This is a genomic window from Streptomyces sp. NPDC044719 (assembly GCF_056433405.1).
The window spans coordinates 619,946-676,179 of record NZ_JBWKHE010000002.1; the positions used below are offsets into that span (position 1 = coordinate 619,946).

Annotated in this window: 56 protein-coding genes (1 of these 56 cut by a window edge); 33 read left to right on the top strand and 23 right to left on the bottom strand. The window is 71.9% G+C overall.

The features are described 5' to 3' along the window. Positions 1–181 precede the first annotated feature (181 nt). Together AC07DF_RS09560 and AC07DF_RS09565 are read left to right on the top strand one after the other, a co-directional pair. On the top strand, positions 182–655 hold the full coding sequence (locus AC07DF_RS09560; RefSeq protein WP_478968660.1) for a hypothetical protein: 474 nt from the start codon (positions 182–184) through the stop codon (positions 653–655). A 141-nt stretch (positions 656–796) separates the two neighbouring features. After that, positions 797–1,000 carry a hypothetical protein gene (locus AC07DF_RS09565; RefSeq protein ID WP_399028647.1) on the top strand — a complete coding sequence of 68 codons (204 nt, stop codon included), beginning with the start codon at positions 797–799 and terminating at the stop codon, positions 998–1,000. Positions 1,001–1,057: 57 nt separating this feature from the next. Here AC07DF_RS09565 and tgmB read toward each other — a convergent pair whose 3' ends face one another. From tgmB to AC07DF_RS09580, 3 genes are all read right to left on the bottom strand, one after another. Beyond that, on the bottom strand, positions 1,058–2,041 hold the full coding sequence (tgmB, locus tag AC07DF_RS09570) for an ATP-grasp ribosomal peptide maturase (RefSeq protein WP_478968663.1): 984 nt from the start codon (positions 2,039–2,041) through the stop codon (positions 1,058–1,060). A gap of 13 nt (positions 2,042–2,054) precedes the next feature. Further along, positions 2,055–2,246: a putative ATP-grasp-modified RiPP gene (tgmA, locus tag AC07DF_RS09575; protein ID WP_184586832.1), complete on the bottom strand. Its 192-nt coding sequence runs from the start codon at positions 2,244–2,246 to the stop codon at positions 2,055–2,057. Between the two features lie 131 nt (positions 2,247–2,377). Further along, a complete protein-coding gene (locus AC07DF_RS09580) occupies positions 2,378–2,689 on the bottom strand; it encodes a YkvA family protein (protein WP_478968666.1) in 312 nt (103 codons plus the stop codon). Positions 2,690–3,842: 1,153 nt separating this feature from the next. Between AC07DF_RS09580 and AC07DF_RS09585 the strand changes: the two genes are divergently transcribed. Then, positions 3,843–5,051 (top strand): hypothetical protein, encoded by a 1,209-nt coding sequence (locus tag AC07DF_RS09585; protein WP_478968668.1) that lies wholly within the window; start codon positions 3,843–3,845, stop codon positions 5,049–5,051. Between the two features lie 3 nt (positions 5,052–5,054). On the opposite strand, the gene AC07DF_RS09590 is transcribed toward AC07DF_RS09585, so the two are convergent. From AC07DF_RS09590 to AC07DF_RS09615, 6 genes are all read right to left on the bottom strand, one after another. After that, complete coding sequence (locus tag AC07DF_RS09590; RefSeq protein WP_478968670.1) at positions 5,055–7,211, bottom strand: xanthine dehydrogenase family protein molybdopterin-binding subunit; 2,157 nt, start codon at positions 7,209–7,211, stop codon at positions 5,055–5,057. Beyond that, positions 7,208–8,212 carry an FAD binding domain-containing protein gene (locus tag AC07DF_RS09595; protein ID WP_478968672.1) on the bottom strand — a complete coding sequence of 335 codons (1,005 nt, stop codon included), beginning with the start codon at positions 8,210–8,212 and terminating at the stop codon, positions 7,208–7,210. Before AC07DF_RS09595 ends, AC07DF_RS09590 begins: the two co-directional genes overlap by 4 nt. Continuing rightward, positions 8,209–8,739, bottom strand: coding sequence for a (2Fe-2S)-binding protein (locus AC07DF_RS09600; RefSeq protein WP_478968675.1), 531 nt, complete (start codon positions 8,737–8,739; stop codon positions 8,209–8,211). The genes AC07DF_RS09595 and AC07DF_RS09600 overlap by 4 nt, the downstream gene beginning before the upstream one ends. Positions 8,740–8,832: 93 nt before the next feature. Beyond that, complete coding sequence (locus tag AC07DF_RS09605) at positions 8,833–9,951, bottom strand: hypothetical protein (protein ID WP_478968678.1); 1,119 nt, start codon at positions 9,949–9,951, stop codon at positions 8,833–8,835. Between the two features lie 292 nt (positions 9,952–10,243). Beyond that, positions 10,244–11,311, bottom strand: coding sequence for a D-2-hydroxyacid dehydrogenase (locus AC07DF_RS09610; RefSeq protein WP_478968680.1), 1,068 nt, complete (start codon positions 11,309–11,311; stop codon positions 10,244–10,246). After that, complete coding sequence (locus tag AC07DF_RS09615) at positions 11,308–11,946, bottom strand: RraA family protein (protein ID WP_478968682.1); 639 nt, start codon at positions 11,944–11,946, stop codon at positions 11,308–11,310. The genes AC07DF_RS09610 and AC07DF_RS09615 overlap by 4 nt, the downstream gene beginning before the upstream one ends. A 432-nt stretch (positions 11,947–12,378) precedes the next feature. Between AC07DF_RS09615 and AC07DF_RS09620 the strand changes: the two genes are divergently transcribed. The 8 genes from AC07DF_RS09620 to gdhA all read left to right on the top strand — a co-directional run bounded on the left by AC07DF_RS09620 (position 12,379) and on the right by gdhA (position 20,570). Beyond that, a complete protein-coding gene (locus AC07DF_RS09620) occupies positions 12,379–13,755 on the top strand; it encodes an MFS transporter (RefSeq protein WP_478968686.1) in 1,377 nt (458 codons plus the stop codon). Positions 13,756–13,784: 29 nt separating this feature from the next. Beyond that, positions 13,785–14,591 (top strand): LamB/YcsF family protein, encoded by an 807-nt coding sequence (locus tag AC07DF_RS09625; RefSeq protein ID WP_478968688.1) that lies wholly within the window; start codon positions 13,785–13,787, stop codon positions 14,589–14,591. A gap of 19 nt (positions 14,592–14,610) precedes the next feature. Further along, positions 14,611–15,348 carry a 5-oxoprolinase subunit B family protein gene (locus tag AC07DF_RS09630; RefSeq protein WP_478968692.1) on the top strand — a complete coding sequence of 246 codons (738 nt, stop codon included), beginning with the start codon at positions 14,611–14,613 and terminating at the stop codon, positions 15,346–15,348. Continuing rightward, entirely contained in the window at positions 15,345–16,385 is a 1,041-nt protein-coding gene (locus tag AC07DF_RS09635; protein ID WP_478968695.1) for a 5-oxoprolinase subunit C family protein, read from the top strand. The genes AC07DF_RS09630 and AC07DF_RS09635 overlap by 4 nt, the downstream gene beginning before the upstream one ends. A gap of 53 nt (positions 16,386–16,438) precedes the next feature. Further along, positions 16,439–17,236, top strand: coding sequence for an SDR family oxidoreductase (locus AC07DF_RS09640; RefSeq protein WP_478968697.1), 798 nt, complete (start codon positions 16,439–16,441; stop codon positions 17,234–17,236). Between the two features lie 24 nt (positions 17,237–17,260). Continuing rightward, positions 17,261–18,430: a pyridoxal phosphate-dependent aminotransferase gene (locus AC07DF_RS09645; protein ID WP_478968699.1), complete on the top strand. Its 1,170-nt coding sequence runs from the start codon at positions 17,261–17,263 to the stop codon at positions 18,428–18,430. A gap of 32 nt (positions 18,431–18,462) precedes the next feature. After that, positions 18,463–19,050 (top strand): TetR/AcrR family transcriptional regulator, encoded by a 588-nt coding sequence (locus AC07DF_RS09650; RefSeq protein WP_478968701.1) that lies wholly within the window; start codon positions 18,463–18,465, stop codon positions 19,048–19,050. A gap of 173 nt (positions 19,051–19,223) precedes the next feature. Then, positions 19,224–20,570 carry an NADP-specific glutamate dehydrogenase gene (gdhA, locus tag AC07DF_RS09655; protein WP_478968703.1) on the top strand — a complete coding sequence of 449 codons (1,347 nt, stop codon included), beginning with the start codon at positions 19,224–19,226 and terminating at the stop codon, positions 20,568–20,570. Positions 20,571–20,584: 14 nt separating this feature from the next. Here gdhA and AC07DF_RS09660 read toward each other — a convergent pair whose 3' ends face one another. The 5 genes from AC07DF_RS09660 to AC07DF_RS09680 form a co-directional block, all read right to left on the bottom strand. Next, on the bottom strand, positions 20,585–21,382 hold the full coding sequence (locus AC07DF_RS09660; protein ID WP_478968707.1) for a nitrilase-related carbon-nitrogen hydrolase: 798 nt from the start codon (positions 21,380–21,382) through the stop codon (positions 20,585–20,587). Positions 21,383–21,447: 65 nt separating this feature from the next. Beyond that, complete coding sequence (locus AC07DF_RS09665; RefSeq protein WP_478968710.1) at positions 21,448–22,044, bottom strand: TetR/AcrR family transcriptional regulator; 597 nt, start codon at positions 22,042–22,044, stop codon at positions 21,448–21,450. Positions 22,045–22,063: 19 nt separating this feature from the next. After that, positions 22,064–24,121: a discoidin domain-containing protein gene (locus AC07DF_RS09670; protein WP_478968713.1), complete on the bottom strand. Its 2,058-nt coding sequence runs from the start codon at positions 24,119–24,121 to the stop codon at positions 22,064–22,066. 173 nt (positions 24,122–24,294) lie between these two features. Continuing rightward, a complete protein-coding gene (locus AC07DF_RS09675) occupies positions 24,295–26,322 on the bottom strand; it encodes a glycosyltransferase family 2 protein (RefSeq protein WP_478968715.1) in 2,028 nt (675 codons plus the stop codon). Between the two features lie 114 nt (positions 26,323–26,436). Next, positions 26,437–27,342: a LysR family transcriptional regulator gene (locus tag AC07DF_RS09680; protein ID WP_478968717.1), complete on the bottom strand. Its 906-nt coding sequence runs from the start codon at positions 27,340–27,342 to the stop codon at positions 26,437–26,439. A 136-nt stretch (positions 27,343–27,478) separates the two neighbouring features. On the opposite strand from AC07DF_RS09680, the gene AC07DF_RS09685 reads away from it, so the two are divergent. From AC07DF_RS09685 to AC07DF_RS09705, 5 genes are all read left to right on the top strand, one after another. After that, positions 27,479–27,559, top strand: coding sequence for a putative leader peptide (locus tag AC07DF_RS09685; protein WP_382487002.1), 81 nt, complete (start codon positions 27,479–27,481; stop codon positions 27,557–27,559). Between the two features lie 201 nt (positions 27,560–27,760). After that, positions 27,761–28,888, top strand: coding sequence for a dimethylsulfone monooxygenase SfnG (gene sfnG, locus AC07DF_RS09690; RefSeq protein WP_478968722.1), 1,128 nt, complete (start codon positions 27,761–27,763; stop codon positions 28,886–28,888). Between the two features lie 41 nt (positions 28,889–28,929). After that, positions 28,930–29,487: an NADPH-dependent FMN reductase gene (ssuE, locus tag AC07DF_RS09695; protein ID WP_478968724.1), complete on the top strand. Its 558-nt coding sequence runs from the start codon at positions 28,930–28,932 to the stop codon at positions 29,485–29,487. Next, positions 29,484–30,671, top strand: coding sequence for an SfnB family sulfur acquisition oxidoreductase (locus AC07DF_RS09700; protein WP_478968726.1), 1,188 nt, complete (start codon positions 29,484–29,486; stop codon positions 30,669–30,671). Before ssuE ends, AC07DF_RS09700 begins: the two co-directional genes overlap by 4 nt. A 34-nt stretch (positions 30,672–30,705) precedes the next feature. Beyond that, the gene (locus AC07DF_RS09705; protein ID WP_478968728.1) at positions 30,706–31,863 is read left to right on the top strand and encodes an LLM class flavin-dependent oxidoreductase; all 1,158 of its coding nucleotides are present in this window, start codon (positions 30,706–30,708) and stop codon (positions 31,861–31,863) included. A 167-nt stretch (positions 31,864–32,030) separates the two neighbouring features. Here the strand turns inward: AC07DF_RS09705 and AC07DF_RS09710 are convergent, their stop codons facing one another. Continuing rightward, positions 32,031–33,095 carry an NAD(P)-dependent alcohol dehydrogenase gene (locus tag AC07DF_RS09710; protein ID WP_478968730.1) on the bottom strand — a complete coding sequence of 355 codons (1,065 nt, stop codon included), beginning with the start codon at positions 33,093–33,095 and terminating at the stop codon, positions 32,031–32,033. Positions 33,096–33,181: 86 nt separating this feature from the next. Between AC07DF_RS09710 and AC07DF_RS09715 the strand changes: the two genes are divergently transcribed. The 17 genes from AC07DF_RS09715 to AC07DF_RS09795 all read left to right on the top strand — a co-directional run bounded on the left by AC07DF_RS09715 (position 33,182) and on the right by AC07DF_RS09795 (position 48,057). Next, positions 33,182–33,985 carry an SDR family NAD(P)-dependent oxidoreductase gene (locus AC07DF_RS09715; protein ID WP_478968732.1) on the top strand — a complete coding sequence of 268 codons (804 nt, stop codon included), beginning with the start codon at positions 33,182–33,184 and terminating at the stop codon, positions 33,983–33,985. Between the two features lie 95 nt (positions 33,986–34,080). Next, positions 34,081–35,229 (top strand): acyl-CoA dehydrogenase family protein, encoded by a 1,149-nt coding sequence (locus AC07DF_RS09720; protein ID WP_478968734.1) that lies wholly within the window; start codon positions 34,081–34,083, stop codon positions 35,227–35,229. Between the two features lie 106 nt (positions 35,230–35,335). After that, positions 35,336–36,124, top strand: a complete 789-nt coding sequence (locus AC07DF_RS09725) for an enoyl-CoA hydratase/isomerase family protein (RefSeq protein ID WP_478968736.1) — start codon at positions 35,336–35,338, stop codon at positions 36,122–36,124. A gap of 5 nt (positions 36,125–36,129) precedes the next feature. Continuing rightward, on the top strand, positions 36,130–36,483 hold the full coding sequence (locus AC07DF_RS09730; protein ID WP_478968738.1) for a Zn-ribbon domain-containing OB-fold protein: 354 nt from the start codon (positions 36,130–36,132) through the stop codon (positions 36,481–36,483). Next, positions 36,480–37,649, top strand: a complete 1,170-nt coding sequence (locus tag AC07DF_RS09735) for a thiolase family protein (protein ID WP_478968742.1) — start codon at positions 36,480–36,482, stop codon at positions 37,647–37,649. The genes AC07DF_RS09730 and AC07DF_RS09735 overlap by 4 nt, the downstream gene beginning before the upstream one ends. A gap of 16 nt (positions 37,650–37,665) precedes the next feature. Then, positions 37,666–38,916, top strand: a complete 1,251-nt coding sequence (locus tag AC07DF_RS09740; RefSeq protein WP_478968744.1) for an acyl-CoA dehydrogenase family protein — start codon at positions 37,666–37,668, stop codon at positions 38,914–38,916. Beyond that, positions 38,913–39,884 (top strand): phosphotransferase family protein, encoded by a 972-nt coding sequence (locus AC07DF_RS09745; protein ID WP_478968748.1) that lies wholly within the window; start codon positions 38,913–38,915, stop codon positions 39,882–39,884. The genes AC07DF_RS09740 and AC07DF_RS09745 overlap by 4 nt, the downstream gene beginning before the upstream one ends. A gap of 27 nt (positions 39,885–39,911) precedes the next feature. Continuing rightward, a complete protein-coding gene (locus AC07DF_RS09750) occupies positions 39,912–41,126 on the top strand; it encodes an acyl-CoA dehydrogenase family protein (RefSeq protein ID WP_478968750.1) in 1,215 nt (404 codons plus the stop codon). After that, a complete protein-coding gene (locus AC07DF_RS09755; RefSeq protein ID WP_478968753.1) occupies positions 41,123–41,899 on the top strand; it encodes an SDR family oxidoreductase in 777 nt (258 codons plus the stop codon). The genes AC07DF_RS09750 and AC07DF_RS09755 overlap by 4 nt, the downstream gene beginning before the upstream one ends. After that, complete coding sequence (locus AC07DF_RS09760) at positions 41,896–42,657, top strand: SDR family NAD(P)-dependent oxidoreductase (protein WP_478968757.1); 762 nt, start codon at positions 41,896–41,898, stop codon at positions 42,655–42,657. The genes AC07DF_RS09755 and AC07DF_RS09760 overlap by 4 nt, the downstream gene beginning before the upstream one ends. Beyond that, the gene (locus AC07DF_RS09765; protein WP_478968759.1) at positions 42,654–43,466 is read left to right on the top strand and encodes an enoyl-CoA hydratase/isomerase family protein; all 813 of its coding nucleotides are present in this window, start codon (positions 42,654–42,656) and stop codon (positions 43,464–43,466) included. The genes AC07DF_RS09760 and AC07DF_RS09765 overlap by 4 nt, the downstream gene beginning before the upstream one ends. Before the next feature lie 60 nt (positions 43,467–43,526). Beyond that, positions 43,527–44,153 (top strand): TetR/AcrR family transcriptional regulator, encoded by a 627-nt coding sequence (locus AC07DF_RS09770; protein WP_478968762.1) that lies wholly within the window; start codon positions 43,527–43,529, stop codon positions 44,151–44,153. Positions 44,154–44,249: 96 nt separating this feature from the next. Further along, a complete protein-coding gene (locus AC07DF_RS09775; RefSeq protein ID WP_478968764.1) occupies positions 44,250–44,600 on the top strand; it encodes a nuclear transport factor 2-like protein in 351 nt (116 codons plus the stop codon). Positions 44,601–44,617: 17 nt separating this feature from the next. Continuing rightward, complete coding sequence (locus tag AC07DF_RS09780) at positions 44,618–44,986, top strand: hypothetical protein (protein WP_478968767.1); 369 nt, start codon at positions 44,618–44,620, stop codon at positions 44,984–44,986. A 38-nt stretch (positions 44,987–45,024) separates the two neighbouring features. After that, complete coding sequence (locus AC07DF_RS09785) at positions 45,025–45,345, top strand: EthD family reductase (protein ID WP_478968770.1); 321 nt, start codon at positions 45,025–45,027, stop codon at positions 45,343–45,345. Between the two features lie 49 nt (positions 45,346–45,394). Further along, the gene (locus AC07DF_RS09790) at positions 45,395–46,945 is read left to right on the top strand and encodes a class I adenylate-forming enzyme family protein (RefSeq protein WP_478968772.1); all 1,551 of its coding nucleotides are present in this window, start codon (positions 45,395–45,397) and stop codon (positions 46,943–46,945) included. Next, positions 46,942–48,057, top strand: coding sequence for an MBL fold metallo-hydrolase (locus AC07DF_RS09795; RefSeq protein WP_478968776.1), 1,116 nt, complete (start codon positions 46,942–46,944; stop codon positions 48,055–48,057). Before AC07DF_RS09790 ends, AC07DF_RS09795 begins: the two co-directional genes overlap by 4 nt. Here AC07DF_RS09795 and AC07DF_RS09800 read toward each other — a convergent pair. The 8 genes from AC07DF_RS09800 to AC07DF_RS09835 all read right to left on the bottom strand — a co-directional run. Next, positions 48,027–48,782 (bottom strand): SDR family NAD(P)-dependent oxidoreductase, encoded by a 756-nt coding sequence (locus AC07DF_RS09800; protein ID WP_478968779.1) that lies wholly within the window; start codon positions 48,780–48,782, stop codon positions 48,027–48,029. The two genes, AC07DF_RS09795 and AC07DF_RS09800, sit on opposite strands and share 31 nt — an antisense overlap. Positions 48,783–48,799: 17 nt before the next feature. Continuing rightward, the gene (locus tag AC07DF_RS09805; RefSeq protein WP_478968781.1) at positions 48,800–49,843 is read right to left on the bottom strand and encodes a phosphotransferase family protein; all 1,044 of its coding nucleotides are present in this window, start codon (positions 49,841–49,843) and stop codon (positions 48,800–48,802) included. Further along, entirely contained in the window at positions 49,840–51,042 is a 1,203-nt protein-coding gene (locus AC07DF_RS09810; protein WP_478968783.1) for an acyl-CoA dehydrogenase family protein, read from the bottom strand. The genes AC07DF_RS09805 and AC07DF_RS09810 overlap by 4 nt, the downstream gene beginning before the upstream one ends. Positions 51,043–51,079: 37 nt before the next feature. Continuing rightward, complete coding sequence (locus tag AC07DF_RS09815; protein WP_478968785.1) at positions 51,080–51,883, bottom strand: SDR family NAD(P)-dependent oxidoreductase; 804 nt, start codon at positions 51,881–51,883, stop codon at positions 51,080–51,082. 14 nt (positions 51,884–51,897) lie between these two features. Further along, positions 51,898–53,634, bottom strand: coding sequence for an ABC transporter permease (locus AC07DF_RS09820; protein WP_478968787.1), 1,737 nt, complete (start codon positions 53,632–53,634; stop codon positions 51,898–51,900). Positions 53,635–53,638: 4 nt separating this feature from the next. Then, positions 53,639–54,778 carry an ABC transporter ATP-binding protein gene (locus AC07DF_RS09825; RefSeq protein ID WP_478968789.1) on the bottom strand — a complete coding sequence of 380 codons (1,140 nt, stop codon included), beginning with the start codon at positions 54,776–54,778 and terminating at the stop codon, positions 53,639–53,641. Between the two features lie 41 nt (positions 54,779–54,819). Further along, positions 54,820–55,884, bottom strand: coding sequence for an extracellular solute-binding protein (locus AC07DF_RS09830; protein WP_478968792.1), 1,065 nt, complete (start codon positions 55,882–55,884; stop codon positions 54,820–54,822). Positions 55,885–56,191: 307 nt separating this feature from the next. Beyond that, a protein-coding gene (locus AC07DF_RS09835) for an FAD-dependent oxidoreductase (RefSeq protein ID WP_478968796.1) crosses the window boundary here: on the bottom strand, positions 56,192–56,234 show its 3' end. 1,319 nt of this gene lie beyond the right edge of the window; the window shows 43 of its 1,362 coding nt (coding positions 1,320–1,362); its start codon lies beyond the right edge, outside the window; its stop codon occupies positions 56,192–56,194.

A 56,234-nucleotide genomic window follows, 5' to 3' on the forward strand; every position in this document is an offset into this window, starting at 1 on the left:
GGCGGGTTCCCGCCAGCGGTGTGACCCGGGGACGGGGTGGCCCGTGAGGGGAGAGCGCAGGTCGGACCAGTTGGCGAGAACCCGTTGGAAGCTGTCGTTCCAGCCCCTGGGAGATCACGTCCCGGCTCCCTAACGTGAGCCCGGCATCGTCGATCGCGTCATGGAATTGGAAAGAGTCCCGGTGACCAAGATCCTGCTGTCCCTCCATGTGCTGGCCGCCATCGTCGCCATCGGTCCCGTGACCGTAGCGGCCAGCATGTTCCCGCCGGCGGCGCGTCGTGCGGCCGCCGCGCCCGGCGAGACCCCTGGCCCCTCGGCGGTCGGCACGGTCGCGCTGCTGCACCGCATCTGCCGCGTCTACTCCGGGGTCGGACTGACCGTCCCGGTCCTCGGGTTGGCCACCGGTGCCGCGATGGGTGTCCTGGGCAGCGGATGGCTCGTCACCTCCATCGCGCTGACCGCGGCCGCCGCCGGGATCCTGGCCGCCTTCGTGCTGCCCCGCCAGGAAGAGCTCCTCGACCGGCTGACCGGCGAACAGGCCGTCGATCACCGGAACACCGTGCAGCTGGCCATGTTCACCGGCATCTTCAACCTCCTGTGGGCGACGGTCACCGTCCTCATGATCGTTCGGCCGGGCTCCACCACGGGAGCGTGAGAGCCCCACCACTTCGCCTGGCACAGATGTCCTTTCTGCGTCAAGTCATCCCAGGGAATTCACACTCCGGGATACCGGGCCGCCTAGACTTCTCAGTCTTGCCCCCGCACGGGGACGACGAGCAGAAAGGCACGTTGCCAGGTGTTCCAGGATTCCCCCATCTACGACCGACTCATCGCGGAGTGCGGCGATGTGCCCACACAGGTTCGCCGCGAGGCCGAACGCGTGAGCAGGGAACTGGAGCTGGTCATGCGGCCCTCACAGTCCCCCGGCTACGACCGCCCGCAGGCCCCCGGCACGGGCTGGCAGCGCACGGCCATGCTCCCCGCCCCGCGGCAGCCGTGAGCCGGGAGGTCATGGTCGTGAGACGGCCCGGGACCGGCGCGTGGCCGGACCCGGCGGTCAACGGACCGTCGTGCTCGAGCCGTTGACATGCGGCGACTGCCCGGGGACCGGGCGGGCCAGCCACTCGGCGATGGTGCGCGCGATCGGCTGCCCCGTCTCCACCTCGACGAACCCGAACTGCCCCGACTGGTTGCACTCCAGGAACCACCAGGTCCCGTCCGCGTCCTCGACGAAGTCGAAGGCACCATAGGCCAGTTCGGCCTCACGCAGGTACGCCTGGACACCCGCCGCGATGCACGACGGCACATCGGTGGGCCGCCACGGTGAGCCGGGCGCGGCGAAGCGCACGTCGACGTCGTCCGGGTCCGCGTCCGCGGCGGTCGCCTTGCGGGCGGCCAACGGCTGCTCACCGACGACGGTGAGACGGATGTCGGCCCGCTTGGCGACCCGCCGCTGCAACAGCGTCGGCCCGAACGCGACGGCGGAGAAGTCCGTGTCGGGCGCCACCCGGCTGGTCGGCACCGCCCGGGGCGGGTCCTGCGGATGCGCGCCCGACACCGGCTTGACCACCAGGTCCGGATAGCGCTCGGCGAACTCGCGGGCGGCCCGGGGGAACGTCGTGATCAGCGTCGCCGGCACGGGCAGGCCGCACCGCTGGGCGAGACGCAGCTGCCACGGCTTGTGCCGGGCCCGTCGGGCCGCGTCCGGGTGGTTCATCCAGCGCGCGTCCGAGCCCCGCAGCATGCCGTAGAGCGCCTGAGCGGCCTCCTCGGTCAGCCACGCGGACGGCTGGGCCGCCCGCCCGGCCGGGATGCCGGGCCGGCGCACCCAGACCGAGCGCAGTCCCCCGATGCTCACCAGCCGTCCCCCGGCGGACAGATGGCCACGGAAACGGCCGTGTACGAACTCACCGGACAGCGCGACACCGCCGGTCAGGTCGGCGGGATCGACCCGGACCACCGGAACCCCCGTCGCGTTCAGGTGCACGACCACCATGTCCGCGGTCACGTCCTCCTCACAGGTGAGGATGAGTACGGTCATCTTCGGCGGCCGGTCAGTCGTCGAAGTGTGTCTTGGAGCCTGCGGTGGACGTCGTGGTGCCCACCTCTCTCAACAGGCCGAAGTCGCTGGCCGCGATACGGCCGTCGAGGAGCACGTTCAACTGCAGTCCGGTGTCGTACACATACGGAATAGCAGCTTCCAACTCCACTGCCGGGCGCGCGTAGTTGAGCGCGAACGGTTGCATCGTCTCTCCCTCGTCGGTACTGCGCCGACCAAGCGTTGGTCATTGGGCGCGGCCCCCCGGCCGCTCGCTTGTTTCGGCTTCCAGAGACTTATACGAATCGAACGGGTGGTTGGTTTCCTTACTCTCCGTAGTTATTTCGCGGGTTCCTGGTCAGCCCGGCGTGTCGGCCTGCGATCCCGCTCGCCGAGGGAGCCACGGACGGTACGCAGAGCGAGCAGCAGGACACCGATGTCGTCGAGGTACACCGGGTCGGGCAGCACGTCGGCGGGCAGGACGAAATAGAGGACCGCACCCCAGAAGACCCAGCGCGGCCCCGTGGGCAGGCCCGCGGTCCGCAGATCGCGCCGGGTCCGGACCAGTCTCAGGAAGATACGGACGGCGAGAACGAGGACGAAGGCCGCGAGAATCGCGGCCAGGATGATCACCGTTGTGGTCGTATCCACGGGTTGCCCTCCTCCTGGCATGCCGCGACACGGGGTGTCCCTACCTGGATTCCCGTTTCCGGCGGCTGTATTGCGGCCGGGGCCCGACATGTCGGCGAGTCGGCGGATTTTCCCGTGCGGGTGGTCATCCCGGTGGCTCACACGAGTGGCACGGGGTGAAGGGGACGCCTAGTAATGGTCAGCGTAACGTCGCTCGTCACACGACGGGGGGCGCAGGAGCGGCCGCACTCTTCCCATGGAGGCGAGTATGACCACCTGCTCTTCATCACCCCGCTCGAACGGGTCCGCCATAACCGGCGAGTCGAACGGGTCCGCCCAGCCGTCCGCCGAGACCACCGCCGCCACCGGCGGGTACCAGGTGGAGCAGACGAGCACGCAGCCCGCCGCGCCCTCGCACGAGACGTACCGTGCGGGCACCGAGCCTCCCGCCGAGTCCCACCTGGCGGGCCCGCCGGGCACGGAGCCGGCTGTGTTGTCCGCCCTTGCCGATGCCCCTGCCGTGAACGGGGCGGAGCAGGTGTCGGCGCCGCCGCCCGCTCCTGGCGTGGACGAGGTGGCTCTGCCGTCTGCCGGGCCTGTCGCCCCTGTCGTAAACGGGGCGGTTCCGGCGCGACCGGCTGTCTCCGGTGCGGACGAGGCCGCCCCGCCCGCTGTCCAGGCTGTCCCCGCTGTGGCCCCGGCGGACCAGGAGTCCGCGCGGCCGGCCGCCCCGGACTCGATCGAGGCGGATGTGGCCTTCGACCGCCCCGCCACTCCCGGTTCGGGCACCGCGACCGAGCGGTCTGCCGTCCGCGGCCCCGACCGGGCGGCCCCGGAGCCCGCGCGCCCGGCCGAGCTCGACCCGGACGACACGGATCGGCCGGCACCCACGAGCCCTCGCCCGCACCCGGCGAGCCCGCCGCCCGCCCAACCCGCAGCGCCGCACCAGGCGGATCGGCCCTCGGCTGAGCCCACGGCCTCCCGCTCGAACACGGTGAGTCCGTCGTCCACCGAGCCCGTTGTCTCCGGGCCGCATCAGGCGGACCGGCCGTCGGCTGAGGCCGCGGCTTCCGGCTCGAACGCGGTGAGCCCGCCGCCGGTTGAGCCCGCCGGCTCCGGGCCGCATCAGGCGGATCGGCCCTCGGCCGCGTCCGCTGGCCCTCGCCCGAACGCGGTGAGCACGCCGTCCGGTGAGCCCGCCGGCTCAGCGCGCCGGCAGGCTGCCCGGCCGTCCGCGGCTCTTCGCAAGGACCAGGTCGCCCCCTCGCCCGGCCGGCTCGCCGGTCCCGGCCCGGACCGGGACGAAGCGGTGGGTGAGGCGGAGCGGTCGGGTGCGCGGCCGTTCGTGATCCGTTCGCTGGACGACAATCAGGTGGAACTGCGGCCCGGTACGGGGCCGGCCCCCGCGCCGTACGGTGACGCCGTCAGCGACCTGGTGCACGCCGCCGTGGCCGACCGGCCTCTGGAGGAGGTCGTGGCCCTCATCACGTCGCTGGAGAAGTCGCCCGACCACGCCGAGGCGATGGTCGACGCACTCCGCACGGCCGGCGTGGAGCGGCGCGTGGAGGACGTGAGCCGGATGATCGCCCTGCTGACGAAGCCCCCGCGGGACGCCGACAGCGCGGACGAGGCGATCCGGGCCGCGGCCGCCCACCGGCCGGTGGAGGAAGTGACCCGGCTGGTGACCCTGCTGCACAAAGAGCCGCACATGCCCCACGTCCGCGAGGAGGCACTCCGCGCGGCCGCCACCGGCCGGTCCGTCGGGGAGCTGGTCGAGCTGATCGACCGCCTCGGCCTGGAACGGCTGGACCGCAACGGCCGCGTGCCGACCGGCCCCACGCATCCCGAGGCCGAGACCACGCAGCCCCTGACGCCCGTCCGGCCGGCCCGGCGCCGCGAGGCCCGCCGGACCCTCGACTCCTCGCCCTCGGACCGCGACCGCGCGACGGAGCGGCTCACCAGGTCCATGGCGTGGTCGAGTTGGCTCACGGCTCTGGCCCTGGCCGTGTGCGCGGTGGCGCACTTCCCGCTGCAGCGCGGCGGGGCGTCCCTGGACCTGCACGCCATAGCCCTCGGCCTGTCCGTGCTCTGCACGGTGCTGGCGCTGCTGCTGGCCCTGCGCCCCGTCGCGCCGGTACTGGTCGGGGCGGTGGTGGTACCCACGGTGCTGGCCGGGGCCCAGGCGTACGGGAGTTCCTTCCCGTCGGCGTCCCTGACCCGGGCCGTGGACCTCGCCCTCGCCCCGCCGTGGTTCGCCGCCGGTGCCGCCGTGTGCACGGCGCTGCTGGCCCTCGTCGCGCTGGTCTTCCGCGCGGTGGCGCCCCTCGTGAGCGGACAGTGGTCACCCCTGCCGGCGACCGAGGCACGCGGTATGGCGGAGTGACGTCTACGAGTTCCGTGCCGGACCGGATCCGCTCGCAGCGGGTCCGGTCCGGACGTCGTTCGCCCCACGGCGCTCGAGCAGCCCGGCCAGCACCCGGTCCGGTGTCAGCGGCAGTTCCCGGAAACGGACACCGGTGGCGTGGTGCACGGCGTTGCCGATCGCCGCGGCCGTCCCGACGATGCCGATCTCCCCGATGCCCTTGCTGCCCATCGGGTTGAGACGGGAATCGTCCTCGTCGAGCCAGTGCGCCTCGATCTCGCCGGTATCGGCGTGCACGGGCACGTGGTACGACGCCAGATCCGACTCGGTGAAGTCCCCGAACGCGGCGTCCATCGTGCTGCCCTCGGTCAGTGCCATGCCCAGCCCCATCGTCATGCCGCCGACGAACTGGGAGCGTGCCGTACGGGCGTTGAGGACGCGCCCCGCGGCGTACACCCCGAGCAGCCGGCCGACGCGCACCTCGCCGGTGACCGTGTCCACCGCGACCTCGGCGAAATGCGCCCCGAAGGCGTGCCGCGCCCAGGCGCTCTCGGCATCCGCCGCGCCCCTGGTGTCCGCGCGGGCGTCGAGGCCCTGCCCGGGCAGCGGCCCCGAGTGCCCGGCCAGCCGTCGCGCCAGCAGGGCACAGGCCTCGTGGACCGCCCAGCCCCAGGAGGCGGTACCGGACGAGCCGCCGGCCAGCGGCGCCGACGGGAGCTCACTGCTGCCGACCTCCGTCCGCACCCGCTCCAGCGGCACCCCGAGGGCGTCGGCGCCGACCTGCGCGAGGACGGTCCTCGCCCCCGTACCGATGTCGGTGGCGTTGATCCGCACCAGGAACGTCCCGTCGGGCAGGGCCCGGGCCGTCGCCGCGGCGGGCCACACCATCACGGGATACGTCGCCGCCGCCACGCCGGTCCCCAGCAGCAGCGGCCCTTCCCGGCGGGAGCCGGGTCGGGGATCGCGCCCGGCCCACCCGAAGCGCCGGGCACCCTCGCGCAGACACTCGACCAGGTGCCTGCTGCTGAACGGCTTGCCGCTGTCGGGTTCGACGTCCGGCTCGTTGCGGACCCGCAGCTCGACCGGGTCCATGCCCAGCTCGCCGGCGAGTTCGTCCATGGCGGACTCCAGCGCGTACATCCCCGGAGCCTCGCCCGGCGCCCGCATCCACGACGGCGAGGGCACGTCCAGCGCCGCGACCCGGTGCACCGTACGGCTGTGGGGCGCGGCGTACATCACGCGCGCGGGCACCGCCGCCTGTTCCACGAACTCCTTGATGCGCGAGGTATGGGTGGTGACCTCGTGCACGACGCAGGCGAGACGCCCGTCCGCGTCGGCACCGAGCCGCAGCCGGTGCAGGGTGGGAGCGCGGTGCCCGACGACGGCCGGCAGATACCGGCGGGGGAGGGCCACGGTGACCGCTCGCCCGGTCCGCCGTGCCGCCATGGCGGCGAGCACCACGTCGGGCCGTGGCGTGCCCTTGGACCCGAAGCCGCCGCCGACGTGCTCGGCGGTGACGACGATCCGCTCCTTCGGCAGGGCGAACAGCCCGGCGAGCACGGCTCGTACGGCACCGGCGCCCTGACTGGACGTGTGCACGGTCAGCCGGCCGTCGTCCCAGCGGGCGGTGCTGGCGTGCGGCTCCATGGGGTGGTTGTGCAGCGGCGGCACCCGGTACCCGACGTCCACCCGGGCCGCCGAGGACCCGAAAACCCCGTCGGGGTCGCCCTGTTCACGGACGGCCGGATGACCGCCGTTGGCCTCCTCGGGCACGTACACGCCCGGGTGCGAGGCGGTGAGCTCCACGTCGTGTGCTTCGGCGTCGTAGGCGACGCGGACCTCGGCGGCACCGGCCCGGGCCGCCTCCAGGGTCTCGGCCACCACCAGGGCCACGAACCAGCCCCGGTGCGGGACCCGGGGGTCCTGGAGCACGGCGAGTGTCGGATCGTCCGGCTCGGTGAGCCGCGGCGCGTTCTCGTGGGTGAGGACATCGAGGACACCGGGCACGGCCAGGGCCGCCGCCGTGTCGACGCCGGTCACCCGCCCCCGGGCGACAGTCGCCGGCACGGGCCAGGCCTGAGCCCGTCCGGGAAAGTGGTACTCGGCGGCGTAGCGGGCGGTTCCGCTGACCTTCTCCCGTCCCTCCCGGCGCTCGGCGGGAGCGCCCACGCTGCCGGTCATGGAGTCCTCCTCGTGAGCGCCGGGTCCGCGAGCCGGGACAGCACGTCCACGGCGAGACTCCGGGCCAGCGGCACCTTGTACGCGTTGTCCCGCAGCGGCTGGGCGGCGGACAGTTCGAGATCGACGGCGTGTTCGAACGCGGCGGCGGTCGGAGCCGCGCCCAGCAGCGCCTCCTCCGCCCGCCGGGCCCGCCAGGGCCGGTGCGCCAGCGCCCCGAAGGCGAGCCCGGCATGACCGACCACACCGTCCGACACCCGCAGCACGACCGCGACGGACGCGAGAGCGAAGGCGTACGAGGCCCGGTCACGGGCCTTGCGGTAGGCCGACGGCAGCCCGGCCGTGGCGGCCGGCAGCACCACACCGGTGACCAGTTCGCCGGGGCGGATCTCGGTGTCCTGCTCGGGCCGGTCCCCGGGCAGCCGGTGGAAGTCCGCCGTCGCGACACTCCGGGCGCCCTCCGGCCCGTACAGCTCGACACGACCGTCCAGAGCGGCCAGCGCCACCGCCATGTCCGACGGATGGGTGGCGACGCAGTGCGCGGAGTGGCCGAGCACCGCGTGATCGCGGTGGACACCGTCCCGCGCGCCGCAGCCGCTGCCCGGCTCGCGCTTGTTGCACGGCTTCGACAGGTCCTGGAAGTACGGGCACCGGGTGCGCTGGAGCAGATTTCCGCCGGTCGTCGCCGCGTTGCGCAACTGCCCCGAGGCACCCGCGAGCACCGCCTGCGACAGCGCCGGGTACCGGTCGCGTACGAGGGGGTGGGCCGCCAGGTCGCTGTTGCGGACCATCGCCCCGATCCGCAGCGCACCGTCCGGCAGCTCCTCCACGGCGTCCAGCGGCAGCCGGGTGACGTCGATGAGGGCGGCGGGCCGCTCGACGCCGAGCTTCATCAGATCGACGAGGTTGGTGCCGCCGCCCAGATAGCGGGCACCGTCGTGGGAGGCGTACGCGGAGGTCGCCTCCTCCACGCTCCCGGCACGGACGTACGCGAACTCCTTCACCGGATCACGTCCTCGACCGCCTCGGCGATCCGTGGATACGCGCCGCACCGGCACAGATTGCCGCTCAGCCGCTCCCGGATCTCCCCCCGGCCCAGCGGCACCGGCTCACCGGAGGGCGTCGCCGGGTCGGTGACGTGCGAGGGGTGACCGGCCGCCGCCTCGGCGAGCACACCGGCCGCGGAGCAGATCTGGCCCGGGGTGCAGTAGCCGCACTGGAAGGCGTCGCGCTCCAGGAAGGCCTGTTGCAGAGGGTGCGGCTGCTCACCGTCACCGGACAGGCCCTCGATGGTGGTGACCTCGCTGCCGTCCAGGGCGATGGCGAACAGCAGACAGCTGTTGACGCGCCGTCCGTCCACCAGGACCGTACAGGCGCCGCACTGGCCGTGGTCGCAGCCCTTCTTGGCGCCCGTGAGGCCGAGATCCTCCCGCAGGAGGTCCAGCAGGACCCGCCGGTGGTCGACGGTGAGTGTGTGGGGCTTGCCGTTGACGCGGAGAGTCGTCTCCGAGTGGTACTGGTCGTTGCCCATGTCGTGGAGGCCTTCCCGGGCGGGACGTACTGCCGTACGGACCGCGTATCCACCTGGCCACGACTGACACGTGCGCCCCGCGAGGAGGGTTTTCTAGTGCTCGTCCCGGGACGGGGTCACGGGACGCTGGGATTTGGGCTTGAAGCGTTCGAACGTCCGTGTGAGCTGTTGCAGCGGAGACCCGGCGGGAGCACCGGAGGGCTGCTGCCGCGCGGGAGCAGCCCCGCCGGATTCCTGGTAGGCGGTGAGGGCCTCGTGGGCGCGCTCGGCCGCCTCCCGGTACAGGTCACGCGACTTCGTCATGGCCTCCAGAGCCTCGGCGTACATGGCCACCAGACCACGCTGGCGGTCCAGCTCCTCCTGGAGATTCAGCAGGTGCCAGTCCTCGCGCAGCGCGGTCAGGGCCCCCTCGGCGCCGTCGGGCAGGGGCCTCGGCAGCGCGGCGAACCGCTTCACCGCCTCGACGAGGCCGGACGGCTCCGAGCCGTCGAGGAAGACCGCACGGACGGAGAAGGCCTCGGCGTCGTAGCCCTCCGGTGCCGGGGTGCCGGGCAGTACCACGGCGCCGCCGCGCGGCACCTGGACGCCGGAGTCACGCAGGGCCCAGTTGAGCCCCCGCGACTGCTGCGGGAGGGCGCGGTGCTCCACCACCCGGTGCCGCAGGCCCGGCGGCAGCCACCGGGCCACCGGCATGCGGCCCTTCTCGTCCGCGGTCATCGCCTCGTGGACGACCACGTGAATGTGCCATCCGCCGCGCACCGCGTTCCGGAGCAGGCGCTTGGTCTCCTTGTCGTCCTGGGGGAGCGGATTGACCTCCCGCAGGGACAGCTCCGTGGCGGGGTCCTGGTCCCAGGCGGTGTCCGGCTCCTGTGGCCAGAACAAGCCGGCCGGCGACGGCCAGTCGTCGCTCCACGGCTGCTCGGCCTCCGCGACCAGGATCCACTCCTGCCCCACGCCGTCCGGACCGGGAGTCACGCTCAGCCGGGCCCGCACGGTCACCCCGTCCCCGACCTGCCATCGCGCCTCGAAGACCCGCTCCGACGGGCCGGTATCGGCCTCGGGCAACTCCAGAAAGTCGTCGATGTCCTGACTGTCCTTGCGCTGCTGGAGCGAGCGCCGGAGCACGTCTTCCGCGGCGCCGGAGGCATGGCGGCCGCGCGCCAGCCACACCGTGGCGGGCGTATGGGGGCGGACGGTGGAGGAGATCGGCATGGGTCCATCTGTGAGCCGGGAGCAGGTGCGCCTGCCAGTATCGTCACCACGGGCCGACCGGGATAACCCGGGGTCACACACACGGCGTACCCCCGATGAGCGCTGCCATGTGAGGGGCGCCGCGCGCACGGGGTGTGCGCGCCGCGCGCACACCGACGCATCACACTCATGGCCCAGCCCGTCCACGATCCCGACAATGGTCCGCACGAGCAGGGCCCGCCCACCATCCGCATCGGGGCGGGTCCTGCTCGCCGCAGCCCGGCACCGGGGGCGCGGCCGAGCGTGTCCCCGCTCAGTAGAACTCGACGGTGTTCACCCGGTTGACCAGGTCCTGACCGTCGAGGAGCCGGGTGGCGTTGGCGGCGAAGAGTTCGGCGATGAGGCGGTCCTCCGAGGCGTCGAGCGCGGCGGTGTGCGGGCTGACCAGCACCCGGTCGTGGTGCCAGAGCGGACTGCCGGCCGGCAGTGGTTCCGTCTCGAAGACGTCCAGCGCGGCGAAGCCGACCCGGCCGGAGTCGAGCGCGTCGGCGAGGGCCGCCTCGTCCACGACGGTGCCCCGACCCACGTTGACCAGCGAGGCCCCGGGCCGCAGGGCGTCGAAGAACCGCTTGCCGAGCAGGTGTTCGGTCGCCTCGGTCCCGGGGAGCGTGTTGACGACGGCGTCCACGGTGGGGGCCACCTCGGTGATGCGGTCGGGACGCACCACGGCGGAGACACCGGGGACGGCGACGTCCCTTCTGCTCGTCCCGACGACCGTCGCGCCCAGCGCGTGCAGTGCGGTGGCCACGGCCCGGCCGATCCCGCCCAGGCCGAGAACGAGCACGGTCTGCCGGCTCACCTGTCCCATCGTCCAGCGTCCGCTCCATTCGCGGTCGCGCTGCTGGCGGTTGAGACGGGGCAGGTCCTTGGCTCCCGCGAGCACACCGAAGACGGCGAACTCGGCGAGCGGGCGTCCGTGCACCCCGGCCGAGGTGGTGAAGAGGACCCGGTCGAGCTCTTCGGCGTTCAGGCCGGCGGCCTTGACCTGGCCGCCTCCGCCCGCGGCCATGGTGTGCACCCAGCGCAGGCGCGGGTTGGCCCGGACGGCGCGGGCCAGGGCGGCCGGGTCCACGTCGGGGATCCCGTACAGGGCGTCGGCCGAGTCGATCGCGGCCTCGTAGGCGCGCTGCTGCTCCGGAGTGCGCCGCCAGCCCGGCTCGCCCGAGAAGTCCGCGGGCCAGCGCATCGGGGGCAGCAGGGAGTGGTCGACCACGAGGTCGATCCGCGGTTCCAGCCGCCGGACGAGCGCGCCGTTCTCCTCGGACAGCGGGGCGGCGACGGCGACGCGGAGGCGGCCCGGCACCTGGTCCCGGCCGGTCACCGGGAGGCCTGCGCGCGTAGCGCCTCGACCTCGGCGTCGAGCGCGGCCTCGCGGGCGACGATCTCGTCCACGGCCTGGAGTGCCTCCTCGGCGCGGTGCGGCGGGATGACGATGACGCCGTCCCCGTCGGCGGCGACGATGTCGCCCGGGTTCACCACGACACCGCCGACGGCGACGGCTTCGCCGATCGTGCCCGGGCCGTTCTTGAAGGGCCCGGCGGGAGTCAGCCCCCGCGCGAAGACCGGGACGCCGAGTCGTTCGATGATCGCGGCGTCGCGCACATAGCCGTCGACGACCGCGCCGGCGGCACCGTGCACGGCGAACCGCTGGGCGAGGTTGTCGCCGATGATCGCGCGGCCGTCGTAGCCGAAAGCGTTGATGACGAGGACGTCGCCGGGGCGGATGTGCTCGAGCGCCTCGATCACGGCTTTGTTGTCGCCCGCGACGGTGAGCACCGGGAGCGCCGTGCCGACGGCCGCGGCGCCGTTCCAGATGGGGGCGATGCCTCCGTCGACGATGTTCAGCCGGTCGAGGGCGTCGCCGAGGTTGGCCACGGAGTGGGCGCGGAACCGCTTGAGCACCTGCTCGTCGACGCGTTCCCACGCCGTGTTGACGCGCACGTTGTCCTGGGTCATCGCAGAGTCCCTTCAGGAAATGCGAAACCTTTCGCGTTTCGCGTCAGTCAGTGTGCATCCATCGATTGCGCGGCACAAGGGGTGGCTGAAGGCGCGGGCGGGGTGCGGGGAAGGGTTTGACGGGAAGGTGAACACATCCTTGACCCCTCGAGAATGCGAACCTATTCTCATTCGAGATTCCAGTCGCAACTCGGCTCCGGCGCTGTTCCGCGGTCCCCCACCGTGACGCTTCCGCCCGCACTCTCGGGCGCGGGCCCCCTTCGAACAGCGCCGTGGTCACCCGCCCCTGAGGCACTGTCACCGCTTTCCCCTCCTGGCCCCACCTTCATGGGCGCATCTCGGCGCATGAGCGATCACCGGCAGTCACTCCGCTCGGCGCACGATCCTTGAGGACACCGTCCCCGGAGTCCGCGACACCGAAAGTGAACGCGTATGACAACGTCAGATCGGCTCGACATCCCCTCAGACCGTGACGAGGCATCCTCGGAGAAGCCCGGCGCGGCAGCGGTCGACGTCGTCTCCGCCAACCGCAAGGTCGTCCGCAAGGCCACCGTCGCAGGCTCGATCGGCTCCTTCGTCGAGTGGTACGACTACGGCATCTACGGCCTGCTCGTCACCTATCTCGCGATCAACATCATGGGAGAGGCCGAGGCCGGAGGCCTCTTCCTCACCAACGTCGGCTTCCTGGTCAGCTTCATCGCCCGCCCGTTCGGCAGTGTGATCTGCGGCTACCTCGGGGACAAGCTCGGGCGCAAGGGGCTTCTCGCGGCCCTCCTGGTGCTGATCTCCGCCGCCACCGCGGCCATCGGGCTCATCCCCTCCCACGCCGTCATAGGCGTGGCCGCGCCCGTCCTTCTGGTGCTGCTCCGGGTGCTGCAGGGCTTCTCCGCCGGCGGTGAGGTGGCCGGCGCCATGTCCTTCGTCGGCGAGTACGCGCCGGACGCCCGCCGCAACTACATGATGAGCTTCATCGCCGTCGGCTCGTTCGTCGCCCTGATGTTCGGCAGCGCCTTCTCCGCCGTCCTCATCACGACCCTCGGCGACGACTCCATGACCTCCTGGGCATGGCGGGTACCGTTCCTGCTCGCCGTCCCGCTCGGCTACGTCGGCTTCTACATCCGCCGCCGGCTGGAGGAGACCCCGCACTTCAAGGCGCTGCGCGAGCAGAACACCGTCGTGCGCAACCCGCTCAAGGAGGCCTTCACCAGCCGGCGCCATCTGCGGGCGATCGTCCTCACGATCTTCCTCCCGGCCCTCAACGGCCCCGGCTACTACCTTCTCTTCGTCTACATGCCGACCTACTTGAAGACCTCGCTCGGCGAGCACAACTTCTCGATGCTGCGGGCGCTCACGGTCACCGCGGTCAGCCTGGTCGCCATCGTGATCTGCATCCCGCTCATGGCCCGCCTGTCGGACCGGATCGGCCGCAAGCCCGTCCTCGCCGGTTCGGCCCTCGCCATGGCCGCCGTCTCGTACCCGATGTTCCGGCTCATCACCACCGGCGAGTTCGGACTCGCCTGCATCGGCACCGTCGTCCTCGCGATCGCCTTCTCCGGGCACGCCGCCGTCGTGCACACCATGCTCGCCGAGATGTTCCCGACCACGGTGCGCTACTCCGCCTACAGCATCGGCTTCAGCGTCTCGACGATCATCTTCGGCGGCAGCGCCCCGTTGGTGATGACCGAGCTGATCGAGTCGACCGGCAACAACCTCGTCCCGGCGTTCGCCTCCATCATCACCGCCCTGATCACCCTGGTCACGGTCGCCTTCCTGCGCGAGACCAAGGGCCAGCCCCTCGCGGCCCGCTGAATCAACTCCCCCACCAGGAGAGATACACCATGGGAATCAACTCCGTAGCAGTCGTCGCCGACCTCGGCGAGAGCTTCGGCAACTACACGATCGGCGACGACGGCGCCCTGCTCGGCCTGGTCACCTCGTCGAACATCGCCTGCGGCTTCCACGCCGGTGACCCGCGCATCATGGATCAGACGGTCTCCGACTGTGTCGCGCGCGGCATCGAACTGGGCGCCCACCCCGGCTACCCCGACCTGGTCGGCTTCGGCCGCCGGCTCATCGAGGCGACCGAGGAGGAGATCCGTACCGACGTCCTCTACCAGCTCGGCGCCCTGGACGCCTTCGCGCGGGTGCACGGCGGCACCATCAGCCATGTCGCCCCGCACGGCCGGATGGGCTCGATCGCGCAGACCGACGCCAAGCACGCCCGCGCCATCACCGACGCGATCGCCGCGTACAACACCGACTACATCGTCATCTGCCAGCGCGGTCTGCTCGCGGAGGAGTCCCGCAAGCGCGGCCTGGAGGTGGGCTACGTGTTCCTCGCCGACCGCGGTTACGGCGACGACGGCATGCCGGTGCCGCGCTCCCACGAGGGCGGACTCATCCACGACCCGGAGCTGATCGGCGAGCGCTCGGCCCAGGTCGTACGGGAGGGGACGGTGCGCTCGGTCAACGGCAACGTGGTCCCGCTCGGCCACGACGCAGACGTCCTGCTGCTGCACGGCGACCACCCGTCCGTCCTCGCCAACGGCACCGCGTTGCGCGCCGCGCTCGACAAGGCGGGCATCCAGGTCGGTGGCCTGCGTGAGGTCCTGGCGCAGAAGGCGGAGGTCGCGCTCGCCGGCTGAGGGCGGGGCGCACCAGGTGATGACCACAGCACAGTACGGCGCCCTCACCGTCGAGCCCTACGGCGACTCGGCGGTGATGGTGACCATCCCGCATGCCGACCAGGCCATCCGCAGGGCCGGGATCGTGGCGTTCCGCGACCGCTTCCTGGCGCACCGCCCGTACGGTGTGCTGGACGTCGTCTCCGGTCTCGAATCCCTGCTCATCGAGTTCGACCCGCTGCTGACCGCGCTCGAGCACGTGGAGTACGCGGCGCGGCTCGTGGCGCGGTGGGCGCCGTCGCCCAAGGACGGACCGGCGCGTTCACGGCAGGTGCGGACGTTCGCCATCCCCGTCGTCTTCGACGAAGACACCGGCCCCGACCTGGTGTCCGTCGCCGAGGAACTGGGCCTGGCCACCACCGATGTGGTCGAGGCGATCGCCCGGTCCACCTTCACCATCTGCCTCCTCGGCGCGGCGATGGCCCCGATGATGGACGGGCTCAAGGTGCCCCGGCCGGTGCGCCGGCGGGCCGAGCCGCGCACGGACGTCGCCCCCGGTGCCGTCATGATCGCCGGGACCAACGCGATCATCCAGCCGTTCCCCGGCCCGACCGGCTGGCGGGTGGTCGGGCGGACGCCGCACACCATCGTCGACATCTCCCGCCCGGACCCCGTGTCGTTCGGCACCGGCGACGTCGTGCGCTTCGTCCCCGTCACGCGGGACGAGGCCGAGGCGCTGGGCGAGGGCTTCCTGCTGCCGACGGAGGTGGCCGTATGACGGCCGTGACGCTCGACTTCACCAGCACCGGATGGGTCACCACGTTCCAGGACCTCGGCCGGAGCGGCACGGAACAGCGCGGCGTTCCGACCGGGGGAGCGGCCGACCAGCACTCGGCGGCCGTGGCCAATCTCCTCGTGGGCAACCCCCGTGGCGCGACGCTGCTGGAGAACCTGGGCGGCGAGCTGGCCCTGGTACCCGACGCCGATGTGCTTCTCGCGGTGACCGGCGCGCCCGCCCGGGTCACCGTCGCGGGCTCGCCGGCCGACACCTGGTCGCCGCTGATCGTGCCCGCGGGCCACGAGGTGCGGATCCGGGCTGACATGAGCCTGGGGACCCGCACCTATCTGGCGGTGAACGGAACGCTGAGCACGCAGAGGCTGCTGGGCAGTGCCGCCCCGGACGCCCGGATGGGATTCGGGCAGGCCGTGGTGCCAGGGGCGCGGGTCCTGCTGGAGACGGCGTTCCGGGGGTTCAGGCACCGGCCGTTCGAAGCGCGGCTGTTCCGGCTTCCCGTGCCCGTACCGCGCTTCGACGACGGACCGTGGATCGTCGACGTCGTCCCCACCCCCGGCATGCGGACGATCGCGGGGATCCGCGACGTGATCGGGGAGGCGACCTACGTCGTCACACCGCGCTCCAACCATGTGGGGCTCAGGCTCGACGGGCCGGTGCTCCACCCGGACACAGACACCGAGATCGTGTCGCACGGCGTGCCCATCGGGGCGCTGCAGATCCCGCACGCCGACGAGCTGATCGTCCTCGGCCGCTACCGGAGCCTGACCGCCGGCTATCCCATCGTCGGCGTCGCCGCGCGGGCATCCCTGCATCTGCTCGGGCAGGCCGGGCCGGGGCGGGAACTCAGGTTCCGCTGGATCGACCGCGAGACCTCGCTGCGCCGGTTCGCGCAGCGCGAGTCCGAGGTCCGCGCGCTCGGGCGTGCGGCTGCCGAGGCGTTTGGCGCACTCGGATTCACCGCGCCCCTGCCCGCACCCACGCCCGGGATCCCGGCCCAGCCCTTGCCCCAGACAATCTGAGAATCTATTCTCATATGCAAGGTGACTCTCATGTCACCGATGGAGGAGAAACGGTGACCACATCGACCGGCACGACCGCGCTCATCACGGGAGCCGGCAGCGGAATGGGCCTCGAGACCGCGCGACTGCTCGCCCGGGACGGTGCCGCCGTGGTCCTGATCGGCCGCAGACAGGAGGCCCTCGACCGGGTCGCCGCCACGATCCGCGCCGAGGGCGGGACCGCTCTCGCCCTCGCCGCGGACATCACCCGCGCGGACGATGTGACCCGCGTCCTCGACCGGGTGCGGAGCGAACTCGGTCCGGTCGACGTCCTCGTCAACAACGCGGGCAGCTCCTCGTCGGTGCTCAACCCGCAGTGGCTCCCGCACGACGAGTGGCGCCAGGTCCTCGACGTGAACCTCACCGCCGTCTTCCAGCTCACCCAGGCCGTCCTGCCCGACATGCTCGACCGCGGCACCGGGACCATCGTCACCGTCTCCTCGCTCGCCGCGGTCAACCCCAACCTGCTCGGCGGCGCCGCCTACGGCGCGGCCAAGGCGGGCGTGCGCAACTTCATGACCTTCCTGCACAACACGTTCCGCAACCAGGGCCTGCGCGCGATCACCGTGCTGCCGGGCGAAGCGGACACCCCCATCCTCGACGACCGCGCCCGGCCCCCGGCGCCGGAGGAGCGCGCCGGCATGGTCCAGCCCGAGGACGTGGCCGAGGCCATCCGCCTGGCCGTCGCCCTGCCCCAGCGTGTCGTCCTCCAGGAGATCGTCGTCGCCCCGACCCGCCAGCGCGACGTCTCCGCCGACCTCGAGATCAGCCGCTGGGCGGGCGCCCCCGCCGACTCCGCACCGCAGGCCTGACCACCCCGTTTCCAGGAGGAGCGCATGCCGCCCACCGTCACCACCCAGCCGCCCCTGTTCGACACCGCCGCCGCGGTCGCACGGATCGCGGCCGCCTCCCGCCGGACGCAGCAGCCGCAGTCCCGGTCCGACCTCGTCTCCCTCGCGATGGGCGAACCCGACTTCGACACCCCGGAGCGGGTGACCGAGGCGGCCCACGCCGCGCTGCGCTCCGGACGCACCCACTACTCACCGCTGCTCGGCGAACCGGCCCTGCGCAAGGCCCTCGCCGCGAAGCTGGCCGTCATCGCCGGGACGCCGGTGTCCGCCGGCGACGTCCTGATCACCCAGGGCGGGACCGCCGGGCTGGCCGCGTCGATCCTGTCCCTCGTCGACCCCGGAGACAGGGTGGTCGTCCCCGACCCCACCTACTCCCTCTACGGCGACCTGGTCGCGATGGCCGGCGGCACCGTCGTCCCCGTCCCGCTCGCACCCGACCTGCACTGGGACCTCGACCGGCTCGCCGAGGCCCTCACCGACGCCAAGCTCTTCGTCTTCTGCAACCCCGTCAACCCGACCGGCATCGTGCACAGCCGCGAGGAACTCGAAGCGCTCGCCGCCCTGCTGGAGGGCACCCCCACCATCGTCATCTCCGACGAGGCGTACTCCGACCTCGACTACACCGGCCGCCCCTTCACCTCGGCCCTCTCCGTCGACGGCCTGCGCGACCGGACCGTCTACTGCCAGACGTTCTCCAAGAGCTACGCGATGACCGGCTGGCGCGTCGGCTACCTCTGGGGGCCCTCGCCGCTCATCCAGGCGGCCGCGCGCATCCACAACACCTTCAACGGCTCCGTCAACACCGTCGTCCAGGACGCCGCGCTCGTCGCGGTGGAGAGCTGCGACGACGACGTCGCCCGGATGCGCGCCGCCTACGAGGAGCGCGGCGAGCTCATGCGCGGGGAACTGGCCGCGGTCCCCGGCCTCACCCTCAGCGCACCGGAAGGGGCCTTCTACCAATTCCCGCGCTACGACATCGATCTGCCGTCCGTGGAGGTCGTGGCCGCGCTGCGCACCCACGGCGTCGCCGTCCGGCCCGGGAGCGAGTTCGGAGCGCGGGGTGAGGGGCACCTGAGGCTGTCGTACGCTGCCAGCCCGCAGTCCATCACCGAGGGTGTCCGCCGCCTGGCCGCCGGTCTTGCGGCCCTGCGATGAGCACCGTCCCGTACACGACGAGGAATCGACCCATGCGCAGTGACACCGAGCGCAACCGCAGGCACCTCATCAAGGCGGCCGCGCGACTGTTCGAGAACTCGCCCACGCCCGTCAGCCTCGCCGAGATCGCCAAGCACGCCGAGGTGTCCACGGCGACGGCCTACCGCCACTTCTCCTCCGTCGAGGAGGTGCTGCACGCCTTCCGCGCCCAAGTGGGCTCCGAACTGCGGGACTTCAGCGCCCGGCAGACCACCCGCGGCATGGCGAAACTCGAAGCGGTGTCCCGGCACTGGGTCTCCCTCGTCCTCGAACACGGCGGCGCGATGGCCCAGATGCGTTCGCACCGCGGCTATCTCGAGCGCCTGCGCGAAGGAACCGGCTACCTCACCCCGCAGGCCGAAGCGCTCGCCGAACCGCTGCGGCAGACCACCGAGGAACTCGGCATCGAGGACCTCGGCGACGAAGCCCTCTATCTCTGGAACGCGCTGTTCGACCCGCGCGACATCCTCGACCTCATCAAGAGCGGCCGCACCGAGGACGAGGCCGCCGGCCGCCTGGTGGCGGCACTGCGCGGCGCCCTGACCGGCTGGGCGGAGGCGGACAAACTCTCCCGAGACTGACAGGAAGACCCCGGGCGGCGGTTCCCCCGTCGATGCCGGACCACGCCGCGGAGCGCCCGCCGGTGAGTAATTCGGCGCGCTCACGCGTGGTGGTGGGTGTCCGCCATCGCGAACAACCGAGCATCCGGTCGGCACGAGTCCGGCCCGCACCTGAGCGAAGAGAGACGACGCACATGGACGTCAGCGCCCACATCGAGGCCGTCTACGACACCCTCCGCCGACGGGATCCCGGCGAGACGGAGTTCCACCAGGCGGCACACGAAGTCCTGCACGCCATAGGCCCCGTGCTCCGCGCCCACCCGGAGTACGCCGAGGCCCGGATCGTGGAGCGGCTCTGCGAACCCGAGCGGCAGCTGATGTTCCGGGTCCCGTGGGTGGACGACCAGGGCACGGTACGGGTCAACCGCGGTTTCAGGGTGGAGTTCAACAGCGCGCTGGGGCCGTACAAGGGAGGCCTGCGCTTCCATCCCAGCGTCAACCTGGGCATCGTCAAGTTCCTCGGCTTCGAGCAGATCTTCAAGAACGCGCTGACCGGCATGGCGATCGGCGGCGGCAAGGGCGGATCGGACTTCGACCCCAAGGGCCGTTCGGACGGTGAGGTCATGCGCTTCTGCCAGGCGTTCATGACGGAGCTGTACCGCCACCTCGGCGAGCACACGGACGTGCCCGCCGGGGACATCGGGGTGGGCGGCCGCGAGATCGGCTACCTCTTCGGCCAGTACAAGCGGATCACCAACCGCTACGAGGCCGGTGTCCTGACGGGCAAGCCGGTCGGATGGGGCGGTTCGCACGCCCGCACCGAGGCCACCGGCTACGGCGCGGTGTACTTCGCCCAGGCGATGCTGGCCACGCGCGGCCAGGACTTCGACGGACGCCGGGTCGTGGTCTCCGGGTCGGGAAACGTCGCCGTCTACGCCGCCGAGAAGGTCCACGCCCTGGGCGGCCGCGTGGTGGCCTGCTCCGACTCCTCCGGGTACCTGGTCGACGAGGACGGCCTCGACCTGGACCTGCTCAAGGAGGTCAAGGAGGTGCGGCGGGCCCGGGTCTCCGCCTACGCCGAGGCGAAGCCGGCCGCGCGGTTCTCGACCCGGGGGTCGGTGTACGACGTTCCGTGCGACATCGCCCTGCCGTGCGCGACCCAGAACGAGCTGGGCCCTCAGGACGCCGTCGCGCTGGTGAAGAACGGCGTGCTCGCCGTGGCCGAGGGCGCGAACATGCCCTGCACGCCCGAGGCGATCGAGGTGTTCCGCGAGGCGCGGATCCTCTTCGCCCCCGGCAAGGCGGCCAACGCGGGCGGGGTCGCGACCTCCGCGCTGGAGATGCAGCAGAACGCCTCGCGCGACAGCTGGACCTTCGAGCGGACGGAGGACCGGCTCGCGACCATCATGGGACAGGTGCATGCCCAGTGCCGCGTCACCGCCGAGACCTACGGCGGCGACGGCGACGACTACGTCCTCGGTGCCAACACCGCGGGCTTCCTCCGCGTCGCCGAGGCGATGACCGCCCAGGGCGTCGTGTAAGCCGCCCGCCGGCCTCACCGCCCGCCCGCTGACCCCACGGCGAGGACACGATCACGCAGGACGGGGAGTTCGGAGCGGATCCGGGCGACCTCGCCCATGTCGGCCTCCACCGTCACCGTCTCCGCCGCGGTGCCGGCCTCGCCCAGGACCGTCCCCCAGGGGTCGACGGCCACGCTGTGCCCGCCCTGCCGCATACCGCCATGGGTGCCCGTGGCGCAGCAGGCCAGCAGGAAGACCTGCTCCTCCAGGGCCCTCGTGCGGGTCAGGAGCCGCCAGTGGGCGAGCCGGGCCGCGGGCCAGGCGGCGGGCACCACGATCAGCTCCGCCCCCTCGTCGATCAGGCCCCGGAAGAGCTCGGGGAAGCGCAGGTCGTAGCAGATGGCGAGGCCGATCACCCCGAATTCGGTGGGCACGGCGACGATGTCGCCGCCCCCGCCCATCATGGTCGCCTCACCGGTGTCGAAGCCGTACCGGTGGATCTTGCGGTAGTGACCGCGCAGGTCACCGGCCCGGTCGAAGAGAAGGGCGGTGTTATAGAGGGTCCCGTCCCGGTCCCGCTCGACGATCGATCCGGCGTGGAGCCAGACCCCGGCCGCACGGGCCGCGGCGGACATGGCCTCGGCGGTGGGGCCGTCGATCCCTTCGGCGTCGCGTCCCCAGCCGTCGTACGCCCAGGCGCCGGCCGTCCACAGTTCCGGCAGGACCACCAGATCGTCGCCGGCCCGGCCGCGGACCAGCGAGGCCGCCCTGCGGCGGCGCTCCTCGGCGGAGTCCGTGGCGTCCACCGACAGCTGTATCAGCGAGGCTCGCATGACTGTCACCTCCGGGAGGAACCGTCCCCTACGAGCCTAAGGAGCCCGACGCGCGTCCCGCCTGTTCAGGGCTCGCACACCAGGCCGGCGATGTGCGCCGTGACCGTGTCGAGGATGCCCGACCAGGCGTCGTCGTCACCGAGCACGAGGTAGTTGAGGGTCAGGCCGTCGGTCATGGCGGCCAGGTAGCGCGCCAGGACCGGGGCGGGCACGCGCAGACGCAGGCCCATGCTCTCCCGCAGCTGGCCGATGAGCTCGAGGTACGTCTCCGCGTACAGCTCGTACTGCCGCCGCGCCAGATGTTCGAAGCCGGGCTGGCGCAGCGCGTACTGCGTGAGCTCATAGGTGAGCATGTGCTCGTCCGGGTGGGCGCGGACGTGCTCCCAGTACGCCTGGAAGCCCGCCCGGACGGTCTCCTCGAGGCCGGCCCTGGGCCGCAGGGCCTCCTTCACCACCGTCACGTAGTGCCCGGTGATGGTGGTGATGACGGACTCGATCAGCTCCTGCTTGGAGTCGAAGCAGTAGTGGAAGACGCTCAGCGAGACGCCCGCCTCGGCGGCGATGGACCGGGTCGTCGTCCTGGGGACGCCGTCCCGGGCCATCGCCCTGATCGCCGCTTCGGTGAGCTGTCGCCGCCGCTCGGCGGACGGCAACCGTGCCATGGAACCCCTCTCGTGGGTGTCAGCCGCCGTGGACTTTGACCTCGGAGAGGGAGTAGCCCCAGCCGGTGCCGCGCTCCAGCCCCTGGACACGCACGTACCTGGCCGGGGTGCCGGTGAACCTGGCGGTGTCCAGGCCACCGTCACCCGCCGTCGTGGACCAGGCGGTCCGCCAGTTCACTCCGTCCGTGGAGAGCTCCACGCGGTACGACTTCGCGTAGGCGCGCTCCCAGTCGAGAGTGACCCGCTCGACGTCGCGTGTGGACCCGAGATCGAGCTGATACCACTGGTCGTCACTCCAGTCGCTCGCCCAGCGGGTGCCGCCGTCGCCGTCGACGGCCCGGTGCGGCTCGTAGCTCGTGAACAGGCTCCATTCCGAGGAACTGGCCGACGCGGTGGAGCCGGCCGCGAGATCGACTCCGGCCTCGTGGTTCTCGGAGGCCCCCCAGGTGTCGAGGTAGGACTCGGCGCCGCGGAAGAGGTCGTCCACCACGTCCTGGCCGCCGACCCGGCGGATGTCCTCGATCCAGTCCGGGACGAGGCCGTAGTGGGCCGCTCCGTCGGTGTTCAGGTCCCAGGTGCGCTGACCGGTGGTCTGCCGGTCGATGACGGAGCCGCCGTCGACGCTCTTGAAGGGGTAGGTGACCTTGTTCGGGGCGTCCGCGCCGCGCGGGCCCGGCCACCCGCCGACGCCGTTCATGTCGGTGCCGTACCCGTAGCCCACGCCGTACTTGTCACGCAGGGCCTCCGTGCGCTTCGCCTCCGAGATGAAGCCCTCGGAGCCGTGCATGTACTGGGCGATGAAGCCGCCGAGACCGTAGACCCGTTCGGTCCAGTCCAGGTCCATCCAGCTGTGCGAGGAGAGCACGCCGGGGTAGCTCTCGGCCTCGAAGATGTCGAGCACCCGGCCGGTGGCCTTGACGCTCATATGGTCGATCTCCAGCATCATCCCGCGTTGCATCATGCCGCGGACGGCGTACTCGCCGAGTCCGGTGAGTCCTCTGACGTTGCACTGGGCGTCAGCGCTGTACGAGGGGACCTCCTCGCCCGCCGGGAGCTTCTTCTCGGCTTCGGCCGCCGAGGCGTTGCCGATGGGGTTGTCGGCTTGCGGTCCGGCGCACTTCTCCGTCTTCCAGTACGTGCCCGTCGACAGGAACTGGCCGACGTTGATGGCCGTTCCGAGCGAGCCCGAGTCGAAGCGGACACCGCACAGCGCGTTGTCGAACTTGTGGCACAGGAACATGCTGCGCACGCCCAGCGCGTGCAATTCGTCCAGGCCCTTGTCGATGTCGGCCTTGCTGCACTGCGCGATGTCGAGGATCTGCTTGCAGCCGAACGGCTCGGACGTCTCCACGCCGAGGACGACCGCCAGTTTGCCCTGCTCGACGACCTCACGTGCCTGCGCGCTGTCGGTGACGATCCGGAAGAAGCCCTTGCCGGGCCCGCCGTAGATCTTGTCGATGTAGGCCTGCATGTCGTACGACAGCTTGGCCTGCAACCGGATGGACGTCATCTCGTCGCAGCCGCGGTCCTTGAAGAAGTAGACCGAGCAGATCACGCCGTTGGTGACGAGGTCGTTCACCAGCACCCGCTGGCCGCCGCGCCAGGCCCGTTCCACCCAGGCGTAGTAGTTCTGCTGGTGGGTCAGCGAGTCGTGGGCCGGCCAGTCCTTGAAGGTGGGCCAGCCGTTCGGGTCGTGCTTGCCGTCACCGCCGTTGGTGATGAAGTCGAAGATCGCGAGCGAGCCGTCCGGGTAGTGCTCGGGACAGTCCTTGAGCGCGTCCGCGACGCCCTGCTCGGAGAACGGCTTTCCGCAGATCAGACGGCCGCCGAAGGCCTCGTTGGAGAAGATGTGGTCGTGCGCGTCGACGAAGCCGCGCACCTCGCCCCGGTCGTTGGTGCCGGTGAAGGGCTCCCCCGTGACGTTGACCCCGGAGTCCGGCGTGGGCCGCGCGGTCGGGTTCCACCAGTCGGTTCCGGCCGCCGAACTCGGTGTGGGTCCGAGCGCGAGGGACAGCACGAGCAGGAGGAGCGACACAACGGTGATGTTCTTGCGATACGGGCGTCCGGCAGTGGTCACAGCCCACGTCCCTCGGTCGGCGGGATGGCGGGGTCGACGTATCGGGCCGTCCTGGGCCTTGTGGGCCGGGGAGCGACAGCCCGATTGTCATGACCTCGCCCATGGTGCGACGAGGATGACCACTACCGCCTTACGAGTCAAGAGTCCGGGACAGATGACCTACTGACGAGGCATCAGGCCCGGGCCTCGGGTCCAGGCCCCGGGCGCGACCCGGATCCGCGTCGACCGAGCCGTCGGCGCAGGGCCGCCGCGACTGCGACCGGCGCCACGCGCAGCACCACGGCCCCCTTCGAGCCGCGGGGGAGCGGCTTGGCGTAGTACGGGCGGCCGAACCGGGCGGCGCGGAACCAGCGGGTGCCGGTCAGCCCCTTCAGGGGCGGGACGGGAATCCGGCTGTTCGGCTCGTCCGTACGGAGGGTCAGCGTCCACCGCCCTGGAAGCAGTTTCCTGACCGGCAGACGGGCGGTGAAGCCGGTGCTTCCACCGTCCGGTGCGTACCGCAGGGGCACGTCTCGCACCGAGCCCGAGTCGCCTTCGGCACGCAGGGCCGTGGGCCCGGGGCGGCCCGCGGCTTCGTCGGTGAGGCGTCCGCTGACGACGAGCGTGCCGGGTACGGACGTGTCCCAGGCGATCCCGGTCACACGACAGACCGGCTCGTCCTCGGGCCGCCGGACGTCCAGGGAGAAGTTCCCGTACGGAGTGAAGAACGGACGCACGGTGGTGGCCGCGGCCTTGCGGCGCGGCGGGGTCCTCCGGCCGTTCGCGTCAGTCCTGGCCTGCCGCAGCCTGACGGTCCGGCTGACTCCCTGGGCACGCACGTCCAGGTGGAGGTCCCACACCCCGGCGCGCAGCGGTCCGCCCGAGTCGACGGTGCTCAGGTCCACGTCGACGAGGAAGCCGGTGGCCTGGTCGTCGGGCTGGTGGGAGGCGGTGCGGAGGGTCACGGGCACGCGGATGTCCGGGTGCGGGAAGCCGCGCGGGCGCAGGACCAGCCGGGTGGTGGATTCGAGTGCGCCGAGGGATTCGATACGGGCGTGGCCGGCGAGCCGGAGCACACCGCCGTCGCCCGTCCATACCGCTTCCGCCAGTTCATGGCGGACCGGGAGCCGGTCGGTGGCGTCGAAGCAGATGTCCGGGATCGCCTTCGCCGGGTCCCGGAAGAAGGGGTGGCACCAGTAGACGCGGCCCTTGTCGACGACGTTGCCGCGCGCCGCGTCCTCCTTGGCGTGCCGGGCCACGCTGAGCAGGTCCTCGTACCGGTCCGCGCGCAGCAGGTGGACGATGAGCCGGTCCGGCGGGGCGAGCTGCTGGAAGACACCGTCGGTCACATAAGTCAGTGCCCAGTGCCGGAACTGCGGATAGAAGCGCTCCCGTGCCTGCTCTTCGCTCTCCTTGTGCAGCAGGCCGCGCAAGGGCCCGCACAGCTCCCACTCCACGTGGCGGCGCATGATCTGGTCCCGGCGCGGGCCTGGTTCCAGATACCGGGCGACCGTCTCGAAGCACAGCCGGGTGCCGTCCATACGGTGGACCAGATCGACGGCGGTGCGGGTGAGGTTGTTGCCGTTCTGCCGGTCGCGTGAGTAGTAGCAGTCGTAGTCGGCCACCACGGAGATGCCGTCGGCGTTGAGGAAGGCCGCGGCGGTGAACGGCTTGTCCTCGCAGTTGCGGTACGGCGGGAACCTCAGGTCCAGCCGCTCGATCAGCGACCGCCGGAACAGCTTCCAGCACCCCAGGGTGCGGTAGGCGGCGGAGGAGAAGACATCGGTCCGGGGCTGGTTGTGCGAGAAGACGGCCGTCGGCACGGCACGTCCGCCCACGGACACCATCTTGCCGAGGACCACGTCGGTGCGGTTCTCGTCCGCCATCGCGACCATGCGGCGCAGGGCGTCGGGGCCCAGGTAGTCGTCGGAGTCGAGGAAGAAGACGTAGTCCCCGCCCGCCATGTCCAGACCGGTGTTGCGCGGGCCTCCGGCTCCGCCGCTGTTGGGCTGGTGCACGACGCGCAGGCTGGGACAGGAGCGCGCGAGCCGGTCCAGCTCGTCCCCGGTGCCGTCGGTCGAGCCGTCGTCGACCGCGATGATCTCGATCCTGTCCAGGCCGAGCGTCTGCTCCATGACGGAGGTGACGCACTTCGTCAGTTCCGGCATGGAGTTGTACGCGGGGATGATCACGCTGACGCGGGGCGGGTTCGTACGGAGCATGATGACTCCAATCTCCTTGGAGCTTCCGGCGCGCCCCGGCCCGGCCGCCCCGCGAGGAGGCGTCCTGCTACGCCGACAGGGTGGGTGAACCACCCGTTCGGATCAGAAGGGTCTTCACGACTCCCGGTGCGCGTCCGCGTTGCGCACGAACAGCGCGTGCAGATCACGCACGGCACGGGGGACCGAGACGGCATGGCGGCGCTGCAGCACCAGCAGCACCTCGGTCTCGTCGCCCGCCAGCGGCCGTACGGTGAGGGTGCCCCGCCGCTCCAGGGGATCGCCGAGGACGCTGAAGTCGGGCAGCACCGTCGCCCCCAGACCCTCGGCGACCATCAGCTTGCCCATCTCGGCGCCGTCGGTGGAGTACGAGAAGGACGGTGTCCGGCCGCGCAGCAGCCGGTGGACGTAGCGGTGCATGACATAGCCGGACCGCATCACGATGAGCGGTTCGGCGAGGAGGCTGTCCACATCCACCGTGTCCAGGGCCGCCAGCGGGCTGTCCGGGCGTACGCACACCACCGGCCGCCCGCGCAACAGCTCGGTCGTCTCGAAGCCGGGCGGCATGTCGTCGCCGTGGAGATAGTTCACCAGCCCCAGGTCGAAGGCTCCCTCCAGCAGCCCGCGGTGGATGTCGGCCTGCTGCGCGCCGACCACCTCGACCTGGGTGGCCGGGTGCGCGGAGCGGAACTCCCGCACGGTCGGGATGAGCAGGGGAACGGTGGCCGTGTTGACCGTGCCGAGCCGCACCATGCGGCTGACGCGGTGCTGGTCGCCGGCCGCGCCGCGCAGCCGGTCCACCGCGTCCAGCACCGTCATGATGTGCGGCAGCAGTTCCCGGCCCTCGTCGCTGACCTTCGCCCCCGACCGTTTGCGCTCCAGCAGGTCCACACCGAGTTCCCGCTCCAGATTGCGCACGGTCTCGCTCAACGCGGGCTGGGACAGATGGAGTTCCTCGGCGGCCCGCCGCAGCGAACCGAACCGGGTGACGGCGGCGATGTATTCCAGCTGTTCTATGCGCACGACAGGAGACTGCGTCCCCGATGAGACCGGTTCAAGGGAAACCCTGTCACAACCTCGTGAATACCGACTCTCACCATGTGGAATCACCACCGGGTCTTCTTGACCGGCCGGACCCGCGCTTGGTTGGATCGTCGGCATGAAGCGACCGGACCTCACGCAGCGACGCCACGTCGATCTCGCGCGTGTCTCCAGCTCCTGCTGTCGCAGCCGCGTCTGAGCGCAGCGCACCCGAGGGAAACCCTCCCACGCGCTTTCCGCGCTCTCTCCGTATCTGAATTCCGGTCCCGGACGTTCTCCGTCGCGCTGACGGCCTTCCCGGGACCGTCGATCCAGCGCGCCTGAATTCCCCTGGCGAGCACGTTTCCGTGCCGACGCCCGTGTGTTTCGTGCGCCTTTCCGCTCTTCCCGGGAGTTCCCCATGCCCGTACCGCCCGCATCCGACCCCGTCCGTTTCGCCTACTGGGTGCCGAACGTCAGCGGCGGCCTGGTCACCAGCACCGTCGAGCAGCGCACCGACTGGGGCTACGACTACAACCGCGAACTGGCCGTCCTCGCCGAGAACAACGGCTTCGACTACGCGCTCAGCCAGGTCCGCTACATGGCAAGCTACGGCGCCGAGAACCAGCACGAGTCGACCAGCTTCAGCCTCGCCCTGCTGCTCGCCACCCAGCGGCTGAAGGTCATCGCCGCCGTCCACCCCGGTCTGTGGCACCCGGGCGTCCTCGCCAAGCTGGGCGCGACCGCCGACCATCTGTCGAACGGCCGCTTCGCCGTCAACGTCGTCAGCGGCTGGTTCAAGGGCGAGTTCACCGCGCTGGGCGAGCCGTGGCTGGAGCACGACGAGCGCTACCGGCGCGCGGAGGAGTTCATCACCGCCCTGCGCACCATCTGGACCGAGGACCACGCCGAACTCGCCGGTGACTTCTACCGGGTGCGCGACTTCTCCCTCAAGCCCAAGCCGCTGAACACCCCCGAGCGCCCGCACCCCGAGATCTTCCAGGGCGGTAACTCCACCGCCGCCCGCGCCATGGCCGGCCGGGTCTCCGACTGGTACTTCAGCAACGGCAAGGACTTCGCGGGCGTCACCGAGCAGATCGACGACGTAAGGGCCTCCGCCGCCGAGGCGGGCCGCACGCCCCCGAAGTTCGGACTCAACGGCTTCCTCATCGCCCGCGACACCGAGGCCGAGGCCCGTGAGCAGCTCCGTGAGATCGTCGCCCACGCCGACACCGAGGCAGTGCACGGCTTCCGCGACGCCGTCCGGCAGGCCGGTCCGTCCACCGCCGACGGCAAGGGCATGTGGCAGGACTCCGGCTTCGAGGACCTCGTCCAGTACAACGACGGCTTCCGCACGGGCCTCATCGGCACGCCCGAGCAGATCGCCGAACGGATCGTCGCCTACAAGCGGCTCGGCGTCGACCTCTTCCTCCTCGGCTTCCTGCACTACCACGAGGAGGTCGAGTACTTCGGCAAGCGTGTGCTGCCCCTCGTGCGCGAACTGGAGGCACAGGAACCCGACTTCGAGCCCGCCGCAGCCCAAGCCTGATCACCGTTCGCCCGAGCGACAGCCACGAAGGGAACACCCCCATGGCCACCATCCTGTCCGTGTCCGGCAGCCCCTCCGCCACCTCCCGCACCCAGCGACTGCTGCGCCACCTCGACGCCCGGCTCACCGCCCAGGGACACGAGGTGATCCCGCTGGACGTCCGGAGCGTCCCCGCCGAGGCGCTCCTCGGGGCGGACTTCCGGCACCCCGAGATCGTCCGGGCCACCGCCCTGGTCGAGCAGGCGGACGGGGTGGTGGTCGGCACCCCCGTCTACAAGGCCGCCTACTCCGGACTGCTGAAGTCCCTGCTGGACCTGCTCCCGCAGTACGCACTGGCCGGCAAGACCGTCCTGCCGCTCGCCACCGGTGGGTCCGTCGCCCACGTCCTGGCCATCGACTACGCCCTGCGTCCCGTGCTGAGCTCCATGGGCGCCGCGCACATCGTCCCGGGCTGGTTCACCCTCGACAAGGACATCGCCGTGAGCGACGACGGCTCCCTGACCGTCGCGCCCGGCTCGGCCGAGGCCCTGGCCCAGGTCACGGACCAGTTCTCCGCCGCGCTCGGCGGCCGTACGACACTGCTGGCAGCCACCGGATGAGCGCGGCCCATGTGATCGCCGGCGACGCCGAGGCCCTGGCCGTCGCCGCCGAACTCGCAGCGGACTTCCGCAAGGAAGCCGCCGAGCGGGACGTACGGCGCCGGCTCCCGCACGCGGAGCTGGAACGGCTCTCCGCCTCGGGCCTGTTGGCCGTGAGCGTCCCGGCCGGGTTCGGCGGCGCGGACGTTAGTACCGGGACGCTCGCCGAGATCTTCCGGCTGCTGGCATCGGCCGACGCCAGCCTCGCCCAGATCCCGCAGAGCCACTTCGTCTACGTCAATGTGCTGCGCCGCCAGGGCACGCACGCCCAGCAGGAGTTCTTCTTCGGCGAGGTGCTGCGGGGCAGGCGGTTCGGCAACGCCCAGTCCGAGGCCGGCACCAAGCACGTACAGGACATCCGCACCCGGCTCACGCGAGACCCGGACGGCTCGTACGTCCTCGACGGCGTCAAGCACTACTCCACAGGCGCGCTGTTCGCCCACTGGATCCCCGTCCTGGCCCGGGCCGGCGACGACACCCTGCACGTGGCGTACGTACCGCGCGACGCCCCCGGTGTGACGGTCGTCGACGACTGGGACGGCATGGGGCAGCGCACCACCGCCAGCGGAACGGTCCGCCTGGAGCGGGTGCCGGTCCCCGCCGACCGGGTCCTGCCCCACCACCTCACCTTTCAGGGTCCCCAACTCCACGGCTCCGTGGCCCAGTTGCTGCACGCAGCCATCGACGCGGGGATCGCCTCCGGTGCGCTGGCGGAGGCCGTGGAGTTCGTCCGTACGAAGAGCCGGCCCTGGTTCGAGAGCGGGCTGGAGACGGCCGCGGAGGACCCACTGCTGATCCAGCGGTTCGGTGAACTCGCCATCCGCCTGCGGGCGGCGGAGGCACTGCTGCGGGAGGCCGCCCGGGCCGTCGACGCCGCCCGGGACGACCTGACCGACGACTCGGCCGCCGAGGCCTCGATCGCGGTGGCCACCGCCAAGGTGACCGCCGCGGAGACCGCCGTCGAGATCGGCAGCGCCCTCTTCGAGGTCGCCGGCACCCGGTCGGCGCTCGACTCCCTCGGCCTGCACCGCCACTGGCGTGACGCCCGCACCCACACCCTGCACGACCCGGCCCGCTGGAAGGTCCAGCACATCGGCCGCTACGTCCTGGGCGGCACCCGGCCGCCCCGGCACGGTCTGCTCTGACCCGCCCCCCCAACCTCACGATCGGAGACCCCTCGTGTCCCTCACCTTCCACTGGTTCCTGCCCACCAACGGCGACAGCCGCCATGTCGTCGGCGGCGGCCACGGCACCCCCGCCACCGCGTCCGGCCGGGACCGGCCGCCGACGGTCGCCTACCTGAGCCAGATCGCCCGCGCCGCCGAGGACCTCGGCTTCGTCGGGGCCCTCACCCCCACCGGCGCCTGGTGCGAGGACGCGTGGCTGACGACGGCGATGGTCAGCCAGAACACCGAGCGGCTGAAGTTCCTGGTGGCCTTCCGGCCCGGCTTCGTCTCGCCCACGCTCGCCGCGCAGATGGCCTCCACCTTCCAGCGGCAGAGCGGCGGACGGCTGCTGCTCAACGTCGTCACCGGCGGCGAGAGCCACGAGCAGCGCGCCTACGGCGACTTCCTCGACAAGGACGCGCGCTACCGCCGCACCGGCGAGTTCCTGCAGATCGTGCGGGAGCTGTGGGAGGGCAAGACCGTCGACCTCCACGGCGAGCACCTCCAGGTGGCGGACGCGACGCTGGCCCGCGTGCCCGACCCGGTCCCCGAGGTCTACTTCGGCGGCTCCTCGCCGATCGCCGGAGAGATCGCCGCGCGGCACGTGGACGTGTACCTCACCTGGGGCGAACCGCCCGCGCAGGTCGCCGAGAAGATCGCCTGGATCAGGAAGCTGGCGGCAGAGCAGGGCCGCACCGTACGGTTCGGCATCCGGCTGCACGTCATCACCCGCGACAGCTCCGAGCAGGCGTGGGCGGAGGCCGACCGGCTGCTGGACGGCTTCGACCCGGAGACCGTGGCGTCCGTGCAGGCCGGACTCGCCCGCAGCGAGTCCACGGGGCAGCAGCGCATGCTCGCCCTGCACGACGGCGGCAACCGGGACGCCCTGGAGATCCACCCCAACCTGTGGGCCGGCATCGGCCTGGTACGCGGCGGCGCGGGCACGGCCCTGGTCGGCAGCCACGACGAGGTCGCCGAACGCATCAAGGAGTACGCGGCCCTCGGCATCGAGGAGTTCGTCCTCTCCGGCTACCCCCACCTGGAGGAGGCCTACTGGTTCGGCGAGGGCGTCCTGCCGAGGCTGGAGACGCAGGGCCTGTGGCAGCACCCCTTCCCGCGGGTCGCGGCCTCCGCCCAGGTCCCCTTCGCGGGTGCGGGAAACCCACGATGACGCAGGTGATCGCCGACGACACCCAGGCGGTCGCGGCGCGGCCGGACTGACCACGGAGTTCGCGCCACTGACCACGGAGTTCGCGTCGGGCTCGACGCCGCGCTGCTCGCAACGTGAGTTCAGTTTGCCTCAGGCGGCAGCCTCCGCGCCCGTCCGGGCGAGCCTCACTAGGGGACCAGTACGGCCCGTCCGCGTATCCCGCCGGCCCGCAGCGCGCCGATCGCGGCCGGGGCGTCGGCCAGCGGGAACAGGCTCGTCTCGACCGTGACGGCGCCGGAGCGCGCGAGCGCCACGACCTCCAGCAGCTCCGGCCGCGTCCCCCAGAACGGCAGTGAGAGCCGCAGTCCAGGAGGCAGCGCACCCGGCTTGCGAACCGTCAGTTCCCCGCCGCCGCTGCCGACCAGGGCGAGGTCTCCGCCCGGCCGCAGGGTCCTCACCGCCAGCTGGAGAGTGGCGGAGGTGCCGACGAAGTCGAGCACGGCGTCGACGCCCGCGCCGCCGGTCCGGCCCCTGAGCACCTCGGCGGTGTCCGGGCGTACGACTGTGGCGAAGTGGGCGCCGCAGTCGTGGGCGAGGGCGATCGCCTCCTCCCGCACGTCCACCGCGAGCACCTGGGCGGCGGTGACGGCGCGAAGGATCTGGATCGCCAGATGCCCCAGGCCGCCGACGCCGATGACGGCCACGCTCGTGCCGGCGCCGCCCTCCTTGCCGCCCGGCGCCGGCCGGATCCCGGCGACGGCGTGGTAGGCGGTGAGTCCCGCGTCGGACAGCGGAGCCGCCTGCGTGGGGTCGAGGTCGCCCACGGGCAGGAGGAGTCGCGCCGACGGGACGAGCAGGAAGTCGGCCAGGCCGCCGTCACGCCCGAGTCCGGTTCCGGTCCCGGTGCGGGCCGCGTCCAGCGCGGGGCGCCGGTCGCAGTAGTTCTCCGCCCCGGCCGCACAGCGCCCGCATCGCCCGCAGCCCCAGGGCCCGTAGACCACCACGCGCTCCCCGGTCCGTGGCCCGGTGGCGTCCGGGCCCTGCTCGGCCACCCGGCCGGCCACCTCGTGCCCGAGGGTGAACGGCGTCCGGTAGGGCAGGACGCCGGGTTCCGCGTCGAGGACATGCAGGTCGGAGCCGCACAACCCGGCCGCCTCGACCCGCACCAGGACCTCCTCGCCTCTCGGCGTGGGCCGATCCACTTCAGTGACCGCCGGTGGGCCGCCCCAGTGCGTCAGCCGGACCGCTCTCATCCCGTCCTCCCGGCGCTGCCTGTTGACATGCGGCCCAGCGTAACAAAAATGAAGTCAGTTCAGTATCGCAGGGAGGCGGTGGCCCGATGGGTGGCGGGAGCCTGGAGTACGGCCGTTTCGCGGGGCGGGTCGCGCTGGTCACCGGCGCGGGCTCCGGAATCGGCGCGGCGGTCGCCCGCGGACTGGCGGGGCAGGGTGCCGAGGCCGTCGTCGCGGCGGACATCGACGGCCCGGCGGCCGAATCGGTCGCGAAAGAGCTGGCCGGAGTCCGCGCGGCGCCCGTGGACGTGGCGGACGCCGGGCAGGTCGACGGGCTCGTCGAAGAGGTCGTGCGAGAGCACGGGCGGCTGGATGTGGTGGTCCACGCGGCCGGCGTCGACGATCCCACCGTGAAGCAGTGGCTGGCCGACGCGGTGCTGGCCGGCCGGCCGCCCGAGGTGACCACACGCCTCGGCCTCGAGGCGTGGCGACGGGTCCTGCGGATCAACCTGGACGGCACGTTCCACGTCCTGCGCGCCGCCCTGCGGGCGATGCGGCCGAACGGGTCGGGGGCCGTCGTCACCTTCGGCTCCTCAGCGGCATTCGACGCGCTCACCGGCTATCCGCACTACGCGGCCTCGAAGGCCGGAGCGCAGGCGCTCAGCCAGTCCGTGGCGAAGGAGGCCATCGCGTTCGGGGTGCGCGTCAACACGGTGGCTCCCGGCCCGACGGAGACCGGCATGGCCGCCCACACCCCCCAGGTGCTGCGGGAGGGTTTCGCCGACCCCCGGGTGCGGCCGTACGCCACCCCGGAGGAGATCGCCGCCATCGCGCTGTTCCTGGCGAGCGACGAGGCGGCGAACCTCGTCGGCGCGGTGCTGCTCGCCAACGGCGGACGCTTCACGGCGTAGCGCGCGGCCCGGTACGGCGATCGGCCCGCGTGAGCGGACGGCCGGCGCGCGAGCGGATCGCTCGCGTGACGGCTCGGGAACAACACACCACTGCGATGCGGGAGGCCCTGATGTTCCGGTTCGATCTCGACCCGGCACTGCTGCTGGAGACGGAGGAACGGCGGCAACTGCGCGCGGTGCTGCGGGAGTTCCTGGCGGAGGTGTGCGGGCCCGAGGAGGTGCGCGAGCAGGCGGGCGGCCCGCGCGGGTTCGACCAGGTGGTGTGGGAGCGGCTCGCCGGCGAGATCGGGGTGCACGGTCTCGCGCTGCCCGAGGAGTACGGCGGAGCGGGCTGCTCCTTCGGTGAACTCGCCGTGGCCCTGGAGGAGACCGGCCGCGTCCTGTGCCCCGCGCCCCTGCTCCCGACCGTCGTACTCGCCGGGAACGCCCTGCTGGCCAGTGGTGACAGGCGAGCCTGCGAACGCTGGCTGCCGAGGATCGCCACAGGTGCCCTCACCGCGACGGTCGCCGGGTTCCTGCACGGGGCCGAGGTCACGGCCGAACGAGGGCCGGACGGCTGGCTGCTACGGGGGGAAGTGGACTTCGTCCCCGCCGGCGAGGATGCGGGACTGATCCTGGTCGCGGCCCGGGCGCCGGACGGTGCGCGGCTGTTCGCCTGCGAACCCGACCCGGGAAGCTGCGACCGTACGGCGCGGCGGGTGCTGGACCTCACCCGCCGCCAGGCCCACGTCCGATTCCGCGGGGCGCCGGCCGAACCGGTCGGGGACGCGGGGCAGGGACCCGGCATCGTCGACGCCGTACTGGACTCCGGGCGGACGGCGCTGGCGGCCGAGCAGCTCGGCGGATGTGCTCACGCGCTGGACGCCGTACTGGACTATGTGTCGCATCGAACTCAGTTCGGGCGGCCGATCGGGTCATTCCAAGCGGTCAAGCACCGGCTGGCCGACCTCCTGGTCGAGATCGAGGCCGCCAGGTCGGCATCCGGGTACGCGACGGTCTGCCTCGCGGACTGGTCCGCCGAGCTGCCGGTGGCGGCGAGTGCCGCAGCCGTGGCCTGTTCCACCGCCTACCGGCGTGCGACGGCGGAATATGTGCAGCTCCATGGGGGGATCGGCTTCACCTGGGAGCACTCGGCGCATCTGTATGTGCGCAGGGCTCGGGCCGATGACGCCTGGTTCGGCACCGCGGACGACCATCGCGTCCGGCTGGCGGAGCTCCTCCGCCTCGCGGGGCTCCCTGTCTGACTCCGAGGCGATCGGCTCCGGGCGAACCCCATGACGCGCCTGTTGACAGGGTTCTGCCGAACCCCGAGTATTAAGTGAATTCAGTTCAGTTTGAAGGAGTGGGCGGATGGCTGTAGAAGACGAGATCCAGTTCGAGCGAGACGGCCACGTGGCCCGGGTCTGGCTCAACCGGCCGCACAAGAAGAACTGCGTGACCGTGCCGATCCTCAACCGGCTGGACGAGATCATCACCGAGGTCGACGCCGACCCCGGACTGCGCGTGCTGATCCTGCGCGGACGCGGCAACACCTTCTGCTCGGGCTTCGACCTGGACAGCCTCAAGGCAGACTTCATCGGCAGCTCCACGGCCATCGACGTGGCCGTGCTGTCGGCGAAGGTGTGCGACCGGCTGTACTCGATGAAGACTCCGTCGATCGCGGTGCTCGAAGGGCACGTGACGGCGGGCGGGTTCGAGCTGATGATCTCCTGCGACTTCGCGATCGCCGCGGACGACGCCCTGATCGGCGACTTCCACATCCGCCGCGCGCTGTTCGGGGGCGCCGGCCCCATCTACCGCGTGCCCCGGATGATCGGCGTCCGCAAGACCAAGGAGCTCATGCTCACCGGCAAGCTCCTGACCGGCGTCGAGGCCGCCGACTTCGGCCTCATCAACACCTCGGCACCGGCGGACAAGCTGGACGCGACGGTGGAGGAGTTCGCCGGCCAGCTCACCGACAAGAGCCCGTTCACGATGTGGATCACCAAGATGACCATCGACCGGAGCCTGGACGCGGACATCCAGTCGCTGATGGTCATGGAGCACCTGGCTGTCGGGGTCATGCTCAACTCGGAGGACGCGGCGGAAGGCGTCGCGGCCTTCCTGGAGAAGCGCGACCCGCAGTGGAAGGGGCGCTGACGGCCGTGTCCGCTCCCGAGCTGCGCGGGTCTCGCTGCCCGTGCTGTGAGGTCGCCGTCTACCCGCCGGACCCCGCGTGCCCGAACTGCGGAGGGCCGGCCGCGCCGGCGGTTCTCTCCGGCGAGGGCACGCTGTGGACCTGGACCGTACAGCGCCACGCGCCCAAGTCGCCGCCGTACACGGCCGCCGACGACGGGTTCCGGCCCTTCGCGGTCGGATACGTCGAACTCCCCGAAGGGGTACGGGTCCTGGCCGTCCTGGACGGCGTACGCCCCGAGGACGTCCGGATCGGCATGCGGGTCACCGTCACGGCGGGCGACGGGGTGCCGCACGCCCGCCCGGCCGAGGTGACGGTGTGACCGGGGCAGGCGCCGCCGACGTCCTGGTCTGCGGCGCCGGCATCACCCCCTTCGGCCGGTCGGACGCCACGGGCAGGCAGCTGGCGGTGGAGGCCGTGAACGCCGCACTGGCCGATGCCGGACTGCCGTGGTCCCGGGTACGGGCGGCGTTCGGCGGCAGCGACGCGGCCGGGAACGCCGACACCCTGGTCACCCGGCTCGGTCTCACCGGACTGCCCTTCGTGAACGTCCGCAACGGCTGCGCGACCGGCGGCAGCGCCCTGGTGTCCGCTGTGAGCGCGATCCGGTCCGGCGCCGCGGACGTCGCCCTCGCCGTCGGCTTCGACAAGCACCCGCGCGGAGCCTTCGACCCGCGGCCCGCCGACTGGGGCCTCGACGAGGCCTACGGCAGCGAAGGCCTCATGGTGACCACCCAGTTCTTCGCCATGAAGATCCAGCGGTACATGTACGACCACGGCATCACCCCGCGCACCCTGGCCCTCGTCGCGGAGAAGGCGTACGCCAACGGAGTCCGCACCCCGCACGCCTGGCGCCGCAAGCCGCTGGACGCGGACGAGATCCTGGCCTCGGGCCTGGTCAACGACCCCTTGACCCGCTACATGTTCTGCTCACCGGGGCAGGGCGCGGTCGCCCTGGTGCTGTGCGGCCGGGAGGTCGCGCGCGAGCTGACCGGTGGCACCACCGCCACCCCGGTCGCCCTGCGCGCGGCGGTCGTCCGCACCCGCCGGTTCGGCTCCTTCGAGGTGTTCAGCCCCTGGGCGCCCGGCGGCACACCCACCAGTGTCAGCACGGACGCCGCGAGAGCCGCCTTCGAGGAGGCCGGCATCGGCCCGGACGACATCGACGTCTGCCAGCTCCAGGACACCGAGAGCGGCGCCGAGGTGATGCACATGGCCGAATGCGGATTCTGCGCACACGGCGAACAGGAGCGGCTGATCGCCTCGGGCGCGACCGCGATCGGCGGCGCGCTGCCCGTCAACACCGACGGCGGCTGCATCGCCAACGGCGAGCCCATCGGAGCCTCCGGGCTGCGCCAGGTGCACGAGATCGTCCAGCAGTTGCGCGGCCGCGCGGGCGAACGCCAGGTCCCGGGCGGCCCCCGCACCGGCTTCACCCATGTCTACGGAGCGCCGGGCGTCAGCGCGTGCACCGTGCTGGCCCGCTGAAGGGAAGGGAGCGGAGGTGAAACGCCAGAACCAGGTGCCCTCACCGGTGCCGGCCCCCGAGGAGTTCCGGGCCGAGGCCCGCCGCTGGCTGTCGGCCGTGGCGGACCACCGAGGCCCACGGGGACAGGAGTGGGGCAGCGGCGACGACTCCGTGGCCGTGTTCGAGAACTGGACCGAGGACGAGGAACGCGCCCACACCGAGCGCATCCGCGCCTGGGAGCGCACCCGCTACGACCAGGGCTGGGGTGCCCTCGGCTGGCCCGAGGAGTACGGCGGCCGCGAGCTGCCCGCCTACTACGACCACCTGTACCGCGCCCAGGAGGCGGCCTTCGAGGTGCCCCGGCGCACCGAGATCTTCCCCGTCACGCAGCAGCTCGTGGCCCCGGCGATCCGTATCTGGGGGACCGCGGAACAGAAGCGGCGCTGGTTGCGCCCCATGCTGCGCACCGACGAACTCGCCTGCCAGCTCTTCTCCGAGACCGAGGCGGGTTCCGACCTCGCCGCCGTCCGCACCAAGGCGATCCGCGACGCGGACGGCGACGGCTGGGTGCTGAGCGGCCACAAGGTCTGGACGTCCGGTGCCCGCGTCGCCACCTGGGGGGTGGCCGTCTGCCGCACCGACCCGGACGTGCCCAAGCACGCCGGCATCACGGTCTTCCTGGTCCGGATGGACGCTCCCGGCGTCACGGTACGGCCCATCCGGCAGATGACCGGCGGCTCCAGCTTCAACGAGGTCTACCTGGACGACGTGCGGGTCCCCGACACCGACCGGCTCGGCCCCGTGGGCGAGGGCTGGCGCGTGACGCTCACCGTACTGGCCGCCGAACGGCTGGACTCCGGCACGCTCGGCCTGGACAACGCGGACCGCGCCCTCGACCTCGCCCGGCACCTGCCCCGGCCGCTCACCGGCGGGGAACAGCAGCGGGCGGGCGACCTGTTCGTCCGCACCCTCGTGCAGCGGCTCATCGGCCTGCGTGTGACGGCTGCCCTGGTCGCCGGCCGCGAGCCCGGCGCCGAGGCGTCCGTCGGCAAGCTCTACGCCACCGCGACCATGCGCGCCACCACCGACCTCGTCCAGCAGCTGCTCGGCCCGCGCCTCGCCGCGGACACGGGGGAGTGGGGCACCTTCGCCTGGACCGAACACCTGCTCGGCGCTCCCGGCTACAGCATCGCGGGCGGCAGCGACGAGATCCAGCGCAACATCCTCGCCGAACGGGTGCTGGGACTGCCCAGGGAACCCAAGTACCGTAAGGAGGCACCGCGTTGAGCTGGCTCACCGAGGAGACCGGACTGACCGCGCGGGTGCGTGAGCGGCTCCGCGCCCTGCATCCCGGCGCGCCGCTCGGGGAGTTGCAGACCCTGCCCGGCGGCCACTCGGGCCTCACTTTCTCCATCACCGCGGGCTCGGCGTCGTACGTCATCAAGGCCGTCCCGCCGGGACAGCGTCCCGTCGGCCGCAACGACGTGCTGCGCCAGGCCCGCGTCCTGAGCGCGCTCGCCGAGTCCGGCTCGGTGCCGGTGCCCGGCGTCGTCGCCGTCGAGGAGAGCCGGCCCGCCTGGTTCGCCATGGAGTTCGTCACCGGCGAGGCGGTCGAACCGGTCCTCGACGACCATCGCCTCGACGCCGGCCTGTGCCGCAGGAGGATGCTGGCGCTCCCGGCCGTCCTGCGCGAGCTGCACCGGTCCGCACCGCCCGCCCTCGAGGTGGCGGGCCCCCTCGACCCTGCCGCCGAACTCGACCGGTGGAGCCGCACCATGAGCGCGGTACCCACCGAACTGCGACAGGGCGGAGAGGAACTGACGGAAGCGCTCGCCGCGAGCGTGCCCACGGGCCTGCCACCGGTCCTCACGCACGGCGACTTCCGCCTGGGCAACGTCCTGTGCGCGGGCGAACGGCCCGCCGCCGTCGTCGACTGGGAGATCTGGGGCCACGGAGACCCACGCATCGATCTCGCCTGGTTCCTCCTCTTCGCCGACCACCGCAACTTCCCCCGACTGGGGCGCGAGATCCCCGGCCTGCCCACCGAGGACGAACTGCTCGCCGCCTACCTCGACGGCCGTCCACCCCCACCCGGCTTCGACTGGTTCCGGGCCCTGGCCCGCACCAAGATGGCCGCGATCATGGGCCACAACCTGCGCCGTCACCGCGAGGGCAAGCACCACGACCCGGACCAGGAACGGCTGCCACCGACCATCGCGGCCATGATCCGCACGGCACGGGACATCCTCGGCTGAGCGAGCGACACGCAAGGAGCGACAGGCATGGACTTCGAGCTCTCCCCGAAGACGCGCGAACTGCACTCACGCATGGGCGCGTTCATGGAGGAGTACGTCCTCCCGGCCGAGGCCGTCTACGACCGGCAGCTCGCCGAGGCGGACGACCCTCATCGACAGCCCGCCGTCATGCGCGCGTTGCAGGAGAAGGCCCGCGCGGCGGGCCTGTGGAACCTCTTCCTCGCGCACGGCGACCGGGGCGCCGGACTGACCAACCTCGAATACGCCCCGCTCGCCGAGCTGGCCGGGCGGTCCGTCATGGGCCCCGAGGTGTTCAACTGCTCGGCCCCCGACACCGGCAACATGGAACTGCTCGCCCTCTACGGCACACCCGGGCAGCAGGACCGCTGGCTGCGGCCCCTGCTGGCGGCCGGCATCCGGTCCTGCTTCGCCATGACCGAGCCCGAGGTGGCCAGTTCCGACGCGCGCAACATCCGCACCCGGATCACCCGCGACGGCGACTCCTACGTGGTCAACGGACACAAGTGGTACACCTCCGGGATCCTGGACCCCGACTGCGCGCTGATCATCCTCATGGGCGTGACCGACCCGGAGGCGGAGACGTACCGGCAGCAGAGCATGCTGCTGATCCCGCGCGACACCCCGGGCATCACCGTCCTGCGCGATCTGCCCATGTTCGGGTACACCGACCGCTGCGGCCACGGCGACGTGCTCTTCGAGGACGTACGCGTACCGGTCGGCAACCTCCTCGGCGGTGAGGGCGAAGGTTTCGCCCTGGCCCAGGGGCGGCTCGGCCCCGGCCGGATGCACTACGCCATGCGCGCGGTCGGCTTCGCCGAGCGGGCCCTGGACCTGATGTGCCGCCGGACCATGAACCGGAGCGCCTTCGGCGGCCCGCTGTCGGACCAGGGTGTCGTACGCGAATGGATCGCCCGCAGCCGCATCGAGATCGAGCAGGTCCGGCTGCTGGTGCTGAAGTCGGCCTGGCTGATGGACACCCAGGGCAACGCCGCCGCCCGCACGGAGGTCGCCGCGATCAAGGTCGCGGCGCTGGAGGTGGCGCACCGCGTGGTGGACCGGGCGGTGCAGGCCCATGGCGCGGCGGGAGTCAGTGACGACACCGTGCTGGCCCGGCTGTACGCGATCACCAGGGCGCTGCGCATCGCGGACGGGCCGGACGAGGTCCATCTGCGCACGGTGGCCCGGCGGGAGCTGGCCAAGTACCCCAAGGAGCAGACGTGAACGGACAGCCACTGCGCGGCCGGGTCGCCGTGATCACCGGCGGCTCACGCGGGATCGGCCTGGGCATCGCCAAGGCGTACCGCGAGGCGGGCGCGCATGTCGTGGTCGCCGCCCGCAAACCGGAAGGGCTCGCCCGGGCGCGGGCGGAACTGCTGCGGCTCAAGGGCGACGGCGATGTCCACGAGGTGGTCGCCAACGCCGGGGAGCCGGACCAGGCCCAGCGATGCGTCGAGGAGACCATGGCCCGGTTCGGCCGCCTCGACGTCCTCGTCAACAACGCGGCCACCAACCCCTACATGGGCGACCTGCTCGATCTGGATCCACCGCGCGCGGAGAAGACCGTACGCGTCAACCAGTACGGCATGGTCGCCTGGACCCGCTGCGCCTGGCACGCGTGGATGTCGGAACACGGCGGCGCGGTGGTCAACATCGCCTCCGTCGGCGGACTGGTCGTCGACCCCCACATCGGCTGGTACAACGCCACCAAGGCGGCGATGCTGCACATGACCCGGCAGCTCGCCTACGAACTCGGCCCGCGGGCGCGGGTGAACGCGATCGCCCCCGGCCTGATCAAGACCGAGCTGGCCAGGGCCGTGTGGGAGCCCAGGGAGCCCGTCCTGACCGCGAAGCTCCCGCTGCGCAGACTGGGCACGGTCGAGGACGTGGCGCACGCGGCGCTGTTCCTGGCCTGTGATGCCTCCTCCTGGATGACCGGCCAGACACTGGTGCTGGACGGTGGCGCCACCGTGCTGCCGATCGGGGTGGACGAGTGACCCCGGCGGCTGATCTCTTCTCCCTGCACGGCCGTACGGCGGTGGTCACGGGCGCGTCCGCGGGGCTCGGCGCGCGGTTCGCCCGTGTGCTCGCACAGGCGGGCGCCAGCGTGTTCGCCGCGGCCCGGCGGCTGGACCGGCTGACGGAACTGGCGGACACCGAACCCCGCATCCACCCCGTGGCCTGCGACGTCTCGCGCGAGGCGGACCGCGTACGGCTCACGCAGAGCGCGCTCGCGGCCACCGGACGCTTCGACGTCCTGGTCAACAACGCCGGCGGGGCGGGAGCCGTGCGGGCCGAGGACGAGAGCGCGGAGGACTTCGCGGCCGTGCTCACGGTGAATCTGGTGGCGCCCTTCCACCTCGCCCGGCTGATGGCCGAGTCCTCGGACACCCCGGGCCGGTCCGTCGTGAACGTCTCCTCGATCCTGGGCCTGGTGGCCGGAGCCCCGCTGGGAGGCGCGTCCTACGCCGCCTCCAAGGCGGGCCTGATCGGGCTCACCCGCGAGCTCGCCGGCCAGTGGGGCCCCGCGGGGATACGGGTCAACGCCCTCGCCCCGGGCTGGTTCCGCTCGGAGATGACCGAGGAACTGTTCGCGGACGACCGCTCCCGCCGGTGGGTCGAACGGGGAACCATGCTGGGCCGGGGCGGCGCTCCGGGCGAGCTGGACGGGGCACTGCTGTTCCTCGCCTCGGACGCCTCCTCCTACTGCACCGGTCAGGTGCTCACCGCCGACGGTGGATGGACGGCCCGGTGAGCGTCACGGTCCGCGTCGACGGGGCGGGCGTGGCGCACGTCGAGATGTGCCGCGAGAAGGCCGGCAACGCCATCGACCTGGCCATGGCCACGGCACTGCTGGAGGCCGCCGGGTCCTGCGCGCGGACCGACGGCGTACGGGCGGTGCTGCTCACCGGGCGGGGGCGTTCCTTCTGCGTCGGCGGCGATCTGCGGGAGTTCGCCCCCCTGTCCGGAGACCGGCTGTCCGCGCACCTCACCGCGGTCACGGACGCTCTGCACGGTGCGCTGCGGGTGTTCGCCGGACTGGACGCGCCGCTGGTGGCCGCCGTGCAGGGCGCCGTCGCGGGAGCCGGTCTCGGGCTCGCGGCGGCGGCCGATCTGACGCTCGCCGCGTCCGACGCCACCTTCGTCGCCGCCTACACCGGCATCGGGTACTCACCGGACGCCGGGGTCAGCTGGTCGCTGCCCCGGCTCGTCGGTCCCAAGCGGGCACTGGACCTGCTGCTGACCAACCGGCGGATCACGGCGCCCGAGGCGGCCGAGATGGGCCTGGTCAGCAGGGTCGTCGCCGCGGACAGGCTGGCCGAGGCGGCGGCGGAGGCGGCGGTGGCGCTCGCCCGGGGAGCCACCGGAGCGCTCGGCGCCACCCGGCGGCTCGTCGCGGCGGGGCTCTCGGCGGGCCTCGACGGACACCTCGACTCAGAGGCCCGCCACCTGGCCGATGCCGCGGTCTCGGCCGAGGGCCGTGAGGGCGTCGCCGCGTTCCTCGCCAAGCGCGACCCGGACTGGGCCCCGGCCCGAGCCGGGTTCGTAACCGAGTTCAAGTAGGTCTACCCTCAGACATCCGGTCGGCGGCTGGCGCCGGCCGTGGAGCGCAGGGGAGAGGCAATGGCGAGGGCGCGGATCGTGGATCCCGACCAGGGACCCAGGTCGAAGCGGGCGGCCATTCTGGAGGCCGCGGTCGAGTACTTCGGCGAGACCGGCTACGAGACCACCAAGTGGTCCGACGTGGCCGACCGCGTCGGGATCGGGCAGACGGCGCTCTACCACTACTTCGAGTCCAAGGCGCACTGCCTGCTCACCATCATGCGCCTGGAGCTGCAGCGCTCCCACGACATGTTCACCGAGGCGACGGCCGGTGAGCCGGATCCCGTCAAGGCGCTGCGGGCCGGGGTCCGCTCGGCCTTCGCGGTGACGGAGCACGAGATCCGGCAGATGCGCGTGCTGCAGGCCAACATGTCGCTGCTCGCCACCCCGCGGAAGTCCAAGCGCGAGGAGACCGAGCGGATCGCGGCGCGGCAGCTGGTGCAGATGGTGGAGCGGGACTGGACGAATCTGCTGATGCGCGGCATGGCGAAGGGCGCCTTCCCGGTGCGGGACGCGCACATGCTCGGGCTGGCGGTGCTCGGCATGATCGTCAGTGTGTGGCGGTGGTACCGCCCGACCGGGGCGATCCCGCTGCCGGAGATCAGCGACCTGATCGAGGGCTGCGTGGTGCGCATGATCGGGGAGTAGGCCCGATGCTCCGCCCTCTTGTGAGGGCGGAGCCGCACCATTATATTCAAACTGAACTGAACTCAGGTTGATGTTCTGAGTGGGAGGACGGTGACCATGGTGCTCCGCGAGTACATGGCCAGGATGGACGGTCAGGACCCGGAAAAGGCACTGGCGCTCCTGGAGCCGGGGTTCCGGTTCCTCCTCGCCCTGCCGGACGGGGAGAAGACCGGGGAATCGAGGGCCGACTTCGCGGCGTACATCGCCGGCCGGAACGCCGGGGACCGTGTGCACGAGATCGTCCGCTACTCGGTGGACCAGGATCTCGAGACGGCCTACGGCTTCGTGGTGGAGGCGGGTACACCGACCGGCGCGTTCCTGTCGGCCGCCGTCGTCTCGCCCTCCGGTCTGATGGCGCGCTACCAGTCCTACTTCACGCCCGTCTTCGACCTCATCGACCGGCCATGACGGGAGGCACACCACAGATGCGGAGTTCGGCACCGTTCCTGAGCGCGTGGTTCGCGCTGCTGGACAGCGAAGACGCGTCCCGGATCCTCGATCTGATCAGCGACGACTTCTCGTTCTCCATCCTCTTCTCCACCGGCGGCGCCGGCGCCACGGACTTCCACGGCGGCCGGGCCGAGATGGAGGGCTACCTCGCGCAGCGCGAGCAGGGTGTACGCACCCACCATCTGCTGACCGCCAGTGCCAGCGGTCCTGACGAACTGTTCCTCGGCGAGGTCCGGCGCTCCGGAGTGCCGGAGGCCAGCTTCGTGGCTTCGGCACGGCTGAACGAGGCGGGCAAGGTCCGGCGGCTGCTCATCGGCCGCTCACCCGCCCTGCTGTTCGCCTGAACCCGGTCCACGCCGCTCGTCCCGCATCGGAGGGTGCCATGTACAACCTCATCCTGCTGGCCTCGCGGCCGCCCGACTGGACCCATGACCGGTTCATCGACTGGTGGCGCGGCGAACACGCCGAACTGACCCGCCGGCTGCCCGGACTGCGCTCCTGGCGGCACACCGAGATCGACGCGGCCCTGGAGCCGCGCTCCGAGGGGTGGGACGGCGTCTCGATCCTCGGCTTCGACACGGCCGAGGACCTGCGCAAGGCCCTGGACAGCCCGGAATGGGCCGCGGCCGTCGCCCAGGTCGGCGACATGAAGGGCCGCAGGATCGCCGTCATGGGCGACGAACGGGAGCTGTACCCGGGCTGACCGGTCCGGCCAGGCGAGGAACCTTCCCGAGACGAGGCGAGGAAGCGGGATGCGACGAACAGTGCGGGAGTTCCGGCAGCGGGCCGAGGAAGGCGACTTCACCGCCGTCATCGACGACGACGGCCGCCATGCCGCGCGGGACCTCATCGAGCGCGCGGCGGCCCTGGCGGAGGCCATGACCCCGGACGGGACGCCGGGCGGCACGGTCATGGTCCAGGCCGACAACTCCTGGCGCACGGTCGTGGCCACCCTGGCCGCGGGGATGACCGGCGGCGTACTCGCCGTCGTGAACCGGCACACCACGAGCGCGGAGTTCCTGGCGGCCCTGGAGGACATCCGGCCGGACGTCGTCGTCGCCGAGCCGTCCGCGCTGCGGGAGTGGCGGGGGCCCGGACTGCCGGCGGGGCGGACGGCCGAGGCGCTCGACGGATGGAGCCTCCTGGCCGCCCGTGGCCCGAGGGACGTCAGCCGCTGGAACGGCGGTGCCGTCATCGGCTTCACCTCCGGCTCCACCGGACGCCCCAAGGGCGTCGTCCAGTCGGAAACGGCCCTGCGCTACGCCTGCTCCCGGACCCGTGACATCAACGGCCTGCACCCCGGTGACGCCGTGGCCGCCCTCGTTCCGCTGTCCTCCACCGCCGCGTACTGCTTCGGGGTCTGTATGTCCCTCATGCTCGCCGGGCCGCTGGTGCTGACGGGCCGTTGGGATCCGGCGGCCGCCCTCACCCGGCTGGCCGAGCACGAGGTCCGGTGGACCATGTGCGTACCGACGATGGCCCTGCAGATGGGTTCGGCCGCCTCGGGATCGCGGGTGCTGGACGGAGTGCGCGCGATCACGGTGGGCGGAGGCCCCATGGACCGGGGCGCACTGGCCCGCGCCGAGCGGTCGCTGGGCACCAGGATCCTTCGGGTGTTCGGCATGTCCGAGTGCCTCGGGCACACCTCGCCGCGGCCCGGCGACACCGAGGAGATCAGACTCGGCAGGGACGGCCGCCCCTTCCCGGGGACCGAGTTGAGAGCGGTCGCCGCCGACGGAACCGTCCTCGGGGTGGGGGAGACGGGACGTGCCGAGGTCCGCGGCCCCTCCCTCTTCCTCGGGTACGCCCGCGACGGCGAGGTGGAACCGCCGGCGCTCACCCCGGACGGCTTCCTCCCCACCGGTGACCTGCTGAAGACCGCCCCGGACGGCACCGTCACCGTCATGGGCAGGGAGAAGGACGTCATCATCCGGGGCGGCCGCAACCTCGACATCACCGAGATCGAACGCGCCGTCGCCAGCCACCCCAAGGTGGCCCGCGTCTGCGTCGCACCGGTGCCCGACCCCCTGCTCGGCGAACGCCCGGCCGTGCTCGTCGTCTCCGAGAACGGCAGCGATGACCTCGGCCTCGACGAGATCACCGCACATCTGGAACGCACCGGCCTGTCCAAGGCCAAGTGGCCCGAATTCGCCTTCGCCGTCGGCGAGTTGCCGCAGACCCGGGTCGGCAAGCTCGACCGCGGAGGCGCCCGGGAACTCGCCCGCGAACTGCACGCGCTGCTTCCCGTCGTGCCGGGACCGCCCGGCGCGCGACCCGAACCATCTGAGCTGGGAGATGTATGACGACCCGTTTCGACCGTGGACAGTGGGCGCAGGGTGGAGCCCAGACCGTACGGCCCGGAGTGCACCGCGTACCACTGCCGCTGCCGGAGGACGGGCTGCGGGCCGTCAACGTCTACGTGCTGGAAGAGGACGACGGCCTGGTGCTGATCGACGGCGGATGGTCGATCCCGGAGTCCCGCAAGGCGCTCGAGGACGCCCTGGCCGGCCTCGGCCACGACCTCGCCGAGATCAGCCACATCCTGGTCACCCACATCCACCGCGACCACTACACCCAGGCCGTGGAACTGCGCCGCCTGCTCGGCTCCCGGGTCTACCTCGGCTCGGGCGAGCGGCGCGGCCTTGAACTGCTCGGCGAACTGCGCACCGACCAGCCCGTCGGATCGCTCAGGACGCTGCGCCGGGCGGGCGCCGGAGAACTGGCCGACCGTATCGAGGCGATGGACCACGGCGGCTTCGACCCCGCCGTATGGGAGGCGCCCGACCGCTGGCTGGAGGCGGAGGAACTGCGGTTCGGGGAACGGACCCTGCGCGTCGTGCCCACACCCGGCCACACCAGGGGCCATGTGGTCTACCTCGACGAGGCACGGGGGCTGCTGTTCTCAGGGGACCACGTGCTGCCGCACATCACCCCCTCCATCGGCTTCGAACTGGGCGACGGACCCGGACTGCCGCTGGGCGACTACCTCGCCTCACTGCGGCTCATGACCACGCTCGCCGACGCCGCGCTGCTGCCCGCGCACGGACCGGTCGGTCCCAGCGTCCACGGCAGGGTCGCGGAGCTGCTGGCCCACCACGACGACCGGCTCGGCGAGACCCTCGCGGTCCTCGGCGGGCGCGCCCTCGACGCCCACGCCGTGGCCCAGGAGCTCGGGTGGACCCGGCGGAAGGTGCCGTTCGAGGATCTGAGCCCCTTCAACCGGATGCTGGCCGTCAACGAGACGGCGGCACACCTGGACGTCCTCGTGACCCGCGGCTGCGCTGTCCGCGCCTCGGTGGACGGCGTGCACCGCTACGCCCGGCGCGAGGCCGGTGCCGGCACCGGCGACCGGGGGTCCGTCCCGGTGCCGGAGCCGGCCGGGCTTCAGCGGGCGGTCCAGCCTCCGTCGACGTAGAGCTCCGAGCCGGTCATGAAGCCCGCGTCGTCCGAGGCGAGGAACGCCACGGCGGCCGCCACCTCCTCGGTCGTGCCCAGCCGGCCGAGCGGGGTGCCCTCGATCATCGCGGTCAGTCGCGGCGTGCCCCGCCACAGCTCCCGGGACAGGGGCGTCTCGATGAAACCGGGATGCAGCGAGTTGACCCGCACGCCGCGCTCACCCCAGTGCAGCGCGGCGTTCTTCGTCATCAGCCGGACGGCCCCCTTGGCCGCGTGGTACGAGAACTGGGCGCCGAAGCCGCCGACCGTGCCGAAGATCGAGGCGACGTTGACGATCGAGCCGCCACCGGAGCGCTCGATGGCCGGGCCACCGTGCTTCATACCGAGCCACACACCGGTCTGCGTCACGCCGATCACCCGGTCCCAGGACTCCTGGGTCTCGGTCTCCACCGTGCCCATCGCGGCGATTCCCGCGTTGTTGACCAGCACCGACAGGCCGCCCAGACGCTCGGTCACCTCGGCGGCGACCGTCTCCCAGGCCGTCTCGTCGGTGACGTCCAGACGCAGCCCCAGGGCAGCGCCCGGCAGTTCCCCGGCGAGCTTCTCGCAGTGGTCCGTATCGAGATCGGTGACCACGACGGTCGCGCCCTCGGCCGCCAGCCGCCGCACGATCGCCTCGCCGATGCCTCCCGTGGCACCGGTCACCAGCGCCACCTTCTCCGAGAGCCGGGCTTCCCTCACCACGCCACCCACATCCCTTCTCAGACACGCGACAGATCGACCGACAGACCGGAGCGCAGCAGCGCGGGCACGGCCGAGCCGACCCGGTCGAAGCCCGGGCCGACCGTGCGCCCGGCGAGATGGCGGGCGTGGATCCCCTCCGCGATGACCGCCAGCTTGAAGTACCCGAGGGCACGGTGGAAGGGCAGTGCGCAGACATCGCGGCCGGAGCCCGTCGCGTACCGTTCCGCCAGCTCGGACGCGGACAGGAAGCCCGGGTTGGCCGCCGGGACATGCCCCTCCCCGAGGACCGCCTCACACGCCGGGTCCCAGTAGACGAGCAGCAGTCCGAGGTCGGCGAGCGGATCGCCGAGCGCGGCCATCTCCCAGTCGACGATCGCGGCGATCCGCCCCGGGTCGGCGGCGTCCAGGATGACGTTGTCCAGCCGGTAGTCACCGTGCAGCACCGCCCCGGCGCCGTCCCGCGCGGGCAGGCCTCGCTCCAGCTTCCCGTGCAGCGCGTCCAGTTCGGGCAGCTCACGGGTGGCGACCCGGTCCCACTGGCCGCGCCAGCGCCGCACCTGCCGCTCCACGTACCCGTCCGGGCGCCCGAACCCGCCCAGCCCGACCTCGTGCGGATCGAGGGAGTGCAGCGCGACGAGCTGGTCGACCAGCGCCTCGGAGCACCGCCTCGCGTCCGACGCGGACAGCTCGGCCGCCTGGGCGCCGTCCCGCAGCACATCACCGTCGACGAAGGCCACGACGGTGAACGGCGCCCCGATCACCGACGCGTCGGCGCAGGAGACCACGGTCCGCGGAACCGGGATCCCGGTGCCGGCGAGCGCGGCCATGACGCGGTACTCGCGGTCCATGTCGTGCGCGGTGGGCGTGAGCGTGCCCAGCGGCGGCCGCCGCAGCACCCAGCGGTGCGTGCCGTCGGTCACGAGGTACGTGAGATTGGACCGCCCGCCGAGCAGCAGGCGCACCTCCAGAGGTCCGGAACACCCCGGAATTTCGCGCTCGAAGAAGCGCCGCAGCGCGCCCGGATCCACCCCCGCCACGCCGTCCTCGCCGGTGGCCGTCACCGCACGGCCTCCCGCTCCCGCGCGGCCCGGACCGCACGCTTGGCGATGGCCCAGCGGTGGGTCTCCGACGGCCCGTCGTACACGCGGAACGGCCTGACCTCCCGGTAGAGGGCGGACAGCGGAATGTCCTCCGAGATGCCGAGGGCCCCGCAGATCTGCGTCGCGCGGTCCACGACCCGGCCCACGGCCTCGGACACGAAGGTCTTCGCGATCGACGTGAGCTGGGCGCCGGGCCTGCCCCGGTCGAGTTCCCAGCAGGCACGCCACAGCACGGCCCGGCTCGTCTCGATGTCGATCTCCGAGTCCGCCAGCTGCTGCTGCACCATGCCCAGTTCGGCCAGGGGCCCGCCGAACGCCGTACGCCGGGCCGCGCGGTCCAGGGCGATGTCCTGGGCCCGGCGGGCCACCCCGAGCCAGCGCATGCAGTGGGTCAGCCGGGCGGGCCCCAGACGCACCTGCGCGTACTCGAACCCCTTGTCGACCTCGCCGAGCACCGCGTCGTCCGCCACCTCGCAGTACTCGAAGGCGAGTTCACTGTGACCCGCGAACAGGGCGCGGTCGAGGGTGCCGATGTTCCTGACCACCTTCATGCCCGGGTTGCCCGCGCCGACCAGGAACATGGTCGCGCCGCCCGGGTCACCGGGTACGCCGCTGGTGCGCGCCATGCAGATCGTGAACGCGGCACCGTCCGCCCCGCTGATGAACCACTTGCGGCCGCTGATCCGCCATCCGCCCGGGACCCGGACCGCCGTCGTCGCCAGCGCCCTCGGGTCGGAGCCGGCGCCGGGGGAGGGCTCCGTCATCGCGAAGCACGACCGGGACTCCCCGGCCGCCAGGGGAGCGAGGAAGCGAGCCTTCTGCTCCTCGGTGGCGACCGCTTCGAGCAGATGCGTGTTGCCCTCGTCGGGCGCGGCGCAGTTGAGGGCCAGCGGGCCCAGCAGCGAGTATCCCGCGGCCTCGAAGACGACCGCCTGACCCCGCAGATCAAGCCCGAGCCCTCCCCACCGGCGCGGCACATGAGGGGCGAACACGCCCGCCGCGCGGGCGGCCTCCTGCAGCTCGCGCCGCAAGGCCTCGGGGCCCGCGTGCACATCCCCCCGGCAGTCCTCCTCGACCGGCAGCACGGTGTCCCGGACGAAACGCGCCGTCCGCAGCGCGAGGTCGGCGACATCCCGGTCGACCTCGAAGTCGATGGCCATACGGCCCCTCTCGATCGTGTACCTGGTGGTGGACGGGTCACTCCCTGACCCCGCGCCACGCGAGCGCGCCGCCGTCGACGACGTACGAGGCACCGGTGATGAACGCCGCGTCGTCGGAGGCCAGGAAGCAGGCGAGCCTCGCCACCTCCTCCGGCCGTCCCAGCCGCCGGACGAGCTGCGGCGCGGTCAGTTCCCGCTCCATGGCGTCGCGGTCGTCGGCCGCCTCGAAGAAGTCCCGGGCCAGGGGCGTTTCGATGACACCGGGGCAGAGGCAGTTGCAGCGCACCGGCGCCAGGTCGACCGCGGTGACCTTGGTGAGATGGATGACGCCCGCCTTGCTGGTGCCGTAGACCGGGGCCCGGGCGAAGCCCGTGAGCCCGGACACCGACGCCGTGTTGACGATCGACGGGCCGAGCGTGGAGCGCCGCAGATGAGGGGCGGCGAACTTCGTGGTGAGCCAGACGGCCTTGAGATTGACCTCGTACACCGCGTCCCACACCTCCTCGGGGAGGGTGTCCACCGCACGGTCCTCAGGCCGGTCCACGAACGCCGACTCGACCACCCCGGCGTTGTTGACCAGGACGTCCAGCCCACCGAACCGTTCCGCCGCGCGGGCCACCATGGCCTCGACCTGCTCGCGGTCGCGCAGGTCGCAGACGACCGGCTCCGCCTCGGCCCCGGCGGCGCGGACGAGGTCGGCCGTCCCGGCCGCGGTGGCCTCGTTCCGGTCGGCGACCGCGACCGCCGCCGCGCCCCGGCGCGCCATCTCCACGGCGATCGCCTGCCCGATGCCCTGGCCGGCGCCCGTCACGAGCACCGACCTGCCGTCCAGCGACCCCATGACCCCGCCTCCGTTCACAGCTTCTCGAAGATGTCGGAGCCCGCGACCGACATGGCCACGAAGACGCCCGCCGAGGTCACCAGCGTCATGACCAGCGCGATCGCCGCGACCAGCGGATAGGAGCCGTTGGACCAGTAGTCGAACAGGATGGTGCCCATGACCTGCGTCGTGGGCGCCCGTACCAGCAGCGAGGCCGTGAACTCGTGGGTGAGCAGCACGAACATCAGCGCCGCGGCCCCCGCGATCGTGGGGCGCAGCAGCGGCAGCACGATGTCGGTGGTGGTCCGCAGCGCGCCCGCCCCGCTGGTCCGTGAGGCCTCCACGTAGGTGTCACCGAGCGCCACCATCCCGGACAGCTGCATCCGGGTGGCGAAGGGCAGCATCAGCGTGACGTAGACGAGGACGATCACCGTTCGGGTGCCGTACAGGATGAACGGCTCACGGCTGTACGTCAGCAGGAACCCGGCGCCGAAGACCACCGCCGGGATGCCGAGCGGCATCGCCACGATGAAGTCGACCGCGGCCCGGATGACGCGGAACCGGCGGCCCTTCAGCAGCAGCGAGGCGGAGACGAAACCGAGCGGGAGCGCGATGGCGACGGAGATGACCGAGGTGAGGAGGCTGTTGACGATCGCGTCGGTGATCCCCGACTCCTGGAACACCTGGCGGAAGTTGTCCAGCGTGAAGCCGCTCGGCTGGATCTTCCCGCTCCAGAAGGAGGAGAGCGACACCACGATGAGCGCGCCCAGGGGCAGTGCCAGGGCCAGCAGGCCATAGAGGACGATGCCGGTGACGGCCACCCACGACGGCCGTCCGCCGGACCGGAACGCCTTGCCGCCGTGCGTGACGAAGCGGCTGTGGTCGCCGAGGATCACCTTCTGGAAGAAGACGACGGCGATACCGAAGAGCAGCAGCGGCGATCCGATCGCGGCGGCCCTGCCGTAGTCGACCGGGCTCTGTGACACGGCCACGTACATGTCGGTGGTCAGCACGTCGATGCCGTTGTTCCTGCCGAGCAGCAGCGGTCCCGTGAACTGGCCGAGCCCCAGCAACAGGGCCACGAACCCGCCGTACACCAGCACCGGGCGCAGCAGCGGCAGCGTCACCCGGAAGAACACCCCGGCGGGCGAGGAGCCGTTCACCTGCGCCGCCTCGATCAACTCGGCGTTGATGTTGCCGAAGCCGGCGCTGACGAACAGGTAGACGAAGGCGGTCAGGCCGAAGCCCGTGATGAGGACGATCCACGGCATCGTGTAGATGTCGACCGGGCCCTCCTGGAGATGGCTCCACCAGGGCAGCCGGCGCAGTGCGGCGTTGAGGTAGCCGGGGCGGGGCGAGAACAGGAACGCCCAGCCGGTCACCGACGCCACGGCCGGCACCACGATGGGCAGGATCGGCAGGACGCGCAGCAGCCTCAGGCGGGGCGGGAGCCGGGTCGCCGCCCAGGCCAGGAACGTGCCGAGGACGAGCGCGATGGTCAGCGAGCCCAGCGCGAGACCGGCCGTCGTCCACAGCGTCTTCGCCATGTCCGGGTCGTCGAAGGCGGTGCTGTAGCCGCGGGCGTCGTCCTCGAACGCCAGCCGTTGCAGGCCCACCAGTGGTGCGACCACCAGATAGCCGATCGCGGCGAGGAAGACGAGCGCGCCGAGCCGGGGGAGATGGCGTCGCAGGTGGGAGAGCGTCGTGGGACGCGGTGGGTCCGGCGGCGGGGCCGAGGTGGCGGGGGGCGCGGATACGGCGGGTGCGGTCACGGTGTCACGCCCTCACCGTCGCGGGGGTCTGCGCGGCTGTCCGTACCCCGTCGGCGTCGTAGTAGAGGGCCGTGTCCTTGGCGAACCAGGCGGTCACCCGCTGTCCGCGCGCCAGACCCCGGGCCCAGGGCGTGCCGGTGAGGGGCGCCCGGGCGTGCAGCCGGCTGTCCGCGATCGTGACGACGACGTCCATGTGACGCCCTCCGAACTGCGCGTCCACCACCTCGGCCACGAGGCCGGCGCCATGCACCGGAGGTTTCTCCTCGGCCGGGCTGAGCTGGAGGTCGTCGGGGCGCAGCCGGACGGTGACCTCCGCGTGCGAGCGGGGCACCGGAAGCTCGCCCGCCACGGGCGGGCCGTCGGCGACCGTCCACCCCCCGCCCGTGCGCCGCAGCGCGAGGCGGTTCGACATGCCGATGAACCCGGCGACGTACTCGGTGGCCGGTTCCTCGAAGACCCGCTCCGGGGTGTCGAGTTGCTCGATCCGCCCCGCCCTCATGATCGCCAGACGGTCGCCGAGGGCCAGCGCCTCGCTCTGGTCATGGGTGACGAACACGGCGGTGAAGCCCAGCCGCGCGTGCAGTTCGTGCAGCTGGGCGCGGACCTGGTCGCGCAGCCGGGCGTCGAGGTTGCTCAGCGGCTCGTCGAAGAGCACCAGATCGGGCCGGGCGGCGAGGCCCCGGGCCAGGGCGACCCGCTGCTGCTGACCGCCGCTGAGCTGTGCCGGGTAGCGGTCGAGGAGGGCGGCGCAGTCGACGAGCCGCGCCGCCTCCTCGATCCGCTCGCGCGCCTCCTCGCGGGCCACCCGCCGGGTTCGCAGCGGATAGCCGATGTTGCGGCGCACGGTCATGTGCGGCCACAGCGCGTACGACTGGAACACCATCCCGATGTTCCGTTTGTTCGGCGGCAGGTCGACCTTGTCACGCAGGTCCAGCACGGTCCGGTCGCCCAGCGAGATGCGTCCCTCGTCGGGTGTCTCCAGACCGGCCAGACAGCGCAGGGTCGTGGTCTTCCCACATCCGCTCGGGCCGAGGAGCACGATGAACTCGCCCGGTTCGATCTCCAGTGACAGATCGTCCACGGCGACCGCGGGCGGTTTGCCGGCGAACCTTTTCGTCAGACCCTCGATGCGCACGTGGGACACGGACAACTCCTTACTTCAGCTCGCACGGGGCAGCGGGACTTCTACTGGAAGAGGGACTTCCACTTCTTCTGGTACGTGGCCACGGCGTCCGGTGTGAGCTTGGCCGGGTCCTGCACCCGGACCTTGTCGTTGGTGATCACCGTGCCGGGGATCTTGGGCAGCACCGAGCCGGCGGACGGCGTGATCAGCTTCTGTCCCTCGGCGGTCACCATGAAGTTGGCGAAGAGCTGCCCGGCGTTGGGGTGCGGGGCGCTCTCCAGCACCATCCCGTAGTACCGGGCACCCCATGCGCCGTTCGGCGCCATGCGGTAGTCGACGGGCGCGCCCTTCTTCTTGGCGGGCTCGAGCGTGATCGGGGCGACGAAGCTGCCGGCGGCGATCTCACCGGACGTCAGGGCCTCGCCCATGGGCAGGGAGCTGGGGTAGATGCGCGGCTTCTGAGCGGCCAGCCTCTTGACGAAGCCGGCGCCGTACTTCTCCTCCAGCCACAGGTAGAAGTCGACGATCGACGGCGCCGTCGGCTCGATGACGCCGATCTTTCCGCCCTTGAGCGACGGGTCGAGCAGGCCCGTGTAGTCGGTCAGCCCCTGGGGGTAGAGCTTGGTGTTCCAGCCGAAGGTGAGCACCGCGGAGTTGGTCTCGAAGTAGTTGCCCTCGTGGACGTACTTCTTGGCGTCGTAGTCGCCCTTGCCGGTCAGTTCGGGGCCGGTCGGCGCCAGGAAGCGCTTGGCCTCGGCCTGCGGTTTCACCCAGGACAGGCTCGCGCTGACGTACATGTCGGCGATGCCCTTGCCGGTGTTGAACTCCGTCTCGACCTTCACGCCGAGGTCACCGTCGACGCCCCGGACCGTGTTGACGTCGATCCCCGGATACTTGGCCTCGAAGGCCTTCGCGAGGTTGTTGAGGGCTGTCAGGTCCTGGGCCGAGTAGACAGTGACCTTTCCTTCCTTCTTCGCTGCGGCGACCAGTTCGCTCATGCCCGCCGAGGCGGGCACGACCTTCGACTCGGCGTCGTCGTCGTTTCCACCGCCGCATGCGGTGGCCAGCAGTGAGGTGATCGTCAGCAGGATGAGCAAAGCCCCACGCCGTCGTGGATCTGATCTCATTCTCGGCTCCCTTGGGCCAGGGCGAAGAACGTCAAGGTTCACGGAAGTTACCAAACTGAACTAGGTTAGGCAATAGAGTGCGCAAGCGGCGCGGGGAGGAGGTTTGTGGATAGCCGCCCCTAGCTGGTGAAAGGCTGGTTGGCGGGTGGGGCGGGCCGGTCGGGCATCCAGCCCGCGGTCGCTGTTGAAGTCATTTCAGTTCTGCGGCAACGGCATCGGGTTGGGCCGCGTGTGCCGGCGGCGTTCTCAAGATGCGCGACACCGTCGATCCGCACAAGCCTCTCGGCGTTCTGGGCTGCCGCTCCCGTCAGCCGGGGCCCCTTTGCCCCTCGGGGGCGGCGCGCAGTGTC

What these genes read in the sequence shown, in the direction of transcription:
- AC07DF_RS09620 (WP_478968686.1), top strand. Translation starts at nt 12,379, where the DNA reads ATGACAACGTCAGATCGGCTCGACATCCCCTCAGACCGTGACGAGGCA.
- AC07DF_RS09795 (WP_478968776.1), top strand. Translation starts at nt 46,942, where the DNA reads ATGACGACCCGTTTCGACCGTGGACAGTGGGCGCAGGGTGGAGCCCAG.
- tgmB (WP_478968663.1), bottom strand. Translation starts at nt 2,041, where the DNA reads ATGACCGTACTCATCCTCACCTGTGAGGAGGACGTGACCGCGGACATG.
- sfnG (WP_478968722.1), top strand. Translation starts at nt 27,761, where the DNA reads ATGCCCGTACCGCCCGCATCCGACCCCGTCCGTTTCGCCTACTGGGTG.
- AC07DF_RS09775 (WP_478968764.1), top strand. Translation starts at nt 44,250, where the DNA reads ATGGTGCTCCGCGAGTACATGGCCAGGATGGACGGTCAGGACCCGGAA.
- AC07DF_RS09810 (WP_478968783.1), bottom strand. Translation starts at nt 51,042, where the DNA reads ATGGCCATCGACTTCGAGGTCGACCGGGATGTCGCCGACCTCGCGCTG.
- AC07DF_RS09720 (WP_478968734.1), top strand. Translation starts at nt 34,081, where the DNA reads ATGCGGGAGGCCCTGATGTTCCGGTTCGATCTCGACCCGGCACTGCTG.
- AC07DF_RS09710 (WP_478968730.1), bottom strand. Translation starts at nt 33,095, where the DNA reads ATGAGAGCGGTCCGGCTGACGCACTGGGGCGGCCCACCGGCGGTCACT.
- AC07DF_RS09625 (WP_478968688.1), top strand. Translation starts at nt 13,785, where the DNA reads ATGGGAATCAACTCCGTAGCAGTCGTCGCCGACCTCGGCGAGAGCTTC.
- AC07DF_RS09725 (WP_478968736.1), top strand. Translation starts at nt 35,336, where the DNA reads ATGGCTGTAGAAGACGAGATCCAGTTCGAGCGAGACGGCCACGTGGCC.
- AC07DF_RS09770 (WP_478968762.1), top strand. Translation starts at nt 43,527, where the DNA reads ATGGCGAGGGCGCGGATCGTGGATCCCGACCAGGGACCCAGGTCGAAG.
- AC07DF_RS09635 (WP_478968695.1), top strand. Translation starts at nt 15,345, where the DNA reads ATGACGGCCGTGACGCTCGACTTCACCAGCACCGGATGGGTCACCACG.
- gdhA (WP_478968703.1), top strand. Translation starts at nt 19,224, where the DNA reads ATGGACGTCAGCGCCCACATCGAGGCCGTCTACGACACCCTCCGCCGA.
- AC07DF_RS09650 (WP_478968701.1), top strand. Translation starts at nt 18,463, where the DNA reads ATGCGCAGTGACACCGAGCGCAACCGCAGGCACCTCATCAAGGCGGCC.
- AC07DF_RS09685 (WP_382487002.1), top strand. Translation starts at nt 27,479, where the DNA reads ATGAAGCGACCGGACCTCACGCAGCGACGCCACGTCGATCTCGCGCGT.
- AC07DF_RS09780 (WP_478968767.1), top strand. Translation starts at nt 44,618, where the DNA reads ATGCGGAGTTCGGCACCGTTCCTGAGCGCGTGGTTCGCGCTGCTGGAC.
- AC07DF_RS09605 (WP_478968678.1), bottom strand. Translation starts at nt 9,951, where the DNA reads ATGCCGATCTCCTCCACCGTCCGCCCCCATACGCCCGCCACGGTGTGG.
- AC07DF_RS09785 (WP_478968770.1), top strand. Translation starts at nt 45,025, where the DNA reads ATGTACAACCTCATCCTGCTGGCCTCGCGGCCGCCCGACTGGACCCAT.
- AC07DF_RS09600 (WP_478968675.1), bottom strand. Translation starts at nt 8,739, where the DNA reads ATGGGCAACGACCAGTACCACTCGGAGACGACTCTCCGCGTCAACGGC.
- AC07DF_RS09615 (WP_478968682.1), bottom strand. Translation starts at nt 11,946, where the DNA reads ATGACCCAGGACAACGTGCGCGTCAACACGGCGTGGGAACGCGTCGAC.
- AC07DF_RS09590 (WP_478968670.1), bottom strand. Translation starts at nt 7,211, where the DNA reads ATGACCGGCAGCGTGGGCGCTCCCGCCGAGCGCCGGGAGGGACGGGAG.
- AC07DF_RS09815 (WP_478968785.1), bottom strand. Translation starts at nt 51,883, where the DNA reads ATGGGGTCGCTGGACGGCAGGTCGGTGCTCGTGACGGGCGCCGGCCAG.
- AC07DF_RS09790 (WP_478968772.1), top strand. Translation starts at nt 45,395, where the DNA reads ATGCGACGAACAGTGCGGGAGTTCCGGCAGCGGGCCGAGGAAGGCGAC.
- AC07DF_RS09830 (WP_478968792.1), bottom strand. Translation starts at nt 55,884, where the DNA reads ATGAGATCAGATCCACGACGGCGTGGGGCTTTGCTCATCCTGCTGACG.
- ssuE (WP_478968724.1), top strand. Translation starts at nt 28,930, where the DNA reads ATGGCCACCATCCTGTCCGTGTCCGGCAGCCCCTCCGCCACCTCCCGC.
- AC07DF_RS09750 (WP_478968750.1), top strand. Translation starts at nt 39,912, where the DNA reads ATGGACTTCGAGCTCTCCCCGAAGACGCGCGAACTGCACTCACGCATG.
- AC07DF_RS09630 (WP_478968692.1), top strand. Translation starts at nt 14,611, where the DNA reads ATGACCACAGCACAGTACGGCGCCCTCACCGTCGAGCCCTACGGCGAC.
- tgmA (WP_184586832.1), bottom strand. Translation starts at nt 2,246, where the DNA reads ATGCAACCGTTCGCGCTCAACTACGCGCGCCCGGCAGTGGAGTTGGAA.
- AC07DF_RS09645 (WP_478968699.1), top strand. Translation starts at nt 17,261, where the DNA reads ATGCCGCCCACCGTCACCACCCAGCCGCCCCTGTTCGACACCGCCGCC.
- AC07DF_RS09675 (WP_478968715.1), bottom strand. Translation starts at nt 26,322, where the DNA reads ATGCTCCGTACGAACCCGCCCCGCGTCAGCGTGATCATCCCCGCGTAC.
- AC07DF_RS09665 (WP_478968710.1), bottom strand. Translation starts at nt 22,044, where the DNA reads ATGGCACGGTTGCCGTCCGCCGAGCGGCGGCGACAGCTCACCGAAGCG.
- AC07DF_RS09660 (WP_478968707.1), bottom strand. Translation starts at nt 21,382, where the DNA reads ATGCGAGCCTCGCTGATACAGCTGTCGGTGGACGCCACGGACTCCGCC.
- AC07DF_RS09715 (WP_478968732.1), top strand. Translation starts at nt 33,182, where the DNA reads ATGGGTGGCGGGAGCCTGGAGTACGGCCGTTTCGCGGGGCGGGTCGCG.
- AC07DF_RS09700 (WP_478968726.1), top strand. Translation starts at nt 29,484, where the DNA reads ATGAGCGCGGCCCATGTGATCGCCGGCGACGCCGAGGCCCTGGCCGTC.